The organism is Sphaerisporangium corydalis (assembly GCF_025506355.1).
Classification (GTDB): domain Bacteria; phylum Actinomycetota; class Actinomycetes; order Streptosporangiales; family Streptosporangiaceae; genus Sphaerisporangium; species Sphaerisporangium corydalis.
In genome coordinates, this window is the sequence record NZ_JANZYP010000048.1 from 1 (window position 1) to 57671 (window position 57671).

Genomic DNA, 57671 nt, shown 5'->3' on the forward strand with positions numbered 1-57671 from the left:
CCGCCCAGCGCCGAGAACGCGCCCGCATCCGCAGCGAGAAACGCATCCGCTGGGGCGGCCGGCCACTCACAGCCGCCGTCGCCTAACGATCGCCCAACCCGGTGATCGTTTCCGGTCACAGCACTAGTCCGCCCGCGCTCTCTTAAAGCGGGTGCCGCAGGTTCGAATCCTGCCGGGGCACTCTTCTGACCAGCCGTTCGGTCCTCGACCTGGGGCTTGGCGTACTTCCTCTTAGTGATCACATGCAGCCGGACGCCGCCATAGGCAGGCGCATGTCAGCAGTCGCGGGATACGTGCGGGATGACCCTGAGAGCGTTTCCGCAGGTACACAGAGCGCGACAGACTCCAGGATGGAACAGGACTCCCTGCAGAGCAAGATCCACTCATCCATGAAGTTCTTGGTCGAGGCGGGCGAGGAGCCCTCTCAACTGAACCTCAAGCGGCTCGAAGTCGTCCTCAAGATCAGCAAATGCTGTAAACAGTTCGAGTACATCATCATGCCGTCTCATGTCCTCGATGGCCTGTCGCCATCTTTCTAGATCTGACGCGCCGTACCTCAACTCGGCGTGAGCACGCTGCGGAAGAGCCTCAAGAGGTACGCTTTCATAAACTTGAGCCAAGCGGATCACCGGCTCCGAGCAGATGCCAGGCGGTACCTCCGGAAAGCGGGAGAGCAACTCCGAGAGACTGGGAAACAACTCCACCACCGAAACTATGTCACCTTCCAGTTCGTCTAATCGGCTACCAAGATGCATCAAGAGCACCTCTTTTAGGCCTGCCGAATCCAAGTTAAGATCAGCTCGAACGCGGCTGACAATCATGCCAGCCGTCGGCATCCCAACCTGCTTGCTCGACGAACTGAAACGATCAAGCTCTGGCGATGTCCTATTGATTGCCTCCCCAAGTGGCCAATGATCACCTCGCTCAAAGAGCGCACAGGCCAGCTCGAAGTACAGCAAGCTGACCGACCGGACCGTAACAGCACGGATGCGGTCTCGGTGGTACAGCTCATTGCGGTAGCGATGAAGCTTCTTGAGTACTCGTCCCTCAACTACGTCAATATGATCTTTCTCAACGAGAAAGTCAACTTTGGAATCAAAGAGACGATGCAACTCCTTGACCTTGGCCTTGGGAATTATTGCCACCTTGACTTCGTCACGTCTCGTCCGCGCCTCGGCGTCATCAGTATGTTGAAGAATCTCGTCCCAGCGCCTGAGGGTTCGCTCGTAGACCGAATTTAACATCAAGGAATGCTCAATCTTACGAGCCATCAAAAGTTCAGCAGCATTATCGAGCAAAATAAATGCGAGGCGAGCGTGAGAAGCAGTACCGCGCAGAAGTAGACGGCCAGCCTCCTCAAGTTGTACTGCCATGAGCTCGTTGCGCGACACGTCCGGCTGTTCGGGGAGTTCCATATCGCCCTCCGACGCTTCCATAATCAGCTTTGAAACAGGAACAGGCCCCGGGGGAACCAGGGCCTGTTCAGCGTAGCTAGATCATTCGGCGAGAGCATCATTAATTTTTCCGTTGGCACGGCACTGCTGTCCTCCATGCACTTGGCGTGGGCACGCAGCAGAATGTCAACGCTGTGCCCGGCGCGCTTGGCCACCTCCGTGGCCGGAGCGCCCACGTTCAACCAGAGGACGGGCCGGCAGCGGTGAGGCCGCCTGCTCTGCGGTGAAGGTTGCCCTACGAGCCTGCTGCCAGACGTCCGAGTACGCCGAAGATGAGAATGGGCGCCCCTTGGCGGTGCGGAACAGGCGACCGTCGGGAGCGACGCCGCCGTAGCGGTCGAGATGGTCTCGCAGAATGGCGGGCAGGAGGGGAGGGACGGGAACCTGGCCGGAGTAGCCGACGGGTTCAACATCATGCCCCCCGTCTTCCCGGCCGGACTGGATGATTTCGTCGATGACGTCGTCCCGTTGCTGCGCCGGAGAAAGCTCCGCGCCGAGTACGAAGGGCGTACCCTGCGGTCCCACTACGGAGCGGAGGACCCGGAGAGGACGGTCGTGGCCGGTTGACGCCCGCGTCGACACGGGCGTTCGTCAGCGTGACCGCGTGGCGAGCAGGGTGAGCAGGCTCTCGCCCCGGTCGGTCAGGTGGTAGATCACGTGGCGGCCTGCCCGGCTTCCGGCGACGACGCCCGCGTCTCGCAGGACGGCCAGGTGGGCGCTTACCGTGCCGAGTGAGAGGTCGAGGACCTGCGCGAGCTGGGTGCTGGTGGCCGGGCGGGTGAGTTCACGCAGGATGTGCGCCCTGCCGGACCCGAGCAGCCGGGAGATCACGTCCGGGTGCCCGTCGTCCTGCCCGGCCGCGGCTCCCCTCGCGGGGTAGACGAGGGCGTAGTGCGGTGGCCGCTCGCACGTCCAGGAGCCGCCGCCGGGCGTGTGCGGGACGAAGATCAGGCCGTCCTCGTCGATCCACCTGTCCGGGAACTCCTGGTGGCTGAACAGGATCGCGTCGTCATCGACCCAGGCCGACGTCGGCGTCATGTCCTTGATCGCGTGCTGCCAGCCGTAGGCGGCCAGCAGACCGGCGCGATGCATGATGTCCCGTTCGAGCACCATGCGCCGCCGGGGCCAGTCCGGTGCCACGAACCGCGCCCACCCTTCGTCGAGCATCGCGGCGACACGCGGCCCCAGGCCGCCCAGGTGCAACCAGTCTGTGTCGCATGGCTCCCAGCTCGCCGCGACCGCGTGGCCCGTCATCGCGGCGATCTCCGCGTCGGTGTGCGCGGCCACGACGATCAGTTCGTCCGCCAGACGCGTGCGCACTCCGTCGAGAGGCGGCACGGCGACAAAGTCGGGAAGCCATTTGGTGGCCGCGAGAAGGGGCAGCAGACCGGCCGCGACCTCGTTGTCCGCGAGCCAGTCCCGGTAACCGGTCTGATGGCGGGCGAGCCAGCGCGCGATCCACGGCTCCGAGCGCCCGCGGTGCAGCGCGATCAGGCAGCTGAGGGTCTCTGCCAGCGGAGACACCGCGAAGCGGCTCCGCGACAGCGCGATGGGACTCAGTCTCAGCCGCGTCATCTTACGCCTTTCATCGCAAAATTGGCCGGTGGTCGTTCGCCCGGTCAGACTTGGGCCATGCGCTCCACAGGGTTGCGTTCACTGCTCGCCCCCCCGTTCGGCGGCTTCTTCCTCGGCCGGCTGATATCACTGCTCGGCAGCTCGATGATCCCGGTCGCGCTGGCCCTGGCCGTCCTCAACGCCTCCGGGCGCCCGACCGATCTCGGCATCGTGTTGGCCGGCCAGATCATCCCGCAACTCGCGCTGCTGCTGATCGGCGGAGCCGTCGGTGACCGGTTCTCGCGCCGGACCGTCCTGGTGGTGGTGAACCTGGGCTCCGGCCTGACGCAGGGCGGCGTGGCGGCTCTGCTCCTCACCGGCCACTACAGCCTGCCCCTCGTCGCCGCCCTCTCGGCCGCCAACGGCGCGGTGGGCGCCTTCACGTCCCCGGCGCTGCGCGGCGTGGTCCCCGAACTCGTGGCCACCGGCGACCTGCAGCGCGCCAACTCACTGCTCGCCGCGACCCAGAACGCGGCCGGCATCCTCGGTCCCACCGTCGCCGGCCTTCTCGTGGTGGGCGTGGGGGGCGGCTGGGCCATCGCCCTGGACGCGCTGAGCTTCGTCATCGCCGCCCTGCTCTTCGCGCGGCTCCCCATGGCGGCCCCGGTTCCGCCGGGCGTACAAGGCCTGCTCGCTGATATCGGGCAGGGCTGGCGCGCGTTCCGGGCGATTCCGTGGGTCTTCACCATGGCCCTCTCATTCTGCGCCCTCAATCTGGTGAACGTCGGCCCGTGGCAGATCCTCGGACCGGTACTGACCACAGAGCACAATGGCGAGGCCGCGTGGGGCATCGTGCTGAGCTTCCGCGCCGCCGGCCTGCTGATCATGAGCGTGCTGATGTACCGGCTCATCCTGAGGTACCCCCTGCGCGGCGGCAACCTCATCGGGGTGCTAGGGGCACTTCCCCTCCTCGCCCTCGGATTCGGAGCCTCCGCGCCATGGCTGGTGGCGTGCGCGTTTGTGGGGGCCCTGGGATTGACCGTCGCGGGCATCGCCTGGGACACCTCACTGCAGCAGCACGTTCCGCGCGACATGCTCTCCCGCATCACCTCCTTCGACGACCTGCTGTCCTACGCGGCCATCCCGGCCGGTCAACTGCTCGCCGGCCCCGCGGCATCCCAGTTCGGCGGGAGAAATGTCGCGTTGTACTGCGGCATCGGCTACGCCCTCGCCACCCTCGCCCCGCTCGCCGCACGCCCCGTACGCGACCTCCGGTCCGTCACGGAACCGGCCGTATGAACCACCTCAACGCCCACGCCCGACGCCATCACGTCTAAAAGCGGGTGCCGTATGTCAGCAGCCGTGGGATATGTGTGAGATTGATCTGGGAGCGTTTCCGCAGGTCCCCTAAGCGAGCCAACTGGTGCATCCGGGTTCACTCGCGGGCGGTGGATGTGGTGGTCATGTCTGGGTAGCGGGGGCCGGAGACCTTTGCCGCTAGGGGTTCCAGGGCGGTGAGGTCGTTGTCGGACAGGGTCAGGGTCGCGGCTGCGAGGTTTTGCCGGAGGCGGGTGGGGGAGCGGGTGCCGGGGATGGGGATGACGGTCAGGTTGTGGACGCGGGAACGATGGTGAAGCCAGGCGAGTGCGACCTGTGCGGGGGTGAGGTCGCGGCGTGCGGCGATGTCGTGGACGGGGTCGAGGAGGGCGGCGTTCGCGTCCGCGTGGGCGCCGGTGAACCGTGGCATTGTCAGCCGGATGTCGTCCGTGCTAAGGCGCTGGGCACCGGTGGGCTGTGGCATCGGCGGCCCGGCGTCGCTCGTGCTCAACCGTGGCAGCGCCGTCCCGGGGTCGTCCGTGTTCGGGCGCTGGGCGCCGGCGAGCGTTCCGGTGAGGAGGCCTCGGCCGAGGGGGGCGTAGGCGATGAGGGCCACGCCGAGTTGTGCTGCCGCTGGGATCACGGAGGTTTCGACGTCGCGGGTGAACAGCGACCATTCGGATTGCAGGGCCGCGATCGGGTGCACGCTGTGGGCCGCGTGCAGTTCGGGGGCGGTGACCTCGGAGAGGCCGAGGTGGCGTACCTTGCCTTCCTGTACCAACTCGGCCATGGCGCCGACCGTCTCCTCGATGGGGACGGATGTGTCGCGGCGGTGCGCGTAGTAGAGGTCGATCTCGTCGACGCCGAGGCGCTTCAAGCTCGCTTCGGCGCTCTGGCGTATGTAGGCGCGGTCGCCGCGGACCTGGCTCCAGGACTTCTCGCCCGCTCGCCGGACGATGCCGAACTTGGTGGCGATGAGGACCCGGTCGCGGTGGGCGCGGACGAAGGGGCCGAGGAACCTCTCGTTGTCGCCGTCTCCGTACAGATCTGCGGTGTCGAACATGGTGACCCCCAGGGCGAGGGCGGTCCGCAGGGTTTCCCGGGCCTGGGCCGGTGCCGTCGGTCCGTAGAACTCGCTGAAGCCCATGCAGCCGAGGCCCTGGGCGCCGACCCAAGGGCCGCCGGTGCCGAGGGGAACTGCCGGGAGGATCGAAGCAGACATGCGAAGGTCTCCTTTGATGGCCTGCTCCCGGCGGCTGGGCCACTGCGGGGAGGCGACGATGGAAGAGGAGAGCAGGCGGCTCATCTCCTCTTTGGCCGACTCCCAGCGAATGGGCTACTGGGGGGAGGCGACGATGGAGGAGAAGAGGAGGCGGCTCATTTCCTTCCAGCGGCGGGGGAGGTCGGCGCGCTGGTCGAGGACGTCGCAGACGTGTTGCAGGCCGAAGAAGGCCGATACGAGGATGTACGCGGCGGCCTCGGGGTCCATGCCCTCGCGGAGCTGGCCGGCGCCGCTCGCCTTGGCCAGCAGCGTCGAGAGTGTGGAGATCCACTCGACGTAGGGCTCGGGCAGGGTCGTGTCGGACAGCGAACGCTCGGCCTGGATCCTGGCGCCGGCCTTGACGATGTCGTCCTCGAAGAACTTATCGGCGGCGTTGGTCAGCAGGGCCTGGACGGTCTCCAGCGGCGGCAGGCCCATGGCCTGCGCCTCGTCGATGCGGACGCGCCACCGGTTGTACAGCTCGCGCACGATCTCGGCGGCGATGTCCTTTTTGTCGCGAAAGTGGAAATACACCGCGCCCTTGGTCATGCCGACCTGCTGGGCGATGTGGTCGATGGAGGTGTGCGGATATCCCCGGTCGGCGAACAGCTCGGCCGCCGAGGCGAGTACCTGGGCCCGGGTCTGCGCGGCCCGTGCCTGCTGCGGCGCGTTGCGTGGCTGCCCGCGCTGCGTGAGGGGGGTTCTGGGAGTGCCGTTCTTACTCACGACCGTGTCCGTTCTGTGTGATCCCCAGTCAGCATACCGCCATCCAGGTATGTTTCGCCTCTGTTCAGAGGTCCCCGTGCCAGCTCAACAGTAAACCGTCCGAGACACTCCAAAATATACCGTCTCGGAGGTATATTCCTTCAGTCCGCCTTCGACCACCCTCCGTACCCAACAGTTCAAGGTTCGATCAAGGGGGTAAGAAATGAGCGCTCAACTTTCGGTGGGAAACGTCAGCCCGCCGAGCACCTGGCAGTCGGCATCCCCGGTCACCCCGGGCTGGGATGACAGGCCAGAACCCGCCCGCGACGCGCACTTACCCGGCCCGCGCTTCGTGCCCCGCGAGCTGGTCCACAAGGCCGCGGCCGAACGCGTGCTGCTCACCGACGGAGTCCGGGACGCACCGGACGATTTCATCATCGCGGCCATGCTGCCGCGTGATCACTGTCTCTACCAGCAGGACGACTCCGGCTGGATCGATCCGGTTCTGCCGACGGAGGCGCTCCGGCAGGCCGGCTACTACATCCAGCACCGATTCTACGGGGTGCCCGAGACGCACAAGTTCATCCTCGGCGCCGTCACCCTCGGGATCGGCGGCATCGCGCTGCCCACCCGGACGCCGTGGCTCCCGGTCAACCTGCGGGTCACCTGCACTCCCACCGCCAAGTGGACCGGCCGCCGGCTGTGCATGCGGCTGGACGCCGAGTTCAGCGTGGCCGGGGTGGTACAAGGTCACGGCAGCCTGCTCTCGCAGGCGGTGGACCCCCGCTTGTACCAGGCCGTCCGCGGCCGGAAGGTGGCGCCCGCGCCGCGCGGATCCGTGCCCTTCATCGGGCGCCCGCTCTCGCCCGGCGAGGTCGGCCGCAGCCGCCCGGAGGACGTGCTGCTGGCCGACGACGGGAACCCCGACGGCTGGATGCTGCGGCTCGACAACGGCAACACCGAGATGGTCGACCACGCCGTCGACCACGTGCCCGGCATGGTGCTGCTGGAGGCGTTCCGGCAGGCCGCGCTCGCCGCGACCCGGCCGCTCACCGGCCGCCGGGTCTCGCCCGACGGCCTGCGGACCGACTTCACCAGGTTCTGCGAACTCGACGCCCCGGTGCGGATCGTCGCCTGGCCGGGCCCTGGCTGTCCCGAGGCGGACCGGATTTCGGTGCACGTCCTCGCCGAGCAGGACGGCAAGGAGGTCGCCTCGGGCACGGTGGAGCTCAGGCTGGGCCCTGACACGAGCAGCGGACAGGACCTCTGGTGACGCTGACCTCGGTCCCGCCAGACCACCGTCTGGACGTGACCGAACTCGTGGACCGCGCGGCCCGGTACGCCGCCGAGGTGGACGGTGCACGCCGGCTTCGACGGGAGTCGGTGGCCGCGCTGGTGACAGCGGGATTCCCCCGGCACTTCGTCCCCCGCCGGTGGGGTGGGGCGGCCGGAGGGTTCGCGCCGCTGGTGGAGGCGGCGATCACGGTGGGCGAGAGCTGCCCGGCGACCGCGTGGTGCGCGACCCTGTTCGCCACGCACGGACGGATCGCCGCCTACCTGCCCGAGCAGGCACAGGAGGAGATATGGGGCCCGCACCCGGACACCCTGATCGCCGCGTCCGTCATGCCGCCGTCGGGCCGGGCCACGCCCGTGCCGGGTGGCTGGTCGCTCCGGGGCGAGTGGGGCTGGGCCAGCGGGGTGGACTTCGCCGACTGGGTGCTGCTCGCCAGCATGGTGACGGACGGCGACCAGGACACGGTGCGGATCTTCGCCGTCCCGGCCGGGAGCTATCTGGTCAAGGACACCTGGCGGGCCGCCGGTATGCGGGGAACGGGGACCAACACGGTGTCCCTGTGCGACACGTTCGTCCCCGAGCACCGCACGGTCACGTTGCCGGAACTGCTCGGCACCCGGCGCCCCGGGGAGGCACGGTGCCACAACGTCCCGTACACGTTGGTCGCGGCGGTGATGTTCGCCGGCCCGCTGGCCGGGGCCGCCCTGGGCGCGGTGGCGGACTGTGTCTCCACCGGAGCCGCTCGTCCGCCGTCGGATCCGGGCGCCCGGCAGGCGCTCGCCCGCTCCTCGCCGGAGGCGTCCGCCGCCCGCCTGCTGCTCAGGGAGGCCGCCGGCCGCGCCGACCGGGGCATGGTCGACGCGCGGACCATCGCGCAGAATCGGTGCGACGCCGCGGTCGCCGCGGAACTCTGCGTCAGCGCCGTCGACCGGTTGTTCGCCGCGCGCGGCGAACACGGGCCGGCCGAGGATGATCCCGTCCACCGGCGGTGGCGGGACGTCCATACGGCCGCCGGTCACGGCGCGCTGCGGTTCGCCCCGGCGGCGGACGCGTACGCGAAGGCCGTTCTCGGCTGACTACGCCGTGTCCGGGCCGCCGTCCCGCGATCCGGACACGGCCTTCCACAGGTCGTCGAACCGTCGTGCGGCGTCCGCGTCGTTCCGGGGTACTGGATGGGGGATCTCGAAGAACACCGCCATCAGGAGCTGGGCGACGGCTTCGGGGGGAAGCCTGCCCATCACCCGGTTCTCCGCGTGCGCCCTGGCCACGGCGCGGGTCAGCGGCAAGGAGATCCGTTCGATCAGCCCGAGGGCGCACCGGTCCAGTTGGGGGGCCTCCACGGCGAGCCGCAACGCGGACCTGGCGAGCGTGTCCCTGCGCAGGTGCCGGGTGAGGGCGAGCGTCGTCTCCCGCAGTGCCACCAGCGCCGACGTGCTCTCGACCCGCCGTTCCGCACGCGCGATCAGATCGTTCCCGGCCTCCTCGATCAGGGCGGCCGCCAACTCTTCTTTGGAGGAGAAATGCCCGTACAGCGCTCCCTTGGTCATTTGGGTGCGTTCGACTACCTTGAGCAGCGTCGTGCCGTTATAGCCGTGCGCGGCGAACTCCTCTGCCGCCGCGGCGAGCACCAGTGCCCTGGTGCGGACTGCACGCTCCTGAGTCACTCTGCCCTCTCTTGGACGAGTCCGGAGAACAAACCTTTGAGAAGGTATGTTACTCGGAGCCTGCGGTGATCGGGTCACGGCTTCCTCCTCGGGTGGCCTTCTTCGACGTGGACGAGACGCTGCTGGCCGCGAAGAGCATGGTCGAGTTCCTGCGGTCCTGGCTGGGCCACGATGACGCGGCGTTCCGCGCCACCGTGGCCCAGCTGGGAGCGGTGGCGGAGCGCGAGGGCAGGGCCGCCGCGAACCGCGCCTACTACCGGCTGTTCGCCGGCGTCTCGAGTACGGCGCTGGCGGAGGCGGGCGGTCGCTGGTACGCGCGGCATCGCCGGAGGCCGGACGCCTTCGTGGGCGCCACCGCGACGGCGCTCGCCGGACACCGCGCGGCCGGAGACCTGGTGGTGCTGGTCTCCGGCTCGTGCCACGCGGTGCTCGATCCGCTGGCCGCGGACGTGGGTGGCGACGAGGTGCTCTGCACAGAGCTCGTCGTCGCCGCCGGACGGCTGACCGGCGAGGTGGCGAGGTCGATGATCGGCCCGGCCAAGTCCGAGGCCGCCGCCGGGCTGCTCCGGGGTCTTGGAGCCTGCCCCGCCGACTGCTTCGCATACGGCGACCATGCCAGCGACCTGGACCTGCTGACGGCCGTCGGCAACCCGAGGGTCGTCGGCGACGATCCGGTGCTGGCCGCGTGGGCGGGACGGCACGGATGGCCCGTGCTGCCCGCCCAAGCCCGCCCAAGGCCCGTGCTCCGTGCCTGACCGTGCTCCTGCCCAACCGTGCTTCGTGCCTAACCGTGCCTAACCGTGCCTATAAAAGGCCCAGGTGCCGTAGATCCGACACGTACTTCTCGATCAGCGTCCGGGACAGGTGGGGAATGTCCCGGACGGCTTCCTGGAACCGTCCGGCGGAAAACGCCGACCCGGCCCGGGGCGTAAGAGGCTCCCGCCAGGCGCGCATCAGAGGCAGGAGCGAGTGCCGCCGCCGCTTCTCCGGCAGCTCCCGCAGCGCGGCCTCGAACCGCTCGCACCACTCCTGGTGGTCCTCGACGCGGCGGAGGGTGATCCCGGAGCCGGTCAGCCAGTCGACGACGGTGTCCAGCGAGATGCCGTCGTCATGCGGGTTGACCACGTTGAACGTGCGGTACCCGGCCGCGCCGGCTCCCAGGGCGGCCACCGAGGCGGCGACGAAGTCCCCGGGCAGGCCGTCGTAGTGTGCCCGGCTCGCGTCGCCGCGGTAGAACGACCCGGGCGCGATGCCGGTGGCGATCAGGCTCAGCACCAGGCGGGTGAACGTGTCCGGCACGTTGAGCTGCCCGGTGTAGCGGCCGTGCGCGAGGATCATGCCGGAGCGGAACACGGTCACCGGCAGCCCGCACAGGTCGTGCGCCTCCCGGAGCAGCACCTCCCCCGCCCACTTGCTGGTGGCGTAGCCGCCGGCGTGGCTCTCGTCGATCGGCCGCACGGGATCGGCCACCCGGATGTCGGCGTCCTCGTCGAGGTCGCCGGTTCCGTGCGACGCGACGGCCACGGACGACAGGAAACCGACCGGCTTCAGCCGGTCGGTGACCGCCAGCCGGATGACCTCGGCGGTGCCGGCGACGTTCGGGCCGAACAGCTGCCGGTACGGCAGTACGTGGTTCACCAGCGCGGCGGCGTGCACGATGACGTCCACCGTCGAGGCCAGCCGCCGCCAGGCCGGTTCGGACAGGCCCAGGTTCGGCGCGCCGACGTCGCCGGCCAGCACCCGCAGGGCGCCGTTCCCGGCCAGTTCGGCGAACCGCCGCTTGAGCTCGACGTCCCCGCTGTCCAGCGATTCCTCGAGCCGCCCGCGAGCGTCCTCGTCGTCGGCACCACGCACGAGGCAGATCAGTGTGCCGCCTCCAGGAGCCAGCCGCCGCAGCCACTCCAGGCACAGGAATCGGCCTAGATAGCCGTTGGCCCCGGTGAGCAGCACCGTGGTGGGAGCGCCGGCCGGCGGGGGAAGCGCCGCGGCCCCGGTCAGCGTCGCCTGGTCGATGAACGCGCCGAGCACGAGGTCCTCGGCGCGCGCCGCGACGGCCCGGTCACCGTGCACGCCGGCGAACGTGGCCTGTGGCGCGGGCAGGTCACGCGACCGCTCGATCTGGCCGGCGATCTGGCCGAGGCTGTTGGCCGGGCCGAGCAGGGTCCCGACCGGGACCTCGATGTCGAAGATCTCCTTGAGCAGGGTGGAGAGCGACAGCGCGGTCAGGGAGTCTCCCCCCATGTCGGTGAAGCGCGTCCGCGGGCCGGGCTCGCCGGCGGACGCTCCGAGCAGTGCCCGCGCGGCGCGGCCGACCGTTTCCACGACCGGGCGGTCCTCGTCGTGCCGCAGGCCGCGCAGGCCGTCGATCTGCTCCTCGGCCAGTTCGGCGTAGCGCCGCTCGAGCCGCTCGCCGTAGTGCTCCTTCAGCCGCGGGCGCAGTTGCTTGGTCGAGTCGGACAGCAGTCCGTTCTCCTGGCTGAACGGCACCGTCTCGATGAGCAGATCGCGCGGGATCTCGTACGGCTTGAGGTCGGCGCGTTTCGCGACGCGCCGCAGCGACTCGTGAATGGCCGCCTTCAGCGCCGCCTCGCCGGACGCCTGGTCGAGCGCCTCGGGGGCCGGCACCACCACGGCGAGCAGGTACGGGCGGGAGCTGTCGCCGTACAGGAAGATCTGCCGCACCAGCGGACCGGCGACATAGATCGCCTCCAGCTTCGCCAGTGCCACGAACTCGCCCTGGGACAACTTGAGCACGTTGCTGCGCCGGTCGACGTAGTACAGCCGGTCGGGCTCGGCCTCGGCCATGATGTCGCCGGTGCGGTAGTAGCCGTCGTCGTCGAAGGCCTCGGCGGTGACGTCCGGGCGCCGGTAGTAGCCGGGGGTGATCAGCTTGGTCCTGACCAGCAGCTCGCCCCGCGGATGTGGCGTGTCGGTGGTGAAGTACCCGAGTTCGGGCACGTCGACGAGCTTGTAGTCGAGCACGAACGCCCGCTGCACCTGGTGGTCCAGCATGACGAGCCCGGTCTCGGTGGTGCCGTAGCTGTCGAAGAACGGGACGTCCAGGCAGGACTCCACGAAGGCGGCCAGCTCCGGCGCGAGCGGGGCGGAGCCGCAGGGCGTGTGGATGACGCGGCCGCCGAGCACCACGTCCCGGAAATATCGCCGGAGCTCCTCCGCGTACTCGGCGCCCGGCGCGTCGAGCCGGCTCAGATAGCTCTGGTAGAGCAGCTCGCACACGCGCGGCACCATGGCGAACTCCGTCGGCCGGATCAGCGCGAGATCCTCCAGCAGCGTGGAGAGGTCGCTGTCGGCCACGAAGTACGCGGTGCCGCCCAGGGCGAGCGTTTTGATCACGAGCCGCCTGGCGACGAGATGGCTCTGCGGCAGGAAGTTGGCCGTGATCATCGGGTATCGCTGCTCGGGCGGCCGCCACATCAGCGACACGGTCGGCTCAGGGAAGATGACGCCCTTCGGCGTGCCCGTGCTGCCGGAGGTGTAGATCAGTGCGGACAGCACGTCTCCCGCGTCGTCGACCGGCGGCAGGTCGGGCGCGGGCGGCAACGCCTTCCCGCGCTCGATGACGAGGGACAGCGGCTCCAGCGAGACGGCCTCGGCCAGCCGCCGGCGCGCGTCCGCCATGCCCTCCCGGTGCTCGGTGAGCTCGGGACGATGGTCGAACACGATCAGCCGGACGACGGACGTGTTCCCGGCCAGCGCTTCGAGCACCGTGCCGAGCCGCTCCGCGCTCGTGGCGAAGACGCGCGGAGCGGTCTCGTCGACCAGGTGGCGGATGTGGGCGACCGTCGCGGTGTTGTGCAGCGGCACGGCGACCGCGCCGACCTGACCGCAGGCCAGGTCCACGGTGGTGTAGTCGGTGCCGGCGAAGCCCAGGATCGCGACGAAGTCCCCGGCGCGCAGCGGGTGTTCCGCGTGGTGGTACCAGTCGGCGGCGACGGCGCTCAGCCGGGACCACAACTCGCCGTAGGAGACGGTGTCGAACCTGGGCGGCCGCCGCTGCTCGGTGCGTCCGGCCACGGAGACGAACTCCCTGGCGCGTTCGGCGAGCGCGGGCCGGTCGGCATATCGCGTCAAGGTCCGCTTGACGATCTCGGACAGCCGCGGACCGGGCTTGCCGGTCGTGTCGAAGACCTCGCGCGTCGGCATCCGGTCCGCGAGTTCCGGGTCGGCGCACACCATCTCGATGCGCCGGTCCCGGTTCGCCTCGAGCCGGGCGCGGGTGGTGTCAGCTCGCGAGTCGTTCCCCATGGTTACCCCTTCAGGCGACCGAGATCTCTTCATGAGCGCGCCGGTCGGCGTAGCTCCTGGCGGCGTTGTGCAACCGAGGACGATCCTCGCTTGCACAGCCAAAACATACCGTATCAAAGGTATGATCAAGAGCATTCATCGCACATCATCGCAGGTGAGAGGCTTATCTAGAAAAATACCTTGTGCAAGGTATTAAATTGAGCAAGAGTAATCTCAAGGACACGACAGGCTCCGTTGACGACGAGGAGTGGGTCAACGTGGTGAGCGCGAATGCGATCGATCGCGAACGGGAGACGGCCGTCGGCTCCGACGTCGGCTGGATCTCCATCGCCGAGCTCGTCCTGCGGGACTCACCCCGATCCTCGGGTGAGGACACCGAGCACGCGCGGGCTCTCGCCGAGGTGGAGGCCGAGGCCGGGTTGCCGCCGATCGTCGTACAGCGGGGCACGAACCGGGTGGTCGACGGGATGCACCGGGTGCGCGCCGCGCAGTTGCGCGGAGAGCGGGCGATCCGAGCCCGCTACTTCGACGGCGACGACGCCAGCGCCTTCGTGCTGGCGGTGCGGCTGAACGCGCGGCACGGACTGCCGCTTTCGCTGCCCGACCGGAAATCGGCCGCCCGGCGCATCCTGCGCGAGCACCCGGGCTGGTCGAACCGGGCGGTGGCCTCGGTCGTGGGGCTCTCGCCCAAGACCGTCGGCGCACTGCGCGATCAGTGCGGAGTGCCGGTGGCCGAGGTCAGGACCGGCAGGGACGGCCGGGCGCGCCCGCTGAGCACGGCCTCAGGACGCGAGCGCGCCAGGGAGATCCTGCTGCGCGATCCCACCTCCTCGCTGCGCACGGTGAGCGCCGCGGCCGGAGTATCCCCGGGCACGGTGCGGGCCGTCCGGATCCAGCTCAACGAGCAGGCCACGGCGGTGGTCCCGGAGCAGCGGGCCGCGTCATCCGGACAGACCCCTGATCCACGACGCGCCCGGGGCGCGGTTCCGCGGCACTCCGGCCTGGACCGGGCCGGCACGATGCTGCGCGCGCTCCGCTCCGACCCGTCGCTGCGGTTCAACGAGTCCGGCCGGCTGCTGCTGAGCGTTCTGGCGGTGGCCGCGATGGACACGCGGACGCGGGAAGGCCTCGTCGGCGACCTGCCGGACCACTGCGTCGAATTCGTCGCCGAACTCGCGGAGGCGAGCCGGCAGGCCTGGCAGGAACTCGCGAGACGCCTGGCGGAGCGACGATCCTCGGCCACCGATTCCTAACGATTTCCCGATCTGGAAATGGGGTGTTGAGAGATGGCAGAAGCGTACGGCTGGTCCGGGAAGAACCTGCGGACCCAGCGGATTCTGCACTCGGCTTCCGGGACGACGTTCCTGGTCCCGCTCGATCATTCGCTGGCGGACGGCCCGGTGTCGGCCGCCGCCGACTTCGCCGGGCTGGTCGCGGCGATGGCCGCGAACGGCGTGGACGGGATCGTGGTCCACAAGGGGCGGGTCCGTTTCCTTCCCACCCGGTCGCTCGGGCGGCTGGCGCTGATCGTGCATCTGAGCGGCAGCACCAGGCACGCGCCGGACGCCGACGCCAAGACGCTGGTCGGCGCGGTGACCGAGGCCGTGGCGCTGGGCGCGGACGGGGTCAGCGTGCACATCAACCTCGGTTCGAGCAACGAGGCCCGGCAACTGGCGGACTTCGGCCTGGTCGCCGACCGGTGCGCGCGCTGGGGCGTCCCGCTGCTCGCCATGGTGTACCCGCGCGGCCCGCGCATCGCCGACCCGGCCGACCCCGGGCTGCTGGCGCACGCGGCGAACGTCGCGGCGGACCTCGGCGCCGACATCGTGAAGCTCCCGTTCACCGGCTCGCCCGTCACGATGCGCGAGGTCGTGGAGGCGAGTCCTATCCCGGTGGTGACCGCCGGCGGCGGTGTGGTCGGCGACACCGCCACGTTCCTCGACCAGATCGACTCCGCGATGGAGTCCGGGGTGCTCGGCGTCGCGGTCGGGCGCAACGTCTTCCGCGCCGCCGACCCCGGGCGGCTGGCCCGCGCGGTCGCCCAGCGGGTCCACGCCGGACTCGGCCCCCGCAAGCCCCTGACCCCCCTGAACCTGGCCCTGGCCAGCACGACAGTGGCCTGACGTGGCCTGAAGTGACCTGACGGACAACCACTCACGATCAAAGGTGCGCACATGAAATCCGCATGGATCGACCTCCGCGGCCTCACCGCCGATCTCGCCACCGCCGTCATCGAGGAGAGCACCCATCTGGGCGTCGGCGCCGTCGTACTGGACGACCCCGAGCTGGCGGCGAAGGTCCCGCCGACCCTGGAGAAGGCCGCCGTGATCAACGGCGAGACCCCCACGGTCCTGATCGACAAGCTCGTCGACGTGGTCGACATCCTGATCGCCGACCACGACATCGCCGAGAAGTTCGAGGGCATCCGGCCCGGCCTGCGCAACGGCGTCCTGGTCCGGGTGCTGGGCGAGGAGACGCTTCAGCTCGCCTGCAAGATAGCGAACGAGGCGGAGCTGACCCTGGTCGAGTTCCGCCAGGACCCGAGCAAGATCCCGCTGGAGATCCTGCTCGCGGCCGCCGACCGGGCCAAGGGCTCGATCGTCACCGTCGTCGAGGACGTCGAGGACGCGATGGTCACCATCGGTGTCCTGGAGCGCGGCTCCGACGCGGTGCTGCTCGCCCCCCGGCGGGTCGGCGACGCCTCCGAGCTGGTGCGCGTGTGCCAGGGCGAGGCCGAGACGCTGCGGCTGGAGCCACTGGAGATCGTCAAGCTCACCCACCTGGGTCTCGGCGACCGGGTATGTGTGGACACCTGCTCGCACCTGCAGAAGAACGAGGGCATCCTGGTCGGCTCGTACGCGTCCGGCCTGATGCTGGTCAGCAGCGAGACCCACCCGCTGCCGTACATGCCGACCCGCCCGTTCCGGGTCAACGCGGCCGCTCTCAGCTCCTACACCCTGACGCCGGGCAACCGTACCCGCTACCTGTCGGAGCTGCGCTGCGGCTCGGAGATCCTGGCCGTCAACACCAACGGCGGTGTGCGCCGGGTCATCGTGGGCCGGATCAAGATGGAGACCCGCCCGATGCTGCAGATCGAGGCCCGCACCGCCGGCGGTGACCTGGTGGACATGGTCGGCCAGGACGACTGGCACGTGCGCGCCCTCGGCCCCGGCGGCAGCGTGCACAACTTCACGGAGCTGCGGCCCGGAGACCACATCCTCGGGCACACCATGACCGACCAGCGGCACGTCGGATACGCGATCCGTGAGTTCCTGCACGAGCAGTAGACCAGGCCCGCTCCGCTCCGAAGGAAGAGAGTGCGCGAGATGGCGCTCATTGTGCAAAAGTACGGCGGAACCTCGGTCGCCACGCCCGAGAAGCTCATCGAGGCGGCGCGGCAGATCCTCGCGACGCGGGCGGACGGGCACGAGGTCGTCGCGGTCGTGTCCGCCATGGGCGGGACCACCGACAGGCTGCTCCAACTGGCTTCCTCGGTGTCCGGCCGGCCGGATCCCGCTCGGCTCGACGCCCTGCTCAGCACGGGCGAGACCGTGTCCGCCGCGCTGCTGTCGATGGCGCTGAACCACCACGGCGCCGCCAGCAGGTCGTTCACCGGGGCCCAGGCGGGAATCCTCACCGACGACCGCCACGGCCGGGCGACGATCCAGCAGGTGGATCCCCGCCGGCTCAAGGAGGACCTCCGCAGGGGTGCGATCCCGGTCGTCGCGGGCTTCCAGGGTGAGGCGGGTGCCGGAGGTCCCTGCACCACCCTGGGCCGGGGCGGCTCGGACACCACCGGCGTCGCGCTGGCCGCGGCGCTCGGCGCGGACCACTGCGAGATCGTCACCGACGTCGCGGGGGTCTACACCGCCGACCCGAGGAAGGTCGCCGGGGCCCGGCGCCACACCACCCTGCTCTACGAGGAGATGGCCGAGCTCGCGGTGAGCGGGGCCAAGGTGCTGGCGGCGGACTCTGTGGACTACGCGCGGACGCACGGCGTCGACCTGAAGGTGCGGTCCAACCACACCGCCTGCGGCCCGGAGACCTGGGTCGGATATCGCCGCCGCGCCGCCGCGATGGCGATGTCCGGCAGCTCCTGGACACCGGCCGGGCTCGACGAGTTCCCCGCGATCGCCGGGGTGGCCACCAGGACGGGTCTCGTGCGCTGCGTACTGCGCAGGATCGCCGCGGACCACGCGGTACGGATCCTGCGCGGGCTCGCCGAACGGGAGATGGAGGTCGAACTGCGCCGTTACGGCAACCTCGGGACGGAGGACGCGGGCGACCTCGCGATCACCCTGCCCGCGGAGAGCGTGGAGGAGGCGCGCGCGCTGCTGGCCGAGGTCGACCGGGGAACCCGCCTGGACGAGGTGCACTGGACCTCCAACCTGGCGCGGCTCTCGGTCGTCGGCCTCGGGATAGGCCAGCTTCCCGGCTCGCCGCTGCGACTGCTCGAAGGACTGCGGTCGGTCGGCGCCGCGCGCACCGATCTGCTCGTCACATCCAACAAACTCAGCGTGCTGACAGGCGAGAGCGGCCTGGCCGAGGCGACCCAGAGTGTGCACGACACCTTCGTCTGCGAACCCGTGGTGCCCCGGATGCACACCCCCGCCCTGTGGGCCACCGAGCACAGACGGCTGAGTGCCGGCGTGCCCGTGCTGGCGGCGGCCGACTGAACCCCGGCCCCGCCACCGCGCCGGCCGGCCCCGGTCAGGCCGGCGCGGTGCCCGCAGGACGAGAAGCCACGAGCGGAGCGACCCGATGACCATGCCGACGTTCGACCCGACATCTGACGGCCAGGTAGCCGATCCGTATCCGACGTACGCGCAAATGCGCGATCAATGCCCTGTATTTCATGACAAGAAGATGAATGTCGCTGTGGTCACGCGGCACGAGGACGTCGTCCACGTGGCCCACGATCCGGAGACGTACTCCTCGGAGAGCGCGGTGAAGGCGACCGCGGGGCCGGAGGCCGACGAGGTCAAGCAGATCCTGGCCGAAGGCTGGTCGCTGACGCCCAACCTCACCGAGAGCGACGGCGAGGAGCACACCCGGCTGCGCCTGGCGGTGAACCGGGTCTTCACGCCCCGGCGGGTGGCCGAGCTCGAACCCTTCATCAGGGCGACCGGCGAAGAGCTGATCGGACGGTTCGCCGCCGCCGGTTCGACCGACATCATCGAGAACTACGCGTGGCCGCTGCCGCTGTCCGTCATGGCGCGGATCCTCGGCGTACCGGCCGGCGACGTGCCGCTGCTGCGGCAGTGGAGCCACGGCTGGCTGAAGCTGTCCGTCGGCGGCGGCGACGTGGCGGAGCGGGTCGAATGCGCCCGGGACGTCCTCGCCATGCAGAACTACGTGATGGCGATGCTGCGGGAACCGGGGCCGGGCGGCGACGGGCTCATCGCGTCGCTCGCGGCCGACCACGCCGAGAACGGCCTCGACGACGTCGAGCTCATGCGCATCGTCATGAACCTGATCATCGCGGGCCACGTCACGGTCACCCGTTCCATCGGCAACGGCCTGGTGAGCCTGCTGGACCATCCGGCCCAGCTCGCGGCGCTGCGCGAGGGCGAGATACCGCCCGAGGCGATGGTCGAGGAGATCCTGCGGTTCGAGTCTCCGGTCCAAGGACTTTTCCGCACCGTCACGACGGAGACCGAGCTCGCCGGCAGCCGGCTGCGGCCCGGCGACCGCGTGATGGTGCACTTCGGCGCCGCGAACCGGGACGAGCGCGCGCTCACCGACCCGGGCACGTTCGACATCAGGCCGAGGGGCCGCCGCACCATGCTGGCGTTCGGCCGGGGCATCCACACCTGCCTCGGAGCCGGGCTGGCCCGGCTCCAGTTGCGGATCGCCATTCCGCTGCTGTTCGACCGCCTGCCCGGACTACGCCTGGGGCCCGCGGACTCGCGCCGCAGGGAGCGGCTGGTGATCGCGCGTGGATTCGATGAGCTCAACCTGCAATGGGACGTTCCACAAGCACAGGAGGCGACACAATGACCACGCAGGAACAAATGGCCGCACCGGTGGCGGCCGAGAGGAACGCCGCTCTGGTCGGGACGCCGCTTCTGATGCTGGGCGTCGCCCTGGCGGCGGCGAACCTGCGTCCCGCGATCACCAGCATCGGCCCGCTGCTCAACGAGGTGCGCACGGCGCTCGGCGCGTCCGAGCTCTGGGCGAGCGTGCTCACCGCGGTGCCCACCCTCTGCTTCGCCGTCGCGGCCGCGGCGGCACCGCTGGCGGCCCGCAAGCTCGGGCTGGCCCGGGCGGTCGGCGCCGGTCTGATCGTGCTCACCGCCGGGCTGCTGCTGCGGGTGGTGGGCGGGCCGTGGGTGGTGCTGGCCGGGACGTTCGTCGCGGCGTCCGGCATCGCCATCGGCAACGTGCTCATCCCGGTCGTGGTCAAGCAGGCGTTCCCTGACCGGATCCCGTTGCTGACCACGGTCTACACCGTGGCCCTGATGGTCGGCGGCGGGGCGGGCGCCGCGGCGACCCCGTGGCTGCAGGACCAGCTCGGCGGCTGGCGGATCACCCTGGCCGCATGGTCGCTGCTGGCCGTGGCCGCGCTGCTGGTCTGGGTCGCCGGGACGCGCCGCACCGGGCGGCCCGCCGCGAACCCGGTCGCGCCGCAGGAGCGCAAGCTGCTGCTGCGCAGCCCGCTCGCCTGGCTGATCACCGCGTTCTTCGGGCTGCAGGCCGCGGGCTCCTACGTGCTGATGGGCTGGGCCGCGGCCGTGTTCACCGGCGCGGGCATCGGCAAGAACGAATCGGGCCTGCTGCTCGGTCTGCTGGTCGCGGCCGCGCTGCCCGTCACGATGGTGGTCGTCCCGTCCGCGATGCGCAGCCGCAGCCAGTCCTGGTGGATCGCCGGGCTCGTGGGCCTGGAGATCATCGGCACGCTCGGCATGATCATCTCGCCGATGACGCTGCCGTGGCTGTGGTCGCTCCTGTGGGGCGCCGGCATGGGCGTGTTCCCGATCGCGCTCGGCCTGTTCGCGGTGCGCACCCGCACCTCCGCCGACACCGCCGGGATCTCGGCCATGGCGCAGGGCTTCGGCTACCTGATCGCCATGGGAGGCCCGTTGCTGTTCGGCGTCCTGCACGGCTCCACGGGCGGCTGGACCATCCCGATGATCATGCTCGCCGTGATCTTCGTCGTGGACCTGGTCCTCGGGTTCATCGTCGGCAGGCCCCGGTACGTGTAGGACCTCGGCAAGGCAGGAGTGATCATGACCTACGACGTCATCGTAATCGGCGGCGGGTCCGCCGGCTGCGTCCTCGCCAACCGGCTGAGCGCGAGTCCACGGCTGTCGGTCCTGCTCCTCGAGGCCGGGCCCGACTTCGCGACCACCGAGGAACTGCCGGCCGAGATCACCGACGCGACCTACGCACCGTACGCGTACGACTGGGGTTATCGATCGGTCCCGGATCGGTTCGGCAACGAGGTGCCGGTTCCCCGCGGCCGGATCATCGGCGGATCCTCCTCCGTCAACGTCTGTGTGGCGATGCGCGCCCGGCCGTCCGACCATGACGCGTGGGCGGACCTGGCCGGGCCCGAATGGGGCTACCAGGAGATGCTCCCCTTCTACAAGAAGATGGAGCACTACCCGTACGGCGAGGAGAAGTTCCACGGCCTCGGCGGGCCGTATCGCATCACCCTGAGCACGGCGGCGGACCTCGGCCCGCACGTCGCGGCGATGGGAGAGGCGAGCGCGCGGCTCGGATATCCGATGGTCGGCGACTTCAACGCGCCGGGCGCGCCGGGCTTCGCGCACACCCCGCTCAGCGCGGCCGACGGCGTGCGGCTGAGCACGGCCATCGGCTACCTCAACCCGGTCCGCCACCGGCCGAACCTGGAGGTGCGCGGCGACGCGCTGGTCGACCGGGTGCTGTTCCGGGGTGACCGGGCCCGCGGGGTCCGGCTCGCCTCGGGCGAGGAGATCGGCGCCGGGCACGTCGTGCTCAGCGCCGGTGCCTGTAACACGCCGGTCATCGCCATGCGCTCCGGCATCGGAGACCGCGCCGAGCTCGCGTCGCACGGGATCGACGTGGTGGCCGAGCTCCCGGGCGTGGGGCGCAACCTCACCGAGCATCCCGCCTTCTGGAACATCCACGCCGCGAAACCGCCGCAGGGCGGGGCGCGGCAGATGTTCGGCAGCGTGCTCAGCGTCGCCACCGGGCCGGGCGAGCCGGACTACGACGTGCAGATCCTGCCTTCGGCGGCGGTGCGCACCGATAGCCTGCCCGCCATGATCGTCCCGCCGGTCGACGACCATCCGACCGGCTGGGACATGGTGTTCTTCGTCTCCTGCGTCCAGCCCCGTTCGCGGGGCGGCGTGCGGCTCGCCTCACGCGACCCCGAGGACGCGCCGATCATCGATCTCGGGCTCTACACGGCCGCCGGCGACGCCGAACGGGTCGCCGACGCGGTGCGCGTCGCCCGCGGGATCGCGCGCACCCGGCCGCTCGCCGATCTGCTGGTGGACGAGCGGGTCCCGGGTCCTGACGTGAGCGACGAGGAGCTGGCGGACGCGGTCCGGCGCGCGCCGGCGCACTACAACCACAGCAGTTCCACGATGCGGATGGGACCGCACCGTGATCCGGAGTCCGTCGTCGGCACCGACGGCGCCGTGTACGGCGTCCAGGGACTCACCGTCGCGGACGCCTCGGTGTTCCCGGCGATGCCACGCGTGGCCACCAACGTTCCGACCATCGTGATCGCCGAGCGGATCGCCTCGATACTGAAGGACAGGATGTCATGACAACGACGTTTCATACCGCCCAGCTGCTGCGGACGCGCTGGTCCTCGCAGGACGAGGCGGACCGCTTCACCGTGCACAATCCGGCGACCGGCAGGCCGCTCGCGGTCATTCAGGGCGCGGGCGCGGAGCAGGTGGACCAGGCGGTCCGCGCCGCGCACGAGGCCCACTTCGCGTGGAAGGCCCGCACGCCGCGAGAGCGCGGCAAGTGGCTGTGGAAGGTCGCCCAGGCGATCCGCGAGAACGCCGACGAGATCGCGGCGCTGGAGTCCAGCGACAACGGCAAGCCCTTCACCCAGGCGCGGAACTTCGACCTCGAAGGCGCGCCCACCATCTTCGAGCTCTTCGCCGGCCTCTGCGAGGCGATCCCCAGCCAGGCCCGCGACTCGGGCAGCATGCTGGACATCACGCTGCGCGAGCCCTTCGGGGTCATCGGCGCGATCATTCCGTTCAACTGGCCCCCGCTGCACACCGCCGGCAAGCTCGCCCCCGCGCTCGCGGCCGGCAACGCCGTGGTCATCAAGCCGCCGGAGCAGGCGCCGCTGTCGGTGATGCGGGTCGCCGAGATCGCCCAGTCCATCCTCCCCGACGACGTCGTGCACATCGTGCCCGGTGCCGGGGCGGTCGGCGCGTGGCTCGCCGGGCACAAGCTCGTGGGCAAGGTCTCCTTCACCGGCGCGCCCGCCACGGGCCGGGCCGTGATCCGGACGGCCGCCGACAACCTGACGCCGACCCTGCTGGAGCTCGGCGGCAAGAACGCCCTGGTGATCTTCGAGGACGCGGACCTCGACTCGGCCGTGCCGTGGGCGGTGGAAGGCGGCTACTTCAACCAGGGTGAGGCCTGCACCGCCGCCTCGCGCGTGCTGGTCCACGTCGACCGCCACGACGAGGTCGTCCGGCGGCTCGCGGCCGCCGTCGACCGGCTGAAGGTCGGCGACGGCGCGGACGCGGGCACGCACGTCGGGCCGCTGGTCACCCCGGCGCAGCAGCAGCGCGTCCTGGACTACATCGACCTCGGCGCCCGCGAGGGTGCCACGATCGCGGCCCAGGCGGCGACGCCCGCCGACCCGGAACTGGCGGACGGGTACTACGTCCCGCCCACACTGTTCACCGGCGTCACCCCGGACATGCGCATCGCCACGGAGGAGATCTTCGGCCCCGTGGTCTGCGTGATCCCGTTCCGCGACGAGGCCGAGGCGGCCCGCATCGCCAACGGCACCGAGTTCGGCCTGGTCGCCGGGGTGTTCACCCGCGACGCCGAGCGCGCCATGCGGTTCAGCCGTGAGCTGCGCGTGGGCATCGTGTTCGTCAACCACTACAACCGCTCGTTCACCGGCACCCCGTTCGGCGGGGTGGGCGCCAGCGGCTACGGCCGCGAGCACGCCATCGAGACGCTGCAGGAGTACAGCTACGCCCGCAGCCTGCGACTGCCCTCCGGCCGAGGCGAGATCCCGCGCTGGGCACCGTCGGTCGAGGTCGTCACCGAAAACGCGCAATGAGCGCCACCGGGAAGGTCATCGTGCCGCCCCGGACGAAGTCCTGAATTTCGCCGCGGAGAAGGGATGAACGGATGGGAGCGGAGTACGTCGAGACGGTGGTCGTGGGTGGCGGTCAGCAGGGATGCTCGGTCGCGGGCGCGCTCCACCGGCTGGGCTACCAGGCGTTGGTGATCGAGCGCGGCGAGATCGGCCAGGCGTGGGCCAACGAGCGCTGGGACAGCCTGCGCGTCAACACGCCGAACAGGACGGTCGCCTTCCCGGACTGGGCCTACGACGGGGACGATCCGGAAGGTTACATGCCGGCCCGTGAAGTCGCCGAACGTCTGCGGCGCTACGTGGCCGCGATGGGCTTTCAGGTCCGTGAGCACACCAGTGTCCGGATGGTCGAGTTCCCGATCGGCGAGGCGTTCCACGAGGGCGCGCGTTTCCGCGTCCGCCTGGACGACGGCGAGGTCGTCGAGGCCCGCAACGTCGTCGCGGCGCTCGGCGGGTACTCCTCGCCACGCATACCGGAGGTGGCCGCGGGCGTGGACCCGTCGGTCACGCAACTGCACACGCGTTATTACCGCAACCCTGAGTCCCTGCCGAGCGGCGCGGTCCTCATCGTGGGCGCGGGGAACAGCGGCCAGCAGATCGCGGACGACCTCCGGGAAGCCGGCCGGGAGGTGTACCTCGCGGTCGGCGGGCACAAGACCGCGCCCCGGCGTTACCGTGGCGCGCAGATCCTCGACTGGCTGCAGTTGCTGCTGCCGGAGGGCAACCTGGAGACCGCGTCGGGCGGACGGGGTGACTCCCCCGTGCTGCCGGGCGTGTCGGTGCTCAGCGGGAAGGACGGCGGCCAGGACCTGAGCCTGCCGATCCTGGCCGCGAAGGGTGTCACGCTCGTCGGCTCCGTCCGCGGCGCCTCGGGCGGTGTGCTGTGGCTGGAGGACAACGTCCGTGCCGTGGCGCGGGCGGCCGCCCACAAGGAGAGCGAGCTGCTGAAGGCCATCGACACGGCGATCGAGCAGCGCGGGCTGGTCGTCCCCGAGGCGGATCCCGCCCCCGAGTACGACCCCTCGCTCATCGCCGACCACGGCGGCATGCTGGATCTGGTCGCCGGCGGCATCACGACGATCATCTGGGCCACGGGTTTCGTGCCCGACTACGGGATCCTGCCCGCCGGGGCGCTCGGCGAGAACGGCATGCCGGCGCATCGCAGAGGGCTGGGCACGCTGCCGGGCCTGTACTACGCCGGCCTGCCCGAGAGCGGGTCGGTGATGCCGCTTCTCATCGCGGCCACGCGCAACCAGGCCGAGCGCGTCGCCCGGCACATCCAGATGGACAACACCCTCCGGCACCGCTCGCCCATGGCGATCGGCCGGCTGTGGACCTGAGCGTATCGGCGGAGTCAGGAAAGTGAACGAGGCGGCGATCGCAGGATCGCCGCCTCGTTCGTGTTCCCGCCCGGACCGCGTGCGGTCATGCCGGGTGGGGGATGACCTCCAGGCCCGCGGGGCCGTTGATGAGGAAGGAGGTCAGGCGGGCGGGCCGGTGCCCGGGGCGGGCCAGGGTGAGATCGGGCAGTTCCGCGAACAGCGCCCGGAGAGCGATCTCCGCTTCCAGGCGGGCGAGGTGCGCGCCGAGGCAGAAGTGGGGTCCGTGGCCGAACGCGAGGTGTTCCTTGCTGGCCCGTGTGGGGTCGAAGCGTTCCGGACAGCGCGGGTGGACCTGCGGGTCGCGGCCGGCGGCGGCGAAGCCGATGGTGATCGCGTCGCCCTTGCGGATGACGACGCCCTCCCCGAGGTCGATGTCCTCCAGGGCGCAGCGCATGGGCATGTGCATGACCGGGCCCTCGATGCGCAACGTCTCCTCGATGACGTCCTGCCAGCCGATGGTCCCCTCGTGGATCCCGGTGAGGTACTCGGGATGGGTGAGCAGGGCCTGGACGGCGCTGGTGATGAGGTTGACGGTGGTCTCGTAACCCGCCCCGATCATGAGGAAGAGGGTGCCGAGCAGCACGGCCTCGGACATCGGCTCCTCACCGGCCTCGGCCGGCAGGAGCAGGTCGCTGGTCAGATCGGCGGCCGGATGCTCCCTCTTGTACCGCAGCAGCTCGCCGAGCCGCTCGTACAGCGCGGTGTTGGCGGCCATCGCGTGCTCTGTGTCGAGCGAGGAGTCCAGGACCGCGTCGATCCCGGTGCCGACCTTCCTGCGCAGGTGCTCGGGGACGCCGAACAGGTCGCAGATGACGGTCATGGTCAACGGCAGCGCGAAGTCCCCGCGCACATCGGCGGCGGCCCCGGGCGGCAGCGCGGCCAGCTCCTTGACCAGCCGGTCCGCGGTCGCCTGGACCTGCGGACGCATCCGTTCGACCTGCCGTGGCGAGAACGAGGGGGCGACGCGGCGCCGGGACCTGCGGTGCTCATCGCCGTAGAAGTTAAAGAAGCTCTGCTGCAGGGCGAGCGGAGCGAGCGACCAGCCCTCGGGCATATCGGCCAGGCCGGGCCAGTGCCGGCGGGAGTCGCGCGAGACGCGCGGGTCGTTGGTCAGCGCCTGGATGACGCTGTGCCGGGTGACCGCCCAGGCGCGGACGGGCCCGGGAAGCTCCACCAGCACCGCCGGCCCCTCGGCGCGTAACGCGGCGGCCTCGGCGTGAACGGAACGGCCGGTGGGATCGAGGACAGGACATCTGGAAACGGACAAGGACATGCGGTCACTCCCTCACTGGAGATGGCGCGGAGACATCCACTGGTTCCGCTTGAGGTTCGAGTTAGCTTCTGGCGGTGGTGATCCCGATGGACGTGGCGGCCGCCGGTGGTGCGGTGGCGGCGCGCTGCGCAGCCGTGCCGTCGGAGCGTTCCCGCAGGAATCCCGAAGCGGCCAGGGCGATCACGCCGGCGACCGCCATGTAGACGGCGATCGGCGTCCAGCTGTGGAACCTGTCGAGCAGCGACGTGGCGATGATCGGGCTGACCGCACCGCCGAGCAGTCCGCCCACGTTGTAACTGATGGACATTCCGGAATACCGCACGACCGTGGGGAACAGCCGTGGGCAGAACGCCCCCTGCACGCCGTAGTTCGCGGCGAACCCGGCGAACAGCAGCAGGAAACCGAGAGCCATCAGCGGGAAGGACCTGGTGCCCAGCAACGGGAACCAGGCGAACGGCGCCACCGTCATGACGACGATGCCGCCGACGAAGATCGTCTTTCGGTCGTACCGGTCACCCAGCCAGCCGAAGAACGGCATGGCGACGATCAGGAAGACGCACGACCCGACGAGCAGCATCAGCATGACGGGCCGGCCCACGTCGATGGCCGCACCGTATTTCAGCGAGAACACCGACCCGAGGTAGAACACCAGGAACGTCGGAATCGCCGACAGCGACGCGCACAGGGTGGTCAGGCCGTGCCGCGACAGGACGTCGAACGCCGGCTTGTTCCTGACCGCGCCCTCGGCTCTGGACCGCTCGAACTCGGGGGTCTCCGCGAGCCGCGACAGGACGTGGAGCGCGACGCCCACGAGCACGGCGCTGAAGACGAACGGCAGCCGCCATCCCCACGCCAGCACCTGCCGCTCCGGCAGCGCGGTGACGAGGAGGAGGACGCCGTTGGCCAGCAGCAACCCCCAGGCGTTACCGGTGCCGACGACCGCGGTGAGGAAGCCGCGCCTGTTCGGCCGGGCGCTCTCCAGCGCCATCAGGAATCCGCCGCTCGACTCTCCGCCGAGCGAGCATCCCTGGATGAACCGGAGGACCGTCAGCGCTATCGGGGCGGCGACGCCGATCGTCTCGTAGGTGGGGAGCAGGCCGATCAGGACCGTCGCGCCTCCCATCACGGCAAGGGTCGTGATCAGTGTCGTCCTGCGGCCGGCCCGATCTCCGAAGTGCCCGAACAGGAAGGCGCCGAGCGGTCGTCCCGCGAAGGCGACCGCGAACGTCGACAGTGACAGCAGGGTGCCGGTGGCGGGGTCGAACGAAGGGAAGAACAGTTTGTTGAAATAGAGTGACGAGAACGAACCGTAGATGAGGAACTCATAGAATTCGATGCTGTTCCCGATGAGGCTGCTGAATACGGCTCGCCTGCGCTGACCCCTGCTCATGGTGACGGTGTTCATTTCTTCTCCGAGGAGTAGTCGGCCCCGGGCGAGCGGCCCGCGCAAGGGGAACGTCCGGCCCGCGCAAGGGGAACGTCCGGGTCGCGCAGCCCGCTCGCGTCGCCGGGAGGCTATTTCTGGAAGTCCTCCTCCCACCATTCCTGCGCCGACCGCGAAAGCCGCTGTTCCTCCCGCCGCCGCAGCTCGGTGCGCTGGGTCTTGCCGGAGATGGTCTTGGGCAGCTCGGCGAACTCGATGCGGCGGACCCGCTTGTAGGACGCGAGGTGATCGCGGGAGTGCGCGAGGATGAGCTGCGCGGTCTCGGCCTCCGGCCGGTAACCGGAGGCCAGCGCCACGTACGCCTTGGGCACGGCCAGTCGCAGCGGCTCGGGTGAGGGCACCACGGCGGCCTCGGCGACGGCCGGATGCTGCAACAGCACGCTCTCCAGCTCGAAGGGGGAGATCCGGTAGTCGGACGCCTTGAAGACGTCGTCGCCGCGCGCCAGGTAGGAGAACAGGCCGTCGGCGTCACGGGTGGCGATGTCGCCGGTGCGGTAGTGGCCGCCGCGCGTGCAGCGCGCGGTCGCCTCGCGATCGCCCACGTACCCGCCCATCAGGCCGAGCGGCCGGGTGGCCAGCGGCAGGCAGATCTCGCCCTCCGCCGAACCGCCCTGGACGGGGGCGCCGGTGTGCGGATCCAGCAGTGTCACCTCGTAGCCCGGCAGCGCCCAGCCCATCGCCCCGTCGACGCTCGGCATCCCCGGCGGGGTCCCGATCTGGGCGGTGGTCTCGGTCTGCCCGTAGCCGTCCCGTACCGTGATCCCCCACGCCTCGCGGACCCGGCGCACCACCTCCGGGTTCAGCGGCTCCCCGGCGGCCACCGCCTCGCGGAGCGACATCGGCCACAGCGTGAGGTCCTCCTGGATCAGGCTCCGCCAGGCGGTGGGCGGCGCGCAGAAGGTGGTCACCGCGCAGCGCGACATCACCTGGAGCAACGGACGCGCGGCGAACCTCGGCTGGTTGACGACCATTACCGTGGCCTGCGCGTTCCACGGGGCGAACAGGCTGCTCCAGGCGTGTTTCCCCCAGCCGGGCGAGGAAATGTTGAGGTGCACGTCGCCGGGGCGCAGGCCGATCCAGTACATGGTCGACAGGTGGCCGACCGGATAGCTCACGCACGTGTGCCCGACCAGCTTGGGGCGGGAGGTCGTGCCCGAGGTGAAATAGATGAGCGACAGCTCCTCGGGCCTGGTCCGCACCGCTTCTCGCAGCGGCTCGGCGGCATAGGCCCCCTGGTAGTCCAGCCAGCCGGGAACCGGGCCCCCGACGGCGATACGCGTCCATCGGCCGCCCAGGCCCGCCAGCTTGGGGGTGAGGCCGGCCTCGGCGACGACATGCGCCACCTCGCCGCGTTCCAGCCGGTCGGCCAGGTCGGCGGGCGCGAGCTGGACGGCCGCGGGGATCACCGCGCAGCCCAGCCGGAACGCGGCCAGCAGGCACTCCCACAGTTCCACCCGGTTGCCGAGCATGAGCATGATGCGGTCCCCGCGCCGTACACCGGCCGACCGCAGCCAGCGGGCGACCCGCTGGGAGCGCTCGGCCAGCTCGGCGAAACTCACCGCGGTGTCGGCGAGGACCGCGCCCTGCCGATCCAGGTCGAGCACGCGCAGCGCGGTGGCGGGGTTCCCGTCGGCGATGACGTCGAACCAGTCCGCGACCCAGCTGAACGTCGGCCCGACCACCGGCCTGGGGAAGGCCCGGGCACGCGGCAGGTCACCGTAGGAGGACAACAGGTGGTCGCGGGCCCGCTGGAACTCGCCGGTCGCTGTACGCATGGTGACTACCTCCCGCTGAAGCTCGCGCGGCCGGGGCCGTCGGTGATGAACCCCCGCATGCCGGCGATCCGGTCCTGGGTGCCGAACAGTCCGGCGAACGCCGCCCGCTCGATCGCCAGCCCGGCGGTCAGATCGGTCGCGAGGCCGCCGTCGATGGCGGTCTTCGCGGCGTGCAGGGCCAGCGCCGGGCCCTTCTCGAAGCGCCGTGCCCATTGCAGTGCGCTGTCCAGCACCAGGTCGGTCGGCATGACGTAGTCCACCAGGCCCATCTCCAGTGCCTCGGCCGCGCCGACCTGGCGCCCGCTGAAGATCAGCTCCTTGGCCTTGGCCGGGCCGATCAGCCTGGGCAGCCGCTGGGTGCCGCCCGCTCCGGGGATGACACCGAGCAGGATCTCGGGGAGCCCGAGCCACGCCTCGGTGCCGCAGATGCGCACGTCGGCGGTCAGGGCCAGCTCACAGCCGCCGCCGAGGGCGGGACCGTTGATCGCGGCCACCACCGGCTTGGGGATGGCGGCGACCGCGTCGAAGGCGGCCTGGAGCACGGCCGCGTGCCCGACCATCTCGGCGTGCGTCATCGCGGCCATCTCCTTGATGTCGCCGCCCGCCGAGAAGGCCGTGGGCCCGCCGTGCACGACCACCGCGCGGATCCGCTCGTCGCTCGCGGCCTGCTCGGCGGCCAGGCGTAACGCGCGCTGTGCCGTACGGTCGAGCACGTTGAGCGGCGGCCGGTCGAGGCGGAGGACGCCCACCGCTCCATCGACGTCCAGCCATGCGGCGGGGTGCTCCACCTCAGGGGCGATCGTCAGTTCCACAGCAGACCTCCGTTCACTTCCAGCACGTGGCCGTTGACGTAGCAGGACTCGGGACCGGCCAGGAAGACCGCCGCGTCGGCGGCCTCGTCGGCGTGGCCGGGCCGGCCGAGTGCCAGCCTGGTCTTGTAGCGCGACCAGATCCGGTCGTTGGCGGTGAGGTCCCGGCCCATCCCCTCGTCGAGGATTCCCGGGGCCAGCGAGTTGACGAGGATGCCGCGTGAGGCGAGTTCGATCGCGCTGACCTTGGTGAACATCTCCACCGCGGCCTTGGTGGCGCAGTATCCCGAGGCTCCGATCGCGACCCGGGTAGCCATGCTGGACGAGACGTTGACGATGCGGCCCGCGCGGCTGCGTTCCAGGTAGGGAACGGCGGCCCTGGTGCACAGGAAGACCCCGGTCAGGTTGGTGGCCACCATGTCCTGCCAGTCGGTGACCGCCAGCCGGTCCACCCGCCCGTCCCGGCTCACGCCGGCGTTGGCCACCAGGATGTCGATGCCCCCGAAGCGTTCGGCGGCTTCGGCCATCAGTGCGGCGACCGACTCCTCACTGGTGACGTCGACCGGAACGTAGTCGCAGCGGCCGGGTTCGAGGTCGATGACCTCCTTGATGTCATAGGGGTTGCGGGCGGCGCAGACCACCCGCGCCCCCTCCCGCAGGTAGCGTTCCGCGATCGCCCGGCCGAGGCCACGGGAGCCCCCGGTTATCACGGCGGTCTTTCCGCTGAGTCTCATCGTGATCCTCCTCGCACGGAGTGGAGCGTGACGGTGCAGCCGGCCGTGCCGATCACATCGAAGGGCGAGCCGCAGCCTCGGCAGTCGTACGGGACCTTGCACACCGCCCCGCCGAAGCGGCCGGCTCGCGCGACGTCGTCGCACCCGCAGTACGGGCACCTGGGCGGGGCACCCGCCACGCGGTATCCGGCGTCGCGCAGCGCGTCCCGGCCGGCGGCGGTCACCGACGCCGGCTGCCACGCGCCGCGCTCCCACACGATCTCGATGCCGCGCCCCGGTGCCGCGTCGGCGACCGCGGACCGCACCCGCCGGGTGATCTCACCGAGGGCGGGGCAGCCGAGCCTGGTGGGGGCCAGGTGGACCTGGATCCGGTCGCCGGTCAGCGACACCGAGCGCAGCACTCCAAGGTCGCCCAGGCCGATGTCGATCTCCGGATCGCGTACGCCGGCGACCACGTGGGTGAGCTGGTCGGTGAGCTGGTCGGTGAGCTGGTCGGCGTTCACTGGAACACCCCCGGGGCGTAGTCGTCACGGACCATGCGGCCTCGGGAAAGGCAGTAGGCCAGGGCGCTCCCGCCCACCCCCGCGGTCCGGGCCAGCGGGCGATCGGGCATCCGCGATCCGGGTCCGCCGTTCTCGCCGACCAGCGCGGCGAAACGCTCGTGCAGCGTCACGGCCAGAGCCGAGCCGCCCTGTGGCCGGGCACCGAACATGTCGCCGGCACGCTCGGTCACTTCGGCGTAGGCACGCGCGAACTCCGCACGGGTCTCGGGGAAGGCGGCGAGCGCTCGTGCCCACCGCCGCCAGTGGTCCAGGTGGACCAGTTGCTCATCGCGGACGGCGGTGATCGCGGGCAGCCACCCCTCGCCGGGCTCGACCGCAACGGTCCGCTCGGCGAGCACGGTGACGGCCGCGGCGATCACGAGACCGCATGCCACGGTGGACGGCCAGTCGGTGAGCCGTTCGATGGCGCGCGACACCCGCCACCGCCCCTGCGGCCGGTCGAAGAACCAGGCGTCGGCGGCAGGCTGGTCGAAGCCGGACAGCACCAGGATCGTCCCGGCGTGCGCGAGCGCCTCCTGTCCGATCGAGCCGACCGCCAGCGACTCCTCCAGGTCGATGTAGTCGACGATGCGTTCGCCCAGCCGGTTGCCGAGGACGAACAAGTCGTCGGCGAGCAGCAGCCACAGGTCGGAGAGCTCGGACCCTCCGGCCCCGCGCGCGTCGTCGCGGCGCTCGGGCGGTGCGCTGTCGCGAAACCTCGGCGGGGCGACGGTCGCGGGCGAGGCGGCGGTCGCAGGCAGGGCGGCGGTCGCGGGCGGGGCGGTGGCGGGAGGGGCCACGGCCGCCGGCGGGACGGCGGCGGTAGGCAGGATCACGGCCGCAGGCGAAGAGGCGGCGGCGGAGCGGTCGCGGCGGCGTGCGGTGGGGAAGCCGGGCTGGCGGTGCGGCATCCGGGTCTTGGCGGCGAGCAGGTCGCCGTCGTCCCCGCCGGAGACGGTCATGTCGGCGCGGCGGACCACCCAGAGTGTGGCGAGGTCGTCACGGCGCCCGTAGGTCTCCTTGGCCAGGTGCCAGGCGGCGTCCGGGCAGGGCGAGACGATGGAGCCGACATGGCCGAGCGTCTTGCCGAGGCCGTTCTGCGCGAACACCTCGTAGACGTCGGGGTCGGTCGGGACGTGCGGCATCACGACACCCCCCGCAGCGCGCGCCGGTACCGCGTGTTGCGGTCCAGGGCGTTGCGCACCCAGTCCAGCCGCCGCTGCGACGCCGGTCCCCCGCCCGCGATCACCTTCTTCACCTCGGCCCAGTCGGGCATCGCGAACTCCCATTCGCCTGAGGGCGCCTGACGGACCAACGCGGGATCCACATGCACGCCGAGCTTCAGGAAAACCGGGATGATCTTGTTCAGCCATGCCTGGCGCAGCGCGTCGTTGCCGTCCGGCTTCAGGCCGATCAGCCACATGCGGTTGGCGTGCAGGGTGTCGGTGTCGGGCGGCCCGAGGTAGGCCAGCACCCGCGGCAGCCACAGCTCGAACCCCTCCCGCACCCGGCGACGCTGCTCGGCGTCTCCGTGCGTCAGCACCTCGTGGGTGAGGTCCAGGGCGTGCTGGTAGTGGAAGGACTCCTCGCGTTCGATCTTGCGCAGCGCCCGGGCGTACGGCAGGTACACGCCCTTCATCAGGGACTGGAACTGGATGATCGCGGCCGAGTTCATCAGGAGCAGCCCGGGGCCGAGCTCCTCCCAGGTCGCGAAGGAGTAGTGGAAGATGTTGTGCACCTTCGCGCGGCCGTCCAGGTAGTCCTGGAGGATCCGTTCCCTCGGCATGCCCAGGTCCTCCGCGACGCGCGCGGCCACGTGCCCGTGACCGACCTCGTCCTGGATCTTGGCCATGAGCATCTGCCGCCTGGTGTGGCTGGGCGCGCGGTCCAGCCACTCGGCGAACGGCAGCACGCCCACCAGCTCGTTGAGCGCCTGCACGGTGGCGAACCGCCTGGCGCCCTCCCGCACCTCGTCAGGCATGGGGTCCCACAGCTCGTAGCGGCGGTGTCCCGCCGCGATCGCCATCGCCATGTCTTCTTTCCTTTCGCAGCGCTTGCCCGGTTCTCCAGCGGTCGTCCGGGGCTTCAGAACCAGCGGACGACGACGGCCCCCGCGGTCATGCCGCCGCCCACGCCGGCCAGCACCAGGTGCTCGCCCCGCTGTATGGGCCGGCGTTCGTGCTCCATGTGCAGGGTGAGCGGGATGGAGGCCGCGGCGGTGTTGCCGAATCGCGGTGCGGTGAGCGGCACCTGGGCGAGGTCGACGCGGAGTTCACGACAGCAGTCCTCCACCAGGCGGGTGTTGGCCTGGTGGAGGATGAAGCGGTCCACCTCCTCCATCCGCAGCCCGGCAGAGTCGAGCGCCTCACCGATCACCTTGGGGATGGTGCGGAGCGCGTACTCGCGTACGGGACGGCCCTTCATGTGGAACAGGTGCTCGCCCGCCTCCCGGGCCTGGGCGTCCAGCGGCTTGCGGGTTCCGCCCGCGGGCACCTCGACCAGGTCGCGGTACTCGCCGTGGGTGACCAGCCGCCGGCTCAGTACGCCGTACCCCTCGGGCACCGGACCGAGGAGCACCGCCCCGGCACCGTCGCCGAACAGGCCGACGGTGCGCCGGTCGGCGCGGTTCATCAACGAGGAGTAGATGTCCGCGCCGACCACCAGGGCGTACTCGCCGCCCTGTCCGGACGGCCGCGACGGCAGCATCGAGTCGGCGACCGCCAGCGCGTAGAGGAAGCCGGAGCACACCGCGTTGACGTCGAACGCCGGGATGCCGGACAGCCCGAGCTTGTCCTGCAGTATCGCTCCGGTGGAGGGCTGCGGCTGGTCGGGCGTGGAGGTGGCCACGATGATCAGCCCGAGCCGGTCCTCCGCGCCGGGCAGCCCGGTCAGGGCCTCACGGGCGGCGCGCAGCGCGAGGTCGGAGGTGGCGGTCCCCGGCTCCCGGTACCTGCGTTCCAGGATGCCGGTCCGCTCGACGATCCAGCCCTCGTCCACGCCGGTCCACTCGGCGATCCGCGCGTTGTCGATGACCAACGACGGCACGTGGCCGCCCAGTCCGAGGATTCCCACGCCCATCAGACGCCTCCTTCCTGCGGCACCTGGACGACGGCGCAAGTCCAGGTCCAGGCCGCCCCTCCGCCGATCACCAATGCGATGTCGCCCGCTTCGAGCGGCACGCGATCCCGCAGGTCGGCCAGGTTCGCGAGGAAGTCCCCGCAACCCAGGTGGCCGGTGTCCCCACCGAACCGCAGCGCCTCGGCCTTCAGCACCTCGTCCAGTACCGGCACGTAGTTGGCGTCCAGCAGGTACGCGCCGAGCCGCGGCAGCACGATGTACTTGATCCGGGGATCGTCGAGCCGCAGTCCCGCCTCGCGCACGCCGTCCACGATCACTTTGCGGATGGCCCGGCCGGCGATGGAGGTGAACTTCTCCTTGCCGTACGCCTCCACGTAGGACTTCTTCGGGCGGCGCAGGTCGATGTAATCGTTGTGCGTCATGGGCGCCGGGCTGAAGTCGTCACCGTGCCGCATCATCAGCTCGAGCTCGGCCTCGGTCTCGGTGGCCAGGGACAGGAGCGCGTAGTCGTCGGGCCCCGAGTCGCCGCGGTGCAGGAGCGCCGCGGTTCCCGCGTCACCGAAGCCCAGGCCGTAGTCGGAGGTCCAGCGGTCCATGCCGGGCGGGGCGAAGCGGTCGCCCGTGGTGACGAGCGCGGCGCCGAGCCCGGGTTCGGCGTCCAGATGCAGCGCCGCGAGCTGGAGGGCGAGCGCGGCCGCGTTGCAGCCCTGCTGAACGCCGTACGACAGGGCGTGGGGGGCGCCGACCTCGTTCGCCACGAAGTGCGGTGGCGACCACATGTCGTGGCCCTGGTGGTAGATCCAGGTGTGCAGCACCACGCCCACCTTGGAAGGGCTCCAGCCCGCACGGCTGATCGCGTCGCGGCCGGCCGCGACCGCCATCTCAGGAGCGGACCACCGAGCCGAGACCGGCAGTCCGGTGAGCCCGAGCCGGTCCACGTCCTGGGGCTCCAGCTTGCCCGCCGCGACGGCGTCCTCGACGTTCTCGCGGTCCGGCGGAAACCACGAGGTCACGGTCTTGATCCGCAGGTCGTTTCCGAATTTCATCAGGCTCCTCTCAGATTCCTCTGAAAGCTCGGGATCCGTGGGGGTGGTCGGGGAGTGCGACTTCCGGCAGGCGGTCCGGGCGGCCGACGACTTCCGGCAGGCGGTCCGGGCGACCGACACGGGTGTCCTGCGCCATCGGCGGCTTCCGTCACTATCGCATACCTTCACGGAGGTATGTAACTTTGCCGAGGCCCGCCCCCGCCATCGCCGGGCGGCCTGCGCCGACCCTCCCGGCGCCGGTCTCCCCGCGCCACGGCATGGCCGCCGTTCACCTCATTGGCGGCATGAACTGGCCGAACACCGGGCTACGGCTCCGGATCGACCCAGGGCGGCACTGCGGCGGGCATCCGGCGACCCGGTCACCGTGCGACTGCGGACATCCCCACTTGCACAGCGGGAGCCACGTCTCGCCTTGGCGAAAAAAACCTGTCAGGTGGTATGTTTTGACCATGGCGGCGGACGACCCGAGGCACGATCACCGGTTCGGCACGCCGCTCTCCTGGGCGATCGCGGGCGAAGTGGTGTTTCCATCGGGCGTACAAGAACGCCCGGGCCTGCTCGTGGGGGAAGGGACCGCGCACGACCAGGCGGGCCGCGCCGACGCGACGGCGCGGCCCGCCATCCCGCGGCCCGCTCTACGCCCGCCGTCCGTCCCGTCGCCGTCCTTCACCGGCGCGCGCCGCTCCTGGGCGGGACGTTCTTCGGCGGGCGTTCGTGTGACTCAGGTGAGTTTCTCCTTGAGTTTGCCCAGGGGACCGACTTCGGTGCCGAAGGCGGGGGAAGCGGGTTCGCCCATGCTGCCGTCGTAGGTGGCGTAGAGCTTGGGGTCGGGGGGCGGGGCGGTGCCGGGGCCGCCGAGAGGCTGGGGGTCCATCAGGTAGGAGAACTCGTGGCGGCCGTCCGGCTGGGGGCCTGAGGCCCAGCCGCCGAGGGTTCCGTCGGTGCCTTCCGAGAGGTCCCAGATGGCCGAGGCGTGTTCGGCGTACTCCTCGTCGAACAGGGCGTCCGGGACGATGACGTCCTCCAGGCCGTCGGTCTTGAGTTCCTCGATGGCCTTCAGCCACAGGTTCTGGTGCATGGTGTCGCGGGCCAGGTTGAACTTGAGCATGTCGCGGACGCCGGGGTCGTCGGTCATGTGGTAGAGCCGCGCGGTCTGCAGGCGGCCGTGGGCCTCGGCGGCGACGTTGGCCCGGAAGTCGGCCAGCAGGTTGCCGCTGGCCACGATGTAGCGGCCGTTCCACGGGTAGCCGTTGCTGTCGGCCAGGAGCGGGCCGCCACCGGCGACGATGACCTGCTGGGGGTCCATGCCGCCCAGCACGGCGCCGACCACGGGGTCGGCGGCGGCCATCTTGGTGGTCGCGGTGGCCGGCGCGCCTTCCAGGAGGCGGGCGATCATGGTGGCGATCATCTCGACGTGGCCGATCTCCTCGGTCGCGATGTCCATGATCAGGTCTTTGTACTTGCCGGATATCCGGCAGTTCCAGCCCTGGAACAGGTACTGCATGGTGACGGTCATCTCGCCGTACGCGCCGCCGATCAGCTCCTGGAGCTTGTGGGCGTAGACCGGGTCGGGCTTCTCCGGCTTGGCCTCGAACTGCAGGTGCTTGGTGTGCAGGAACATCGACCGCTCCTCGGCTCTGGCTCCGGATGGAGCCGTCCGGGCTCGCACACCGCCTGCCGGCCAAGCGGCGCGACCCACTGACTGATCTGGTGGGGGGTCACTCCATTGATCCCACCAGAACCCCGAGCGGGGGCGTAGTAGCGACACACTCGCCCCTATCACCCGCATTCCAAAATTCCGGTCAGAACGGTATGGCTCCCCAACGTGCCTCGGTGCCGACGGCCTCTGACGTTCGAGCAGTGATCACGACGTGCGACGGTGCTCGTCCCGCCGTCACCGTGATGGGGCCGGGCCGGTCAGGCAGTGTTGGGCGAGAGGGCCGAACCAGGTGACGAGGTCGTCGACGGAGGCGGAGGCGATCGGCTCGATCCGCACGATGTAGCGTGCCATCGCCAGGCCCAGCACCTGCACGTTCAGCAGGGCGACCCGCACCGCGGCGTCCGGGGTGCCGAGCAGTGTGACCAGCCGCGCGGTGATCTCCCGGTCGATGTACTGGCGGAGCAGGTTCTCGGACTCGTCGTGCGTGAGCGCCGAGCGGGTGAGCGTCACAAACGGGGCGCGGTCGGAGGTGTCCAGGTTCTCCACGAGCGTGCGGACCATGCGCGCGCCGATGTCGTCCAGGCCACCTACGAAGATCGATTCGATGGCGGTCGGCACGCCCTCGGGCATTTCCAGGGCGGCCCCGAACAGGCCCTGTTTGGTGCCGAAGAAGTAGAACACCATCGCCGGGTCGGCCCCGGCCTCGGCGGCGACCGCGCGCACCGTGGTGCCGCCGTAGCCGTGCTCGCGGAACAGCGCGCGGGCCGCTTCCAGGATCCGCTGCCTGCTCTCCGCGCCTGACCGCCAGCGCCCGGGCCGGCCTGAGGGGTTCGGTTCCGTCATGACGGGAGCACTCTATCGAAGGCTTTCTTCATCAGTCGATTGAGTTTCATGCGCGCACCTGGCTAGATTGAAACATCATCGACCGGTGAAGAAAGGTGGGGAACGATGCGGGTGATCGTGGCCGGAGCGGGGCTCGGCGGGTTGACGCTGGCCCAGGGGTTACACCGGGCGGGGATCGACGTCGTGGTGTACGAGAAGGACGAGGAGCGGGGCCGTCCCCAGGGCGTCAGCCTGCACGTCGACGACCGGGGGACGGAGGCGCTGCGCGCGTGCCTGCCCCCGGGGCACATGGCGATGGTGGAGGCCACCATGGGCGGGCCGCGTGACGGGACGTCGCTGCTGTCGGAGGTGGACGGCGAGCTCGTGGTCGCGGGCACCCGGCCCGCCGACGGCACGGCGGGGCGGCGGCCGGGCCGTCAGGCCCAGCGGCGCCTGCTGCGGGCGGTGCTGCTGACCGGGTTGCGAGACAGGGTGCGGTTCGGGGCGGCGTTCAGGCGGTTCGAGGAGCTCGCCGACGGCAGGGTCCGGGTGTCGCTGGCCGATGGCCGCACCGACACGGCGGACGTGCTGGTCGGCGCGGACGGGGTCGGCTCGGCGGTCCGCCGCCAGTACCTGCCGCACGCGGAAGTGGTCGACACGGGCAGGCGCATGGTGATGGGCGCCACGCCGCTCCGGGCCGTGGCCGGGACGGGGCTGGCCGCCCTGCTCGGGGACAACAGCGCCGCCGCGCAGGTGCGCGGCATGATGATGGCGCTGGGCGTCCACCGGTTCACTGGGTCGCCGGTCGCCGCCCGGGACCGGTGGCTGCCCGGCCTCCCCTCCCCCGTCGTCGCCGAGGCCGAGGACTATGTGATGTGGTGCCTGCCGCTCACGCGGGACCGGCTCGGGGATGCCAGTTCGCCCGCCACGGTCTGGCGGCTCGCCCAGGGGCTGGCGGCGGGCCTGCATCCGACGTTGCGGCTGGTCGTCGACAAGGCGTGGCCGGGGGTCACGGTCGCGCTGCGGATCGGGATGATCCCGCCGGTCCCAGCGTGGCCCGCCGGTCCGGTGACGGTCATCGGCGACGCGATCCACGTGGCCCCGGGGTTCGGCGGCAACCTGGCGATGCAGGACGCGCGCCGCCTCCGTGACGCCCTGGTCGCGCACGCCCGAGGTGAGCGGGATCTGCTCTCCGCGATCGGCGCCGCCGAGGAGGCGATGCTCCGCGAGAGCGTCCTGGCCCTGGACGAGTCGCGTTCCGCCGCGGCGGCCATGCCGGTGCCGGTGCCCGCCGCAGGTGCGGGCGCATGACCCTGGGTGTGCTCACGCAGAGGTCGGTGACCCTGTTCGCCGCCGTGGGCGGTTGGCGGACCCTCGCCGAGGCGCTGGCGTCGAAGGCGGTGTTCCTGGTCGCCCACCTGCTGACCGGACGGGTTCCGCTCTCCGCGCTGGTCGCGGTCGGCGCCGTCGGGGTGTTCGCGATCGTCCGGACGCGCACCGATCGGAAGTACTGGCAGGCGGGGGGCGGGCTGGTGATCGTGGGGGTGTCCGCGCTCCTGGCCGGCGGCACCGGGCAGGCGGTGGACTTCTACTTCGTCAGCGTGGCGATGCCCGCGGTCGCGGGGGTGGTGTTCCTGGTGTCCATGCTGGTGCGGTGGCCCGTCGTCGGGGCGCTGGTCGGCGGGCTGCGCGGTGAACGGTCCGGCTGGCGGCGCGATCGGGCGCGGCTGCGGCGCTACCAGGCGTGCACGGCGATGTTCGTGGCGAAGTTCGGCCTGTCCGTGGCGGTGATGGCACCGCTGTACCTCACGGGGCGGGTGACCGCCCTGGGCATCGCCGCGACGGTGCTCGGCACCCCCGCGACGGGCCTGTGCGCGTACGCGTGCTGGCGCATCCTCCGTACGGAGGCAAGCCCGCAGAAAAGGGCTCTGCAGGCCGGGCCGAGGAGGCGATCGGCCACAATGTGAGGATGTCTGACCCCCCCGCGCGCATCTGGTGGCCAGTGGTCCTGGTGGCCGGTCTGATGATCGTCCTGCTGCTGGCGTTCTCGGGCGCCTACGGCTTTCATGGCGACGAGATGTACTTCGTCGTGGCCGGTCGGCATCCGGCCTTCGGGTACGTCGACCAGCCACCGCTCACCCCGCTGCTGTCCGCCGCCTCGGTGGCCGTGCTGGGCGTCTCGCCGACCGCGGTCCGGGTGCTGCCGGCCGTGGAGATGGCGCTCGTCGTCGTCCTGATCGCGGTCATCTCCCGCGACCTCGGCGGGTCGCGGCGGGCGCAGCTCCTGGCGGCCGTCACGGCCGCCGTCTCGGGGTATCTCGCCGCCGGCCACCTCGACTCCACCACCGGACCCGACCTGCTCGCCTGGACGCTCGTCCTGTGGCTGGTCGTACGGCTGCTGGCCGGTGCCGACCGGCGCCTGTGGCTGCTGGTGGGCCTGGTCGCCGGGATCGGGCTGGAGAACAAGGACACGCTGTTGTTCCTGGCCGCGGGGCTGGCCGCCGGGCTGGTCCTCGCGCGGCGCTGGGACGTCGTCGGCTCGGTGTGGGCCTGGGCGGCGGCCGGGATCGCCCTGCTGCTCTGGGCGCCGAACCTCGTCTGGCAGGCGGCCAACGGCTGGCCCCAGCTCACCATGGCCTCGCGCATCGCCGGGTACGCGGCCGACAACCGCGCCCAGGTCGTGCCGCTGCTCTGGCTCTTCGCCGGGCCGTTCCTGTTCCCCCTGGCCGCCGCCGGCCTGGTCTGGATCTTCCGGGCCAAAGACGCGGCGCCGTGGCGGGCGATCGGCGTCGCGGGCCCGGTCGCGCTCGGGCTCGTCGTGGTGACCGGCGGCAAGGCCTACTACGCGATCGGCAGCGTGGCGGTGTTCATGGCCGCCGGGTCGATCGTCGTCGACCGCTGGCTCGCCAGGGGTCACGCCCGTCTCAAGGGGGCGGCCTTCACCGTCGCGGCGGCGGCCTCGGGCGCGTTCATCGCGCTCCTGACCCTGCCGGTCCTGCCGGGGGCCGTCTACGCCACCAGTTCGCTCCCTGCCGCGATCCCCGACACCGCGAACCAGGTCGGCTGGCCGGCGTTCGTCTCCACGGTCGAAGGCGTGGTGGCCGCCCTGCCCGCCGGCGAGCGCTCCCGGGCGGTCGTCCTGACCAACTCCTACAGCGAGGCGAGCGCGCTCGTCCTGCTCGGATCGGGACTTCCCCCCATCTATTCCGGCCACAACTCGTACTGGACGTGGGGCCCGCCGCCGGCCGACCGCACGGTCGTCGTGCACGTCGGTGACTGGCGGCCGGCCGACTGGAGCGGCTTCTTCGCCGGCTGCCACGACGTGGCCCGGATCCACAACGAGCTCGGCGTGCCGAACGGGGAGCAGGGCAAGGCCGTCTCGGTGTGCACCGGCCTGCGGGCGTCGTGGACCGCGATGTGGCCCGGGCTCCGGACCATCAGCTAACGGGTGGGGATGCGGGGGCGGTTCCACCAGAGGGAGAGGGACAGGGCCGTGATGACCAGGACGGCGCCCCCGGCCGCGAAGGCGGGGGCCGTGTCGACCCGCTGGCGGACGACGGTGAAGCTGCCGGGAAGGGAGGCGAGGGCGCTCTGGAGCTGGTCGGCGTTCTCGGCGCGGTGGTAGGAGCCGCCGGTGGTCTGGGCGATCTTCTTGAGCGAGGGCTCGTCGATGGTGCGGACGTTGCGGCCTCTGTCGAATCCGCCACGGCCGCCTCCGTACCCGCCGAAGCCACCGAAGCCGTCGACCTGTGAGCTGTCGCAGACCATCGGGGTCGGGTTGGTGGTGCCGAAGCCGATGGTGAAGACACGGACGCGTCGCAGGGCCGCCTCCTGCGCGGCCGTCTGCGGTTCGACGCCCTGGGTGTTGGCGCCGTCGGTCAGCACGACGATCGCGGCGCCGGCGTAGCCTCCCCCGGCGTCGACGGGTTTCGCCCCGGTGGAGGCGACGGACGGGTCGACCTCGGCGATCGCGTCGATCGCGGTGAGCATGGCCTGCCCGATCGCGGTGCCTCGGGACACGGTGAGGACGTCCAGCGCCTTGATCAGCGAATCGGTGTCGTCGGTGGGCGGGACGAGCAGGCCGGCGTTGCCCGCGAAGGTGACCAGGCCGATGCGCGGCCCGCCCCGCTGCGACTCGATGAAGTCCACGGCGGCCTTCTTCGCCGCGGTGATGCGATTGGGGTCGACGTCGGTGGAGCACATGGAGCCGGAGGTGTCGAGCGCGAGCAGGATCGTCGCCGAGGTCTGCGGCACGGGCACCGACGCCTGCGGGCGCGCGGCGCCGAGCGCGAGCAGCGCGAGCCCGGCGATGAACAGGACCGCGGGGATCTTCCGCGTCCAGCGCGAATGCCCGGGCAGGGCGCTCCGTACGAGCGCGATCGAGGTGACGCGCACGGCCGCCCGCCTGCGGCGGCGCCGCGCCCACTCGCGGACGGCGAAGATCAGCGGGATGACCAGGACCGACAGCAGTGCCCACGGCCATGACAACGACATTCAGATCACCCGACCAGACCGGGGCACGGCGAGTGCCGCTCCTGCGGTGAGCGGCCGAGAGAACGACATTCAGATCACCCGACCAGACCTGGGCACGGCGAGTGCCGCTCCTGCGGTGAATGGCAAAGAGAACGACATTCAGATCACCCGTCCAGACCGGAGCACCGTGAGCGCCGCTCCTGCGGTGAGCAGTGCGAGGGCGAGCCCGATCAGGCCGCCGGCGAGGGGCAGCGGCTCGTCGGAGACGGTGAGCCGCAGGTCGATCGTGTCGGCGATCCCATCGAGCTCCGCGGCGTCCGAGGCGGGGTGGTAGGCGCCGCCGGTGGTCTGCGAGATGAGGGTGAGGTCCTCCTTCTCCAGCGAGGTCTGCAAGCGGTATCCGTTGGTCTCCACCGTCGCCCCCGCCTCGGTGCCGACCCCGACGGTGTGGACGTGGACGCCCGCCCGCTGGGCCACGGCGGCGGCCTCTTCGACGTCCGGGCCCCGGTTCTGACCGTCGGAGAACATCACGATCGTCGCGGACGGCCAGTAGCCGATGTCGGGCTCAGTGTCGTCCTTGCCGAAGAGGACCGGCTTACCGGTGATCGCCGACAGCGAGACCATGACGGCCGCCCCCAGCGAGGTGCTGCCGCTGAGCTTCAGCCGGTCGACGGCCGCGAGCGCGACGGAGTGGTCGGCGTCCGGCCGTGCGGTGATGAGCGCGCCCCGTTCGAACGCGACGACTCCGATGTCGACGCTGCTCGGCTGCGCCGCCACGAAGGCGTGGGCCGCCCGCTGCGCGGCCGCGAGCCGGGTGGGTGCGACGTCGTCGGCGCTCATGCTGTTGGAGACGTCCATGGCCAGGATGACGGTGCCCGCCGTACGCGGGACCGGCACCATGGCCGTCGGCCCGGCGGTGGCGATCGCGAGGACCCCGACGCCGGCGACCGTGAGGCCGATGCCGAGGTAGGCGCGGCGGCCACCCGGCACGGCGAAGCCCGCGGCGGCGAGCGCGGCCGTCCGGCGGCGCGCGAAGACGACGGCCGCCCAGGCGAGCGCCGCCGTGACGAGCAGTCCGACGGCCAGCAGCAGCGGGGAGGACAGGGTCACCGGGCCTCCCTCGGCGGCCGCACGACCAAAGCGCCGTCCGGCGGCCGCACGACCAAGATGCCGTCCGGCGGACGCACGACCAAAGCGCCGTCCGGTGGCCGCAGGACCAAAGTGGCGTCGATGGTCCCGGTCATGCCGACCGGTCCCGGGTTCTGGCGACGACCTCGACGAGCGCCTCGGCCAGGTCGCGGTCGGTGTCGACGCGGTGGACGGGCACCCCGGCCCGGCGCATGCCCGCCGTGACCCGGGCGTCGCGGGCGTCGACGGCGGCGCGGAAGCCGACCCGCAGCAGCGGGTCGGCGGAGTCGACCACGAGCTGCTCGCCGGTCTCGGCGTCCTCGACCACGATCAGCCCGGCTTCCGGCAGCACGTCGTCGGCGATGTCCACGATCCGCAGGGCGACGACCTCGTGCCGCCGGGCCAGGCGCTGGAGCGAGCGCTCCCAGTCGCCGTCGCCGATGAAGTCCGACAGCACGACGACGAGCGCGCGGCGGCGGGCGAGCCGCCCGGCCGCGTCGAGCATCTCCGCCAGGTCGGTGGTGGCGCCGCCGCGCACCGAGGAGGTGCGTTCCAGCTCGGCGCCGATCCGCAGCGCGTGCCGCCGTGAGGTGCCGGGCGGCACGACGCGCAGCATCCCGGTGTCGAACAGCAGGGCGCCGACGCGGTTGCCGCCCCGGCCGAACAGCCGGGCGAGGACGAGCGCGAGCTCGGCGAGCACGTCGTGCTTGCGGCGTCCCGGCCGGCCCGCCGCCATCGACGCCGACCGGTCGAGCACGAGCCACACCGTCAGCTCGCGGTCCTCGGTGAACAGCCGCAGGTGGGGTTCGTCCAGCCGCGCGGTCACGTTCCAGTCGATGTGCCGGGCGTCGTCGCCGTCACCGTAGGCGCGCAGCCCGGTGAAGTCGATCCCGGCGCCTCGGTGCGCGGTGCGGTGGGCGCCCTGGAGCCGGCCGTCGAGCCTGCGGACGACCTTCCACTCCAGGCGGAGCAGGAGTTTTTCTGAGGCGGTGGCCATGGGATCAGCGGTTCTGCAGGACGACGTCGGGTGCCCGTACGGCCCTGAGCACCCTGGTGATGATCGTGTCGGCGTCGACGTCGTCCGCGAGGGCCTCGTAGGACAGCACGAGGCGGTGGCGCAGCACGTCGAGCGCGAGCTCGTACAGGTCGTGCGGCAGGACGTAGTCGCGGCCGCGCAGGAACGCCAGCGCCCGGGCGCCCGTCACGAGCGCGATGGACGCCCGGGGGCTCGCCCCGTAGGTGACGTACCGTTCCAGCTCGCCGAGCCCGGCCATCGCCGGGGAGCGTGTCACGGCGACCACCCGTACCGCGTAGTCGACGATCGCCGGGTCGACGTACACCTCGTTGGCGCGGGCCCGCATCGCGAGCAGGTCCTCGGCCGTCACCATCGGCTGCGGCGCCTCGGGCGGGCGCAGCGCCCGGTCGACGATCGCCTGCTCTTCGGCCTGCGTCGGATAGTCGACGACCACCTTCATCATGAAACGGTCGACCTGCGCCTCGGGCAAGGGGTAGGTGCCCTCGGACTCGATGGGGTTCTCGGTCGCCATGACCAGGAACGGCTCGGGCACCCGGAACGTCTCCCGGCCGATCGTCACCTGGTGCTCCTGCATCACTTCCAGCAGAGCGCTCTGCACCTTGGCGGGGGCGCGGTTGATCTCGTCGGCCAGCAGCAGGTTCGCGAACACCGGGCCGAGCTCGGTCCGGAACTCCCCGGAGTGCTGGTGGTAGACCCGCGTGCCCACGAGGTCGGCGGGCACCAGGTCGGGGGTGAACTGGACGCGCTGGAAGCTCCCGGCGATCGCGGCGGCCAGGGACTTCACCGCGAGCGTCTTGGCCAGGCCCGGCACGCCCTCGACCAGCAGGTGGCCGTCGGCGATCAGCGCGACGGCCATGCGCTCCAGCAGGGTGTCCTGGCCGACGATCGTGCGTTTGACCTCGAACAGCACATGTTCGAGCGGATGGGCCGACTCGGGGAACTTGCTCGAAGTCATCGTGTTCCGTTCTCGTGGCGCTTCGGTCAGATCTGAGGTCCGTCGCCCGGCGGGCCGTCGTCTTCGTCTCCCAGGGCCACGCCGATCGGCACCGCGAACGCGATGCCGGCGAACGCCTCGTCGCGGCCCGGGTCGGCGATCGCGAGCACGATCCCGATGACCAGGCCGCGGGCGTCCAGGAGAGGTCCGCCGGAGCTGCCCGGGTTGACGGAGGCGTCGAACTGGATGAGCCCGCTCAGGTCGCCGTCCTTGGCGGTCCGGTTCAGGCCCGACACGACGCCGGAGGACACGCTGTAGGTCAGGCCCAGCGGATTGCCGATCGCCACGACGGGCGCGCCCACGTCCGGGCCGCCGCCGAGCGTCGCCGGGACGACGATCTCGGGCAGCTTCGCGGGCTTGAGCGTCGCGACGTCGCGCTTGGGGTTCGCCGACGCGACGGCGGCCTCGGCCTTGGTGCCGTCGGCGAACGTCACGGTGATGTCCTTGGTGCCTTCGATGACGTGGTTCGCCGTCAGGATCGTCCCGTCCTCGGCCGCGATCACCCCGGTTCCGAGCGACCGCCCGGCCCGGATGACCACCACCGACGGCCCGACCCTGTTGTAGACCTCGGTCACCGTGAGCGCCACGCGGGGCGTCGGCGTCGGGCTCGGCTTGGGCGCGGCGCCCTCGCCGCTCCCGCCGCCTCCCAGCCAGTACGCCAGCACGACCACGGCGACGAGCACGATGCCCCCGGCGACGAACCACCGAGCCCTCCCGGCCATGACTCCCCGAGCCCCGGCCGCACCAGCCTCCTGCGGCGAGCGCTCCATCGCCCCATACTCATAAAAATTAGCTAAAAGTGCCATAAAGCTCACCTAAGAACTCCATGAGAACCGCCCCCGCAGCGCCCGGCACGTGTCACTCGCCACGCCCCGGGGGGTGGTGTCGTCAATCGTGAGGGTTGTCTTCATCGGGGTGTCTACCGTCGAGGTTTACCCGAGATCTCCATCTGACATGGGACGACCCGATATCCCCTGCCCCTGTAGCGTCCTCCGGTGATGCGAGCCGGGTGATCCATCGTGATCACTCGTGCGGCGGGTTCAAAGAGGAGACCTGTGATGGTCAATCGCTGGCTGAGCCCGGTGCTGGGGCTTGTGATCGTCGCCTCCACACTTCTGGTGGCCCAAGGTCAAGCGGCCGCGGGTCCGCCGCAGGCCACTCGACCGGTGTCCGCGGGTCCGCCTGGGACCACTCGACCGGTCTCCGCACTCCCGCCGGCCGCTCCGCGGCCGGATCCCATCGGACTCGCCGCCCAGGCCCGGGCGACGGTACCGCCCACCGGTGCGCTGGGCGACCGGGCCGGAACGACCCGGTCCGCGAACACCGCCCCGGCCACGTCGGCAGCGGGTCTACAAGCCGGCCCCGGACAGTATTTCGGCGCGCATGTGCGGGTGCTCGCCGGGGTGTCGATCGCGGCGGGGGCCACCTCGACGTTGAAGGTCACCGGAGTGGGCACGGTGCCCGCCACCGGGGTGTCCGCCGTGTCGGTGAACCTGGCGGCCGCGGGGGCGAGCGCGGCGGGCGCATTGATCGTTTACCCGTCCGATCTGGCCGCGGCACCTGCGGTGACCGGGTCCCGGTACCGGTCAGGGGTGTGGGAGAACCAGTCGATGGTCGTGAAGACAGGTTCTGACGGGCAGATCAAGGTGAAGAACACCGGGTCGGCCGCGGTCAGTGTCTACGCCGACATCGATGGCTATTTCACCGGCCAAGCGGGGGCATCGGCCGGGGCGACGTTCGTGCCGTTGGATCCGGCAAGGATCATCAGTAACCAGAGCGTCGCCGCCGACTCCACCGCGACGTTCACCGTCGTCGGGGCGGGCGGGATCCCGGTTACCGATGTGGCGTTCGTCTCCTTCACACTGATCGTGAAAAGCGCAGGTTCCGGCAAGATCACCCTCTACCCCTCGGGTACCGCCAAACCCGCCATGGCGGACATGAACTACCGGCCTTCCGCTTACATGTCCAACCTGGCGATCGTCGCGCCAGGGACGGACGGGAAGATCGCCGTCAACAACAGCGGCACGTCTCCTGTCGCCGTCTACGTCGACATCGACGGATACTTCGTGGCCCCGCGATCGGCCACGGCGGGATCGGCCGCGATACCAGTGGCCCCCTCGCGGATCGTGTCCGGTACGAGCGTCGCGGCCGGTGCCACCTACACCGTGGCGCCGCTGGGTCAGGCCGGAGTCCCCACCGGCCTGGTCAGCGCCGTCGCGGTCAATCTCACCGCGAAGGGCACCGCCGCCGGCGCTCTGGTGATCTACCCCTCCGGTCAGGCCAATCCGCCCACCGCCGGGTCGGTCCAGTACCAAGCGAGCGATTTCTGGGCCAATGTCGTACTGGCCAAACTCGGAGCCGACGGCAGGTTCGTCGTCAAGAACACCGGCAGCGCGGCGATCACCTTGTCGGTCGACACCTTCGCCTACTTCAGAACTCCCGGCCCACCCCTCGCCCCCACCGCGGTGACCGCCACCCCGGGTGACGCCGGCGCGACGGTGACGTGGACCGCCCCATCGGACGGTGGAGCCCCCATTACCGCCTACACCGTGACGGCCGGCCCCGGTGGCGCGCGAGCGAGTTCCACCGGCGCCACCACCGCCACAGTGACCGGGCTCACCAACGGCACCGCCTACACCTTCACCGTCACCGCCACCAACGCCATCGGAACCTCAGCCGCCTCCGCACCCTCAGCGGCCGTCACTCCGCACGCCGCCGTCTCCCGGCCAGGTGCCCCGCTCGGCGTGACCGCCACGGCAGGTGACGGCGTGGCGACGGTGACCTGGCAGGCCCCGTCCAGCGGCGGCTCGCCGATCACGAAGTACACGATGACCGCGATTCCCGGTGGGACGACGACGACCACGACAGGCACCACCACCACCGTGAGCGGCCTGACCAACGGCACCGCCTACACCTTCACCGTCACCGCCACCAACGCCATCGGGACCTCGGACGCCTCCGCCCCCTCCCCTCCGGTGACACCGGGCAGGGCCGTCCCACCGGGCAGGCCCTTCGTGACCGAGGTGGAGCCGCGTGACTCCGCCGTCCAGGTCGGCTGGGCGCCGCAGGGCAACGGGGCGACGGTGACCGAATACGTCGTCACGGCCTCGCCCGGCGGCGCCAACGTCCGGATCACCGCACCCGAGACCACCGCGATCGTCGGCGGGCTGGTCAACGGCACCTCGTATCGGTTCACCGTCGCGGCGGTCAACTCGGCAGGCACCGGCGAAGCCTCCTGGCCCTCCGATCCCGTGGTGCCCGTCCCGGCCGCCGTGCCGCTGAAGCCGGTCGCCATGCAGGTCTTCTCGGGCGACCGGACCCTGGACGTGCAATGGGTCGCCCCACTTGATGGCGGCTCGCCCATCACCGGGTACACCGTGACCCTCAGTCCCGGCGGCACCATCGTGCGCCTGCCGGCGGGCACGACCGTGACACGGGTGGCCGGCCTGACCAACGGCACCGCGTACACCGTTTCCGTGGTCGCGGACAACGCCGCGGGATCGAGCGACGCGGCGATCTCCGACCCGGTCACCCCAGCGGCCGTCAGGGCACCCGCCGCACCGACCCACGTCGTCGCCGCGGCGAGCGCCAACGGGGCGTTCACCGTCTCGTGGCAGCCTCCCATCGACGCGGGGACCAGCGCGATCACCTCGTACACGGTCACCGCCGGCCCAGGCGGCAAAACGGTGACCAGCACGACCACCAGCGCGACCATCACCGGCCTCGCCCCGGCGACCGGTTACACACTCACGGTCACCGCCACCAGTGCCGCGGGGGTGAGCGCCCCAAGCGTCGCGACCGACCCGCTCTACCCGGCCAGGGGGATCAAGCAGGCGCCGCTGGTGCTCTCCAACGCCGACCTCGCGACGTTGCGCGCGGTCCACTCGGACGGCACGCTGATCTTCGATCAGCCTCCCGCCGAGATCGCCGCCCTGACCACCGGCATGATCATTTACGGTCCGGTGACCGCGATGCTCCCGCAAGGCTTCCTCGGCCGGGTCTTCCAGGTCACCAAGCAGAACGGCCTGTTCATCGTCACCACCACGACGGCGGCACTCGCGGACGTCTTCTCCGACGGTGACATGTGGATGGACGTGCCGCTCGACAGCGGCGACATGACCTTCGTGCCCACCGGGCCGGGAGTCCGGGTGGTGGCTCCAACGGTGAATGGCGAAGCCGTCCGGGCCCTGGGGCGGGGCACGGTGGCCGGAGGACCGACCGTGGGCTGGCGCAATGGAGGGATCGTCCTCGAGATCAGCCAGAAGTTCGAGTCGGGCGGCAAGCCACCGATGAACGCCGCCATCGAAGCCCAAGGCGAACTGAAGCCACACCCCAAGTTCCACGCGCGGCTCAACGGATCGAATCCGTATGTCGACTTCGGCCTGACGGGTGACGTCTCGTTCGAGCTCCGCGGCAAGGTCGGATTCACGGCTGAGGTGTCCCCGCCGGCCAGGGAACTGGGCTTCATCGAAGGGCCGTGCTTCCCCGTCGCCGAATACACCGTGCTCTGCCTGCGGGCCAACGCCAAACTGAAGTTCGAGGCCGACGGCAGCGTGGGCGTGACGGTCGCCGCCTCGTGGAAGCGTACGGTCGGGATGACCTGCCACGTCTCATCGGCCACCAGTTCATGCGATGGTGTGAACACCGGCGAAGGCCTCAGTTTGCCCAAGGCCGTGGAAGCGTACGGCGACGCCAACGTCACCGTCTCGGTCCCCATGGACATGCAGTTCCTCATCGACCACGTGGTCGGCCCCGCGCCGACCATCGCCCCGTATCTGCAGTTCAAGGCCGATACCACGCAGGACCCGTGGTGGGAGATCCGCCTCGGCGCGAAGATCGGTATCGCGGTCGACCTCGTCGTGATCGAAAAAGACTTCTCACCGTACCGAAACGATGATCTGAAGGACTACTTCGTCACACTGGCCAGCGGCGGCCCATTCTGGGGGCTGCAGATCGTGCCCCAGAACGGGACGACCACGGTCCGGCTTCCCTACACGTTCGGCTACAAGGTCTCGCACTACCCCGACGACGTCCCGGTGACATGGTCGGTGAAGGACGACACCTCGGCCACCATTGACGCTCACGGCCAGTTCCTCTCCGATCACCCCGGCGCGTTCACCGTGAAGGCGGACGCGGCCCAGTCGGGCGCGCACCCTGCCTTACATGCCCAGGCCGGGATGACGGTGGGCGGCATCTTCGGCGCACCGACGCCGCCCACCATCGACGACACAAGGTGGTCCCATCCGACCGTCGGCGGCATCGCGGTCAGCTGGCGGCCCCCTGCCGATGCCGGGGCGAGCGCGCTGACCGGGTACGTGATCGTCGCACAGGCGACCGGGTCGACTCATGTCCCCAGTCCGATCACGACGGCTTACGCGGACGGGGATGCGACCCACCAGCTGATCCAAGGACTCGCCCCCGGGACGACGTACGTCGTCTCAGTGATCGCGCGCAACTCCAGCGGCTCCAGCGCCCCGTCGGAGCCCAGCGCTCTCGCGCCACTGGACGTCACGTTCCCCGGACCGCCCTCGACTCTCGGCGCCGATCTGGCCTCCAGCACCGAGACGACGGGCAGGCCCGACTCGACCGGAGCGGCCGGCGGCTTCGGCGGCGGCTCCATGTCCGGAGACGGGCAGTACATCGTCTTCGAGACCCAAGGGCGCAGCAACCTCATGCCGCACGACTCGCCGTACTACAACCCGGCGAGCAAGTACACGTACGTGATCAGAAAGAAGGCCACCGGTGCCGGAGGTGGTTCCGTGGTGGCCTCCATCGAGCCGAACGGCCAGCCCAGTTACAACATGTACACCGATCCGCTGATCAGCCGGGACGGGAACGTCGTCGCCTACACCGGCTTCAGCTACGCCAGCCCGACCATATCCAGAGGTGTCGTCCGCGACATCGCGGCCGGAACCTCCTGGACGACCGAGGACAACGGTCTCATCGGGGGCGTCAGTGACAACGGCCAGGTGGTCGTCTACTGGAAGTCGGCCCCGGGCCAGGCTTCCGACCTCTACCGCCAGGCCAGGGGCGCTTCCCCGCAGAAGCTGAGCGATTGCACCGGGACGAGCGGCCCGCGCTGTCCCCTGACCGTCGCGAGCCGGGCAATCCTGTCCGGTGACGGCAACCGGGTGGTGTGGTCAACGCTTGATGACGCCAACGTCGGCCACAGCTGGCTCTACGACGCCACGACCGGCGCGACCACGGAGATCTTCCCCGGCTCGGGCGTGGTCGCCCCGCTCATCTCGGGAGACGGGCAGGTGGCCACCTTCTCCTACAGGTCTCTCACCAGTTCGATGCCGTGTGTCGTGGTCATGCGGCTCAGCGGCGCGGCGCCGACGGATGCCGACTGCCGAATCACCGACACCGGCAGCACGCGTGCCCAAGCGATCTTCTTGAGCAAGGACGGACGGGTGTTCGCCTACCGGTACACCGAGTTCGCCGGCGGCCGCGGACGGACGAGCCTTCGCGTGTACTTCGGGACCGGCACCTCTCACATAGCGGGTGGCTCACCGGACACCTGGCCGACCATCGCGTTCATCACCGATGACAATGCGCAACTCGTGTACTCACTCTGGCACGAAACCTTCCAGGGCAGTGTGTACACGGCGACCACGGTGCCAGGGCTCTGGCTGGACTACACGAACTGACCCAGCGATCCAGGGTGACCCGGTCGACGCCCAGTTCACGTGCCAGGCCCCGCATGTCCATCCGTTCCTGGTCGCCGAGCTGCGCTGGGCGGCGGAGGCGTCGAACGAACACGCGTTGTCGTCGCTTAACGTTGTGGCGGGAGCCGTGTCGATGGTCGCCCTGCCGACGATGTCATCCGCCCGGTCCCGCCGAAAGAAGGGTGAGGTCATGGTCGAGGTGTCCGGGAGCTGTGACGCGCGGTTCGAGCCGGTGAGGGACGCGCTGGCCGAGCGGCTCGCGTCCGGTGACGAGCTGGGGGCGAGCATCGTCGTGGACGTGGACGGTGACACCGTCGTGGACATCTGGGGCGGGTGGCGGGACGCCGAGCGCCGGTCGCCATGGGTCGAGGACACCATCGTCAACGTCTGGTCGACCACGAAGACCGTCACCAGCCTCGCGGCCCTGATGCTCGTCGACCGCGGGCTGCTCGATCCCTACGCGCCCGTCGCGCGGTACTGGCCGGAGTTCGCCGAGAACGGCAAGGAGCACGTCGAGGTCAGGCACGTCATGAGCCACACCTCGGGCGTGTCCGGCTGGGAGGCGCCGTTCGCCATCACCGACATGTACGACTGGGACCTCGCGACCAGGAGGCTCGCCGCGCAGAAGCCGTGGTGGGAGCCCGGCACCGCGTCCGGGTACCACGCCAGCAACCAGGGCCACCTCGTCGGTGAGCTGGTCCGCCGGGTCACCGGCCGGCATCTCAAGGCGTTCGTCGCGGACGAGATCGCGGGCCCGCTCGGCGCCGACTTCCAGATCGGCGCCGTGGAGGCGGACTGGGAGCGGATCGCCCCGGTCGTCCCGCCGCCGCCGCTGCCGTTCGACCTGGACGCCCTCGACCACGACAGTCCCGTCTACAAGACCTTCACCGGGCCGACGGCCGACGCGGCGGCGGCGAACACGCCCGGCTGGCGTCACGCCGACATGGGCGCGATCAACGGCCACGGCAACGCCAGGTCGGTCGCCCGCGTCCTCAAATCGCTCGCCCTGGGCGGCACGGTCGACGGGGTGCGCCTGCTCTCGCCGGACACGATCGACGTCATCTTCGACGAGCAGAGTCACGGGCCCGACCTCGTCCTCGGCGCGCCTTTGCGCTTCGGGATCGGCTACGCGCTGCCGGAGACCGAGACGGTGCCGTACGCGCCGCAGGGGCGGGCGTGCTACTGGGGAGGCTGGGGCGGTTCGGTGATCATGATGGACCTCGACACCCGGACCACCATCAGCTACATGATGAACAAGATGGGGCCGGGCGTCATCGGGTCCGACCGCTCGGAAGGCTACGTCCGGGCGATCCACGCCTGCCTCACCTGACAGGAGACGTGGACCAGCGCTCTTCACGAATGCCGGCGGCGCGCCGTAGAGCTCTCCATGAATGCCGGCGGCGTGCCGTAGGGGTGGGGACCGGAGGTCAGGAGCGGTCCAGGCGGGGGAAGGCGACCTCGCGCAGGACCAGCCGCAGGGCGGCGGCGACCGGGATGGCGATGAGGGCGCCGATGATGCCGAGCAGCGTCGCTCCGATGGTCACGGCGATGAGGGTGACGACGCCGGGGACCTCCACGGCCTTGCCCATGATCCGGGGCACCAGCAGGTAGTCCTCGATCGCCCGGTAGACCAGGACGAACCCGACGGTGGCCAGGGCGATCGGCAGCGACACCGTCCAGGCCATCAGGATGACCACGAGCCCGGCGACGGTGGACCCCACCACCGGGACCAGGTCCATCAGGGCGACGAACAGCGCCAGCAGCAACGCGTAGGGCACGTGGAAGACCTGCAGCCACACGAAGGCGGCGACACCGGCGATCAGGGAGGTCAGCAGGTTGCCGAGGACGAACATCCCCACCTTGCCGAGGATGTCGTCGCCGATGAGGACCACGCGGCCCCGGCGGGACTGCGGCACGCACCGGTACACCGTGGCCTTGATCCGTGGCATGTCGGCCAGGAAGTAGATCGTGAGCGCCAGCACGATCAGCGTCGAGGCGGCGGCCCCGAGCACGACCTTCCCGGCGCCGAGCAGTCCCCCGACCAGGGAGATGCCGCGCTCGCCGGTGCTGAGCTGCTTGAGGTTCTGCTCCAGTCCGAACCGCTCGTTGAGCTGGCCGATGACGGAGTTGTGGCTGGTCGCCTCGCGCAGGTAGCCCGGGAGGTCGGTGGCGAACTGGGTGCCCTGGTTCACCAGCACCGGGATGGCCAGCGCGAGGAACCCGCCGACCATGCCCAGGGTGAGCAGGACGATGATGAACACCGCCGCCCAGCGCGGCAGCCCGCGCCGCACCAGCCAGCTCGCCGCCGGGTCCAGGCCGATCGCCAGGAACAGCGCCAGCCCGATGAGGATCAGCACGTCTCGCGACGCTTCCAGCAGCAGGATCAGCCCGTAGGTCAGGGCGACTCCCGCCGACGCGGTCATGCCGACGAAGAAGGGTGACCGCCGGTCGAAGGGGCGGCCGAGCTTACCGAACGGCCGGTCGCCGGTGGCGGGGCTCGGGTCGTGCGAGCTCGGGTCGTGAGGGCTCGGGTCGTGTGGGCTCGAGGAAGGCGGGTCGGGGGTCTGGGTGGGGGTCGTGGTGCCTTCCGGCGATGTCATGGCGGTTCCGCTTTTCTGCCCGGCCGGTCCTGCGGGCCGGTTCACCACCGATGCACCTGCCCGTGGAAACGCCGAATAGCGCTCGGCGGACCGGGAGATCCAAAGAGCCTCACCCACCTGACAGGCGGACGGCCTCGCCATCAGGGGCGGTCCGGTGGGGGCTCATCCGTCGGTGAGCCGCCCCACACGGCCCGCGATGGCGAGGCCGGAGAGCCGGGTGAGGCCGTGGGCGATCAGACCAGGGGGTAGCGGTCGTAGTACTCGCCGACCTTCCGGCGGTAGGCGGCGTCCTTGTAGGTGCTCTCGTCGTACTCCGGAGCGTCCTTGATCTCGTCCTTGGTGCGGGCGAGGAAGATCTTCTTCTCCTGCGGGTCGATCTCGATGATCGTGGCGGCGGGCACCACGACCTTCTTGCCGAAGATCCAGAAACCGGTGTCGACGACGATGTAGCTGTCGCCCACCACGTTGCTCTCCTCGTCCACCGAGCCGATCTTGCCGTCGGCGGCCTCGACGTCGTACCCGAGCAGGCTCAGCTCGGGATCGGCGGCGACACCCTCGCGGTAACTCCAGGTCTGGGTCATATGTCTAACTCCCCACTCTCAAGCGTTGTGATGGTGCTGCACTTCCCGCGCACACCGCGCTAAACGCCGATGGCCGCGACCGGCCACGCCGTTCACCGGCTGTTGGCCGGGCGTCCAAGGAATGGATAACGGGGCGTTTTGAACAGGTATGTAGCTGTTTGTCGGGTTTGGTGGGGGGTAGGGCGGCAGCGAAGTGCGACTTGATCGTGCCTCCTGGTCCTGGTGTCGGCGGAGGCAGCGCCCATGGGACACGTGACCGGCTACGGAGGCAGCGGGATTCGTGGTGGGGCGAGGGGGATGGCGACATGGCGAAGGCAGTGGGGATCGACCTCGGTACGACGAACTCGGTGATCGGGACGACCGAGGACGGTCATCCGACGGTCATCCCGAACGCCGAGGGCGCGCGTACGACACCCTCGGTGGTGGCGTTCACCGACCAGGGCGAGGTCCTGGTGGGCCAGATGGCCAGGCGGCAGGCGATCCTGAACCCGAAGGGCACCGTCTACTCCGCCAAGCGCTTCGTCGGCCGGCACTTCGACGAGGTCCAGGACGAGATCAAGGCGGTGTCGTTCGACGTCGTGCCGGGGCCGGACGACTCGGTCCGGTTCAAGGTCAGGGACAAGATGTACGCGCCGGAGGAGATCTCCGCGTTCGTGCTGCGGAAGCTGGTGGCCGACGCCGCGAAGTTCCTCGGCGAGAAGGTGACCGAGGCCGTCATCACCGTGCCCGCCTACTTCAACGACGCCCAGCGGCAGGCCACCAAGGACGCGGGCAGGATCGCCGGCCTGGAGGTGCTGCGGATCATCAACGAGCCCACGGCGGCGGCCCTGGCGTACGGGCTGGACAAGCGGACCAGCGAGACCGTCCTCGTCTTCGACCTGGGCGGCGGCACGTTCGACGTCAGCGTCCTCGACATCGGGGACGGCGTGGTCGAGGTGCGCGCCACGGCCGGCGACACCCACCTCGGCGGCGACGACTTCGACCGCCGGGTGGTCGACCATCTGGCCGACGAGTTCCAGAGCCAGCAGGGCATCGACCTCCGGCGCGACCCCCAGGCGCTCCAGCGGCTGTTCGAGGCGGCGGAGAAGGCGAAGGTGGAGCTGTCGGGGGTGACGCAGACGCAGGTCAGCCTGCCGTTCGTCACGGCCGACGCCAACGGCCCCAAGCACCTGAACACCACCCTCATGCGGTCGACGTTCGACCAGCTCACCGCCGACCTGGTCGAACGTCTCAACGGGCCGGTCGGGCAGGCCATGGCGGACGCGAAGGTGACCACCGACGACCTCGACGAGGTCATCCTGGTCGGCGGCTCCACCCGGATGCCGGCGGTGCAGCATCTCGTCCGCCGTATGACGGGCAAAGAGCCGAACATGACGGTCAACCCGGACGAGGTCGTGGCGCTGGGGGCGGCGACCCAGGCCGCGATCATCAAGGGCGAGCTGCAGGACGTCGTGCTGCTGGACGTCACCCCGCTCTCGCTGGGCGTCGAGACGCTCGGCGGGGTAACGACCAAGGTCATCGAGCGGAACACCACGATCCCCGCCCGCCGCACCGAGGTGTTCAGCACCGCCGAGGACGACCAGCCGGCGGTGGACGTGGTCGTCCTGCAGGGTGAGCGCGAGCGGGCCGCCGACAACCGGGTGCTCGGCCGGTTCCGGCTGGAGAACATCCGCCCCGCGCCGCGCGGCACGCCGCAGATCGAGGTCACCTACGACATCGACGCGAACGGCATACTCAACGTGTCGGCGAAGGACAAGGACACCGGGGCCGAGCAGCGGATCACGATCAGCGAGAGCTCCAACCTCGACAAGGGCGAG

The 57671-nt window shown here is 70.6% G+C and carries 45 protein-coding genes (1 of these 45 running past the window's edge); 20 read left to right on the top strand and 25 right to left on the bottom strand.

Translation table 11 applies throughout. From position 1 onward, the window contains the following. Positions 1-383: 383 nt before the first annotated feature. The gene (locus NYZ98_RS27955) at positions 384-1415 is read right to left on the bottom strand and encodes a hypothetical protein (RefSeq protein WP_262846537.1); all 1032 of its coding nucleotides are present in this window, start codon (positions 1413-1415) and stop codon (positions 384-386) included. Positions 1416-1796: 381 nt separating this feature from the next. On the opposite strand from NYZ98_RS27955, the gene NYZ98_RS27960 reads away from it, so the two are divergent. Beyond that, a complete protein-coding gene (locus NYZ98_RS27960; protein ID WP_262846538.1) occupies positions 1797-2021 on the top strand; it encodes a hypothetical protein in 225 nt (74 codons plus the stop codon). Positions 2022-2045: 24 nt separating this feature from the next. Here the strand turns inward: NYZ98_RS27960 and NYZ98_RS27965 are convergent, their stop codons facing one another. Next, entirely contained in the window at positions 2046-3029 is a 984-nt protein-coding gene (locus NYZ98_RS27965) for an ArsR/SmtB family transcription factor (RefSeq protein WP_262846539.1), read from the bottom strand. A gap of 57 nt (positions 3030-3086) precedes the next feature. Here NYZ98_RS27965 and NYZ98_RS27970 point away from each other — a divergent pair, with 57 nt between their 5' ends. Then, complete coding sequence (locus tag NYZ98_RS27970) at positions 3087-4307, top strand: MFS transporter (protein WP_262846540.1); 1221 nt, start codon at positions 3087-3089, stop codon at positions 4305-4307. A gap of 136 nt (positions 4308-4443) precedes the next feature. Here the strand turns inward: NYZ98_RS27970 and NYZ98_RS27975 are convergent, their stop codons facing one another. Then, positions 4444-5547, bottom strand: coding sequence for an aldo/keto reductase (locus NYZ98_RS27975; RefSeq protein WP_262846541.1), 1104 nt, complete (start codon positions 5545-5547; stop codon positions 4444-4446). Positions 5548-5661: 114 nt separating this feature from the next. After that, complete coding sequence (locus NYZ98_RS27980) at positions 5662-6312, bottom strand: ScbR family autoregulator-binding transcription factor (protein ID WP_262846542.1); 651 nt, start codon at positions 6310-6312, stop codon at positions 5662-5664. 202 nt (positions 6313-6514) lie between these two features. Here NYZ98_RS27980 and NYZ98_RS27985 point away from each other — a divergent pair, with 202 nt between their 5' ends. After that, entirely contained in the window at positions 6515-7564 is a 1050-nt protein-coding gene (locus NYZ98_RS27985; RefSeq protein ID WP_262846543.1) for a ScbA/BarX family gamma-butyrolactone biosynthesis protein, read from the top strand. 35 nt (positions 7565-7599) lie between these two features. Continuing rightward, on the top strand, positions 7600-8661 hold the full coding sequence (locus NYZ98_RS27990) for an acyl-CoA dehydrogenase family protein (RefSeq protein ID WP_262846544.1): 1062 nt from the start codon (positions 7600-7602) through the stop codon (positions 8659-8661). Here NYZ98_RS27990 and NYZ98_RS27995 read toward each other — a convergent pair whose 3' ends face one another. Then, complete coding sequence (locus NYZ98_RS27995) at positions 8662-9249, bottom strand: TetR/AcrR family transcriptional regulator (RefSeq protein ID WP_262846545.1); 588 nt, start codon at positions 9247-9249, stop codon at positions 8662-8664. A 65-nt stretch (positions 9250-9314) separates the two neighbouring features. Between NYZ98_RS27995 and NYZ98_RS28000 the strand changes: the two genes are divergently transcribed. Next, positions 9315-10004, top strand: a complete 690-nt coding sequence (locus tag NYZ98_RS28000) for an HAD family hydrolase (protein ID WP_262846546.1) — start codon at positions 9315-9317, stop codon at positions 10002-10004. 49 nt (positions 10005-10053) lie between these two features. Here NYZ98_RS28000 and car read toward each other — a convergent pair whose 3' ends face one another. After that, positions 10054-13515, bottom strand: coding sequence for a carboxylic acid reductase (gene car, locus NYZ98_RS28005; protein ID WP_262846547.1), 3462 nt, complete (start codon positions 13513-13515; stop codon positions 10054-10056). Between the two features lie 197 nt (positions 13516-13712). On the opposite strand from car, the gene NYZ98_RS28010 reads away from it, so the two are divergent. The 9 genes from NYZ98_RS28010 (at position 13713) to NYZ98_RS28050 (ending at position 25149) form a co-directional block, all read left to right on the top strand. Then, positions 13713-14768 (top strand): ParB/RepB/Spo0J family partition protein, encoded by a 1056-nt coding sequence (locus NYZ98_RS28010; protein ID WP_262846548.1) that lies wholly within the window; start codon positions 13713-13715, stop codon positions 14766-14768. 33 nt (positions 14769-14801) lie between these two features. Beyond that, the gene (locus NYZ98_RS28015; RefSeq protein ID WP_262846549.1) at positions 14802-15638 is read left to right on the top strand and encodes a 2-amino-3,7-dideoxy-D-threo-hept-6-ulosonate synthase; all 837 of its coding nucleotides are present in this window, start codon (positions 14802-14804) and stop codon (positions 15636-15638) included. A gap of 51 nt (positions 15639-15689) precedes the next feature. After that, positions 15690-16802, top strand: coding sequence for a 3-dehydroquinate synthase II family protein (locus tag NYZ98_RS28020; RefSeq protein ID WP_262846550.1), 1113 nt, complete (start codon positions 15690-15692; stop codon positions 16800-16802). A gap of 39 nt (positions 16803-16841) precedes the next feature. Next, a complete protein-coding gene (locus tag NYZ98_RS28025; protein ID WP_262846551.1) occupies positions 16842-18191 on the top strand; it encodes an aspartate kinase in 1350 nt (449 codons plus the stop codon). Positions 18192-18381: 190 nt separating this feature from the next. Next, the gene (locus tag NYZ98_RS28030) at positions 18382-19515 is read left to right on the top strand and encodes a cytochrome P450 (RefSeq protein ID WP_262846552.1); all 1134 of its coding nucleotides are present in this window, start codon (positions 18382-18384) and stop codon (positions 19513-19515) included. Beyond that, positions 19512-20720: an MFS transporter gene (locus NYZ98_RS28035; protein ID WP_262846553.1), complete on the top strand. Its 1209-nt coding sequence runs from the start codon at positions 19512-19514 to the stop codon at positions 20718-20720. The genes NYZ98_RS28030 and NYZ98_RS28035 overlap by 4 nt, the downstream gene beginning before the upstream one ends. 24 nt (positions 20721-20744) lie before the next feature. Beyond that, complete coding sequence (locus NYZ98_RS28040) at positions 20745-22277, top strand: GMC family oxidoreductase (RefSeq protein WP_262846554.1); 1533 nt, start codon at positions 20745-20747, stop codon at positions 22275-22277. Further along, positions 22274-23773 (top strand): aldehyde dehydrogenase family protein, encoded by a 1500-nt coding sequence (locus NYZ98_RS28045; protein ID WP_262846555.1) that lies wholly within the window; start codon positions 22274-22276, stop codon positions 23771-23773. The genes NYZ98_RS28040 and NYZ98_RS28045 overlap by 4 nt, the downstream gene beginning before the upstream one ends. A 71-nt stretch (positions 23774-23844) precedes the next feature. After that, a complete protein-coding gene (locus NYZ98_RS28050) occupies positions 23845-25149 on the top strand; it encodes a flavin-containing monooxygenase (RefSeq protein WP_262846556.1) in 1305 nt (434 codons plus the stop codon). An 85-nt stretch (positions 25150-25234) separates the two neighbouring features. Here the strand turns inward: NYZ98_RS28050 and NYZ98_RS28055 are convergent, their stop codons facing one another. The 12 genes from NYZ98_RS28055 to NYZ98_RS28110 form a co-directional block, all read right to left on the bottom strand. Continuing rightward, complete coding sequence (locus tag NYZ98_RS28055; protein WP_262846557.1) at positions 25235-26464, bottom strand: cytochrome P450 family protein; 1230 nt, start codon at positions 26462-26464, stop codon at positions 25235-25237. Positions 26465-26525: 61 nt separating this feature from the next. Continuing rightward, entirely contained in the window at positions 26526-27869 is a 1344-nt protein-coding gene (locus tag NYZ98_RS28060; RefSeq protein WP_262846558.1) for an MFS transporter, read from the bottom strand. Positions 27870-27979: 110 nt separating this feature from the next. Continuing rightward, positions 27980-29683, bottom strand: a complete 1704-nt coding sequence (locus tag NYZ98_RS28065) for an AMP-binding protein (protein WP_262846559.1) — start codon at positions 29681-29683, stop codon at positions 27980-27982. Between the two features lie 5 nt (positions 29684-29688). Continuing rightward, entirely contained in the window at positions 29689-30489 is an 801-nt protein-coding gene (locus tag NYZ98_RS28070; RefSeq protein WP_262846598.1) for an enoyl-CoA hydratase/isomerase family protein, read from the bottom strand. After that, positions 30486-31226: an SDR family NAD(P)-dependent oxidoreductase gene (locus tag NYZ98_RS28075; protein WP_262846560.1), complete on the bottom strand. Its 741-nt coding sequence runs from the start codon at positions 31224-31226 to the stop codon at positions 30486-30488. Before NYZ98_RS28075 ends, NYZ98_RS28070 begins: the two co-directional genes overlap by 4 nt. Continuing rightward, entirely contained in the window at positions 31223-31729 is a 507-nt protein-coding gene (locus NYZ98_RS28080) for an iron-sulfur cluster assembly protein (RefSeq protein WP_262846561.1), read from the bottom strand. The genes NYZ98_RS28075 and NYZ98_RS28080 overlap by 4 nt, the downstream gene beginning before the upstream one ends. Then, complete coding sequence (locus tag NYZ98_RS28085; RefSeq protein ID WP_262846562.1) at positions 31726-32913, bottom strand: Phenylacetic acid catabolic protein; 1188 nt, start codon at positions 32911-32913, stop codon at positions 31726-31728. The genes NYZ98_RS28080 and NYZ98_RS28085 overlap by 4 nt, the downstream gene beginning before the upstream one ends. After that, entirely contained in the window at positions 32913-33800 is an 888-nt protein-coding gene (locus NYZ98_RS28090; protein ID WP_262846563.1) for a Phenylacetic acid catabolic protein, read from the bottom strand. Before NYZ98_RS28090 ends, NYZ98_RS28085 begins: the two co-directional genes overlap by 1 nt. 53 nt (positions 33801-33853) lie before the next feature. Continuing rightward, positions 33854-34846 carry a 3-oxoacyl-ACP synthase III family protein gene (locus NYZ98_RS28095; protein WP_262846564.1) on the bottom strand — a complete coding sequence of 331 codons (993 nt, stop codon included), beginning with the start codon at positions 34844-34846 and terminating at the stop codon, positions 33854-33856. Then, positions 34846-35892 carry a beta-ketoacyl-[acyl-carrier-protein] synthase family protein gene (locus NYZ98_RS28100; protein WP_262846565.1) on the bottom strand — a complete coding sequence of 349 codons (1047 nt, stop codon included), beginning with the start codon at positions 35890-35892 and terminating at the stop codon, positions 34846-34848. Before NYZ98_RS28100 ends, NYZ98_RS28095 begins: the two co-directional genes overlap by 1 nt. Before the next feature lie 721 nt (positions 35893-36613). Continuing rightward, complete coding sequence (locus NYZ98_RS28105; RefSeq protein ID WP_262846566.1) at positions 36614-37513, bottom strand: manganese catalase family protein; 900 nt, start codon at positions 37511-37513, stop codon at positions 36614-36616. A gap of 273 nt (positions 37514-37786) precedes the next feature. Then, positions 37787-38395, bottom strand: a complete 609-nt coding sequence (locus tag NYZ98_RS28110) for a TetR/AcrR family transcriptional regulator (protein WP_262846567.1) — start codon at positions 38393-38395, stop codon at positions 37787-37789. A gap of 105 nt (positions 38396-38500) precedes the next feature. Here NYZ98_RS28110 and NYZ98_RS28115 point away from each other — a divergent pair, with 105 nt between their 5' ends. The 3 genes from NYZ98_RS28115 to NYZ98_RS28125 are packed head-to-tail and all read left to right on the top strand — an operon-like array spanning position 38501 to position 41819. Further along, positions 38501-39685 (top strand): FAD-dependent oxidoreductase, encoded by a 1185-nt coding sequence (locus NYZ98_RS28115; RefSeq protein ID WP_262846568.1) that lies wholly within the window; start codon positions 38501-38503, stop codon positions 39683-39685. Next, entirely contained in the window at positions 39682-40341 is a 660-nt protein-coding gene (locus NYZ98_RS28120) for a DUF3159 domain-containing protein (protein WP_262846569.1), read from the top strand. The genes NYZ98_RS28115 and NYZ98_RS28120 overlap by 4 nt, the downstream gene beginning before the upstream one ends. 2 nt (positions 40342-40343) lie before the next feature. Then, positions 40344-41819 (top strand): ArnT family glycosyltransferase, encoded by a 1476-nt coding sequence (locus NYZ98_RS28125; protein ID WP_262846570.1) that lies wholly within the window; start codon positions 40344-40346, stop codon positions 41817-41819. On the opposite strand, the gene NYZ98_RS28130 is transcribed toward NYZ98_RS28125, so the two are convergent. From NYZ98_RS28130 to NYZ98_RS28150, 5 genes are all read right to left on the bottom strand, one after another. Beyond that, positions 41816-42868, bottom strand: a complete 1053-nt coding sequence (locus tag NYZ98_RS28130) for a vWA domain-containing protein (protein WP_262846571.1) — start codon at positions 42866-42868, stop codon at positions 41816-41818. The two genes, NYZ98_RS28125 and NYZ98_RS28130, sit on opposite strands and share 4 nt — an antisense overlap. Before the next feature lie 138 nt (positions 42869-43006). Continuing rightward, complete coding sequence (locus NYZ98_RS28135) at positions 43007-43957, bottom strand: VWA domain-containing protein (protein ID WP_262846572.1); 951 nt, start codon at positions 43955-43957, stop codon at positions 43007-43009. Positions 43958-44087: 130 nt separating this feature from the next. Further along, positions 44088-44972 (bottom strand): DUF58 domain-containing protein, encoded by an 885-nt coding sequence (locus NYZ98_RS28140; protein ID WP_262846573.1) that lies wholly within the window; start codon positions 44970-44972, stop codon positions 44088-44090. A gap of 4 nt (positions 44973-44976) precedes the next feature. Beyond that, positions 44977-45966 (bottom strand): AAA family ATPase, encoded by a 990-nt coding sequence (locus NYZ98_RS28145; RefSeq protein ID WP_262846574.1) that lies wholly within the window; start codon positions 45964-45966, stop codon positions 44977-44979. Positions 45967-45992: 26 nt separating this feature from the next. After that, the gene (locus tag NYZ98_RS28150; protein WP_262846575.1) at positions 45993-46727 is read right to left on the bottom strand and encodes a S1C family serine protease; all 735 of its coding nucleotides are present in this window, start codon (positions 46725-46727) and stop codon (positions 45993-45995) included. 663 nt (positions 46728-47390) lie between these two features. Here NYZ98_RS28150 and NYZ98_RS28155 point away from each other — a divergent pair. Both NYZ98_RS28155 and NYZ98_RS28160 read left to right on the top strand, forming a co-directional pair. After that, positions 47391-52655 carry a fibronectin type III domain-containing protein gene (locus NYZ98_RS28155; RefSeq protein WP_262846576.1) on the top strand — a complete coding sequence of 1755 codons (5265 nt, stop codon included), beginning with the start codon at positions 47391-47393 and terminating at the stop codon, positions 52653-52655. A gap of 208 nt (positions 52656-52863) precedes the next feature. Beyond that, entirely contained in the window at positions 52864-54003 is a 1140-nt protein-coding gene (locus tag NYZ98_RS28160; RefSeq protein ID WP_262846577.1) for a serine hydrolase domain-containing protein, read from the top strand. A 97-nt stretch (positions 54004-54100) separates the two neighbouring features. Here the strand turns inward: NYZ98_RS28160 and NYZ98_RS28165 are convergent, their stop codons facing one another. Then, the gene (locus tag NYZ98_RS28165; RefSeq protein WP_262846578.1) at positions 54101-55273 is read right to left on the bottom strand and encodes an AI-2E family transporter; all 1173 of its coding nucleotides are present in this window, start codon (positions 55271-55273) and stop codon (positions 54101-54103) included. Between the two features lie 233 nt (positions 55274-55506). Continuing rightward, positions 55507-55854, bottom strand: coding sequence for a PRC-barrel domain containing protein (locus NYZ98_RS28170; protein ID WP_262846579.1), 348 nt, complete (start codon positions 55852-55854; stop codon positions 55507-55509). 305 nt (positions 55855-56159) lie between these two features. Here NYZ98_RS28170 and dnaK point away from each other — a divergent pair, with 305 nt between their 5' ends. Next, a protein-coding gene (dnaK, locus tag NYZ98_RS28175) for a molecular chaperone DnaK (protein WP_262846580.1) crosses the window boundary here: on the top strand, positions 56160-57671 show its 5' portion. 360 nt of this gene lie beyond the right edge of the window; only the first 1512 of its 1872 coding nucleotides appear in the window; the start codon lies at positions 56160-56162; its stop codon lies beyond the right edge, outside the window.

Excerpts from the sequence above, each read along its gene's own strand:
- NYZ98_RS27975 (WP_262846541.1), bottom strand. The coding sequence starts at position 5,547 with ATGTCTGCTTCGATCCTCCCGGCAGTTCCCCTCGGCACCGGCGGCCCT.
- NYZ98_RS27960 (WP_262846538.1), top strand. The coding sequence starts at position 1,797 with ATGGTCTCGCAGAATGGCGGGCAGGAGGGGAGGGACGGGAACCTGGCC.
- NYZ98_RS27955 (WP_262846537.1), bottom strand. The coding sequence starts at position 1,415 with ATGGAACTCCCCGAACAGCCGGACGTGTCGCGCAACGAGCTCATGGCA.
- NYZ98_RS28085 (WP_262846562.1), bottom strand. The coding sequence starts at position 32,913 with ATGCCGCACGTCCCGACCGACCCCGACGTCTACGAGGTGTTCGCGCAG.
- NYZ98_RS27965 (WP_262846539.1), bottom strand. The coding sequence starts at position 3,029 with ATGACGCGGCTGAGACTGAGTCCCATCGCGCTGTCGCGGAGCCGCTTC.
- NYZ98_RS28035 (WP_262846553.1), top strand. The coding sequence starts at position 19,512 with ATGACCACGCAGGAACAAATGGCCGCACCGGTGGCGGCCGAGAGGAAC.
- NYZ98_RS28045 (WP_262846555.1), top strand. The coding sequence starts at position 22,274 with ATGACAACGACGTTTCATACCGCCCAGCTGCTGCGGACGCGCTGGTCC.
- NYZ98_RS28075 (WP_262846560.1), bottom strand. The coding sequence starts at position 31,226 with ATGAGACTCAGCGGAAAGACCGCCGTGATAACCGGGGGCTCCCGTGGC.
- NYZ98_RS28115 (WP_262846568.1), top strand. The coding sequence starts at position 38,501 with ATGCGGGTGATCGTGGCCGGAGCGGGGCTCGGCGGGTTGACGCTGGCC.
- NYZ98_RS28065 (WP_262846559.1), bottom strand. The coding sequence starts at position 29,683 with ATGCGTACAGCGACCGGCGAGTTCCAGCGGGCCCGCGACCACCTGTTG.
- NYZ98_RS27970 (WP_262846540.1), top strand. The coding sequence starts at position 3,087 with ATGCGCTCCACAGGGTTGCGTTCACTGCTCGCCCCCCCGTTCGGCGGC.
- NYZ98_RS28130 (WP_262846571.1), bottom strand. The coding sequence starts at position 42,868 with ATGTCGTTGTCATGGCCGTGGGCACTGCTGTCGGTCCTGGTCATCCCG.
- NYZ98_RS28030 (WP_262846552.1), top strand. The coding sequence starts at position 18,382 with ATGAATGTCGCTGTGGTCACGCGGCACGAGGACGTCGTCCACGTGGCC.
- NYZ98_RS28020 (WP_262846550.1), top strand. The coding sequence starts at position 15,690 with ATGAAATCCGCATGGATCGACCTCCGCGGCCTCACCGCCGATCTCGCC.
- NYZ98_RS28040 (WP_262846554.1), top strand. The coding sequence starts at position 20,745 with ATGACCTACGACGTCATCGTAATCGGCGGCGGGTCCGCCGGCTGCGTC.
- NYZ98_RS28110 (WP_262846567.1), bottom strand. The coding sequence starts at position 38,395 with ATGACGGAACCGAACCCCTCAGGCCGGCCCGGGCGCTGGCGGTCAGGC.
- NYZ98_RS28160 (WP_262846577.1), top strand. The coding sequence starts at position 52,864 with ATGGTCGAGGTGTCCGGGAGCTGTGACGCGCGGTTCGAGCCGGTGAGG.
- NYZ98_RS28145 (WP_262846574.1), bottom strand. The coding sequence starts at position 45,966 with ATGACTTCGAGCAAGTTCCCCGAGTCGGCCCATCCGCTCGAACATGTG.
- NYZ98_RS28055 (WP_262846557.1), bottom strand. The coding sequence starts at position 26,464 with ATGTCCTTGTCCGTTTCCAGATGTCCTGTCCTCGATCCCACCGGCCGT.
- NYZ98_RS28050 (WP_262846556.1), top strand. The coding sequence starts at position 23,845 with ATGGGAGCGGAGTACGTCGAGACGGTGGTCGTGGGTGGCGGTCAGCAG.
- NYZ98_RS28140 (WP_262846573.1), bottom strand. The coding sequence starts at position 44,972 with ATGGCCACCGCCTCAGAAAAACTCCTGCTCCGCCTGGAGTGGAAGGTC.
- NYZ98_RS28170 (WP_262846579.1), bottom strand. The coding sequence starts at position 55,854 with ATGACCCAGACCTGGAGTTACCGCGAGGGTGTCGCCGCCGATCCCGAG.
- NYZ98_RS28100 (WP_262846565.1), bottom strand. The coding sequence starts at position 35,892 with ATGAAATTCGGAAACGACCTGCGGATCAAGACCGTGACCTCGTGGTTT.
- NYZ98_RS28125 (WP_262846570.1), top strand. The coding sequence starts at position 40,344 with ATGTCTGACCCCCCCGCGCGCATCTGGTGGCCAGTGGTCCTGGTGGCC.
- NYZ98_RS28095 (WP_262846564.1), bottom strand. The coding sequence starts at position 34,846 with ATGGGCGTGGGAATCCTCGGACTGGGCGGCCACGTGCCGTCGTTGGTC.
- NYZ98_RS28015 (WP_262846549.1), top strand. The coding sequence starts at position 14,802 with ATGGCAGAAGCGTACGGCTGGTCCGGGAAGAACCTGCGGACCCAGCGG.
- car (WP_262846547.1), bottom strand. The coding sequence starts at position 13,515 with ATGGGGAACGACTCGCGAGCTGACACCACCCGCGCCCGGCTCGAGGCG.
- NYZ98_RS28025 (WP_262846551.1), top strand. The coding sequence starts at position 16,842 with ATGGCGCTCATTGTGCAAAAGTACGGCGGAACCTCGGTCGCCACGCCC.
- NYZ98_RS28060 (WP_262846558.1), bottom strand. The coding sequence starts at position 27,869 with ATGAACACCGTCACCATGAGCAGGGGTCAGCGCAGGCGAGCCGTATTC.
- NYZ98_RS27985 (WP_262846543.1), top strand. The coding sequence starts at position 6,515 with ATGAGCGCTCAACTTTCGGTGGGAAACGTCAGCCCGCCGAGCACCTGG.
- NYZ98_RS28150 (WP_262846575.1), bottom strand. The coding sequence starts at position 46,727 with ATGGCCGGGAGGGCTCGGTGGTTCGTCGCCGGGGGCATCGTGCTCGTC.
- NYZ98_RS28105 (WP_262846566.1), bottom strand. The coding sequence starts at position 37,513 with ATGTTCCTGCACACCAAGCACCTGCAGTTCGAGGCCAAGCCGGAGAAG.
- NYZ98_RS28090 (WP_262846563.1), bottom strand. The coding sequence starts at position 33,800 with ATGGCGATGGCGATCGCGGCGGGACACCGCCGCTACGAGCTGTGGGAC.
- NYZ98_RS28120 (WP_262846569.1), top strand. The coding sequence starts at position 39,682 with ATGACCCTGGGTGTGCTCACGCAGAGGTCGGTGACCCTGTTCGCCGCC.
- NYZ98_RS28165 (WP_262846578.1), bottom strand. The coding sequence starts at position 55,273 with ATGACATCGCCGGAAGGCACCACGACCCCCACCCAGACCCCCGACCCG.